This is a genomic window from Winogradskyella flava (assembly GCF_014243395.1).
GTDB classification, from domain to species: domain Bacteria; phylum Bacteroidota; class Bacteroidia; order Flavobacteriales; family Flavobacteriaceae; genus Winogradskyella; species Winogradskyella flava.
In genome coordinates this window covers 634,386-692,056 of sequence record NZ_JACLCP010000001.1, presented here as the reverse complement: position 1 = coordinate 692,056, position 57,671 = coordinate 634,386, and the positions used below count along the sequence as shown (strand labels likewise).

The 57,671-nt window shown below is 35.7% G+C and carries 46 protein-coding genes (1 of these 46 only partly in view); 27 read left to right on the top strand and 19 right to left on the bottom strand.

Features of this window, described 5'->3' with window-relative positions; genetic code table 11:
* Positions 1 to 165 precede the first annotated feature (165 nt).
* The 3 genes from H7F21_RS03035 (at position 166) to H7F21_RS03025 (ending at position 7,162) form a co-directional block, all read left to right on the top strand.
* Positions 166 to 5,754, top strand: coding sequence for an alpha-2-macroglobulin family protein (locus H7F21_RS03035; RefSeq protein WP_185787751.1), 5,589 nt, complete (start codon positions 166 to 168; stop codon positions 5,752 to 5,754).
* Positions 5,755 to 5,968: 214 nt separating this feature from the next.
* The gene (locus H7F21_RS03030; RefSeq protein WP_185787750.1) at positions 5,969 to 6,826 is read left to right on the top strand and encodes an SH3 domain-containing protein; all 858 of its coding nucleotides are present in this window, start codon (positions 5,969 to 5,971) and stop codon (positions 6,824 to 6,826) included.
* Between the two features lie 3 nt (positions 6,827 to 6,829).
* Positions 6,830 to 7,162: an antibiotic biosynthesis monooxygenase family protein gene (locus H7F21_RS03025; protein WP_185787749.1), complete on the top strand. Its 333-nt coding sequence runs from the start codon at positions 6,830 to 6,832 to the stop codon at positions 7,160 to 7,162.
* 15 nt (positions 7,163 to 7,177) lie between these two features.
* Here the strand turns inward: H7F21_RS03025 and H7F21_RS17555 are convergent, their stop codons facing one another.
* Complete coding sequence (locus H7F21_RS17555) at positions 7,178 to 9,475, bottom strand: T9SS type B sorting domain-containing protein (RefSeq protein WP_185787748.1); 2,298 nt, start codon at positions 9,473 to 9,475, stop codon at positions 7,178 to 7,180.
* Between the two features lie 89 nt (positions 9,476 to 9,564).
* On the opposite strand from H7F21_RS17555, the gene pbpC reads away from it, so the two are divergent.
* Positions 9,565 to 11,916: a penicillin-binding protein 1C gene (gene pbpC / locus H7F21_RS03015; protein ID WP_185787747.1), complete on the top strand. Its 2,352-nt coding sequence runs from the start codon at positions 9,565 to 9,567 to the stop codon at positions 11,914 to 11,916.
* A 32-nt stretch (positions 11,917 to 11,948) separates the two neighbouring features.
* Positions 11,949 to 12,389 carry a hypothetical protein gene (locus H7F21_RS03010; RefSeq protein WP_185787746.1) on the top strand — a complete coding sequence of 147 codons (441 nt, stop codon included), beginning with the start codon at positions 11,949 to 11,951 and terminating at the stop codon, positions 12,387 to 12,389.
* 49 nt (positions 12,390 to 12,438) lie between these two features.
* On the opposite strand, the gene H7F21_RS03005 is transcribed toward H7F21_RS03010, so the two are convergent.
* Positions 12,439 to 13,518, bottom strand: a complete 1,080-nt coding sequence (locus H7F21_RS03005; RefSeq protein ID WP_185787745.1) for an endonuclease/exonuclease/phosphatase family protein — start codon at positions 13,516 to 13,518, stop codon at positions 12,439 to 12,441.
* Between the two features lie 233 nt (positions 13,519 to 13,751).
* Between H7F21_RS03005 and H7F21_RS03000 the strand changes: the two genes are divergently transcribed.
* Together H7F21_RS03000 and H7F21_RS02995 are read left to right on the top strand one after the other, a co-directional pair.
* Positions 13,752 to 16,613, top strand: coding sequence for a TonB-dependent receptor (locus H7F21_RS03000; RefSeq protein WP_185787744.1), 2,862 nt, complete (start codon positions 13,752 to 13,754; stop codon positions 16,611 to 16,613).
* Positions 16,614 to 16,698: 85 nt separating this feature from the next.
* The gene (locus tag H7F21_RS02995) at positions 16,699 to 18,123 is read left to right on the top strand and encodes a DUF5689 domain-containing protein (protein WP_185787743.1); all 1,425 of its coding nucleotides are present in this window, start codon (positions 16,699 to 16,701) and stop codon (positions 18,121 to 18,123) included.
* A gap of 105 nt (positions 18,124 to 18,228) precedes the next feature.
* Here the strand turns inward: H7F21_RS02995 and H7F21_RS02990 are convergent, their stop codons facing one another.
* Positions 18,229 to 18,489, bottom strand: coding sequence for a hypothetical protein (locus H7F21_RS02990; protein ID WP_185787742.1), 261 nt, complete (start codon positions 18,487 to 18,489; stop codon positions 18,229 to 18,231).
* A 122-nt stretch (positions 18,490 to 18,611) separates the two neighbouring features.
* Complete coding sequence (locus H7F21_RS02985) at positions 18,612 to 19,127, bottom strand: heavy-metal-associated domain-containing protein (protein WP_185787741.1); 516 nt, start codon at positions 19,125 to 19,127, stop codon at positions 18,612 to 18,614.
* Positions 19,128 to 19,223: 96 nt separating this feature from the next.
* On the opposite strand from H7F21_RS02985, the gene H7F21_RS02980 reads away from it, so the two are divergent.
* Positions 19,224 to 20,102 carry a DMT family transporter gene (locus H7F21_RS02980; RefSeq protein ID WP_185787740.1) on the top strand — a complete coding sequence of 293 codons (879 nt, stop codon included), beginning with the start codon at positions 19,224 to 19,226 and terminating at the stop codon, positions 20,100 to 20,102.
* A 51-nt stretch (positions 20,103 to 20,153) separates the two neighbouring features.
* On the opposite strand, the gene H7F21_RS02975 is transcribed toward H7F21_RS02980, so the two are convergent.
* Positions 20,154 to 22,235, bottom strand: a complete 2,082-nt coding sequence (locus tag H7F21_RS02975) for an insulinase family protein (RefSeq protein WP_185787739.1) — start codon at positions 22,233 to 22,235, stop codon at positions 20,154 to 20,156.
* A gap of 19 nt (positions 22,236 to 22,254) precedes the next feature.
* Positions 22,255 to 23,574 (bottom strand): M16 family metallopeptidase, encoded by a 1,320-nt coding sequence (locus H7F21_RS02970; protein WP_185787738.1) that lies wholly within the window; start codon positions 23,572 to 23,574, stop codon positions 22,255 to 22,257.
* Positions 23,575 to 23,874: 300 nt separating this feature from the next.
* Between H7F21_RS02970 and rplU the strand changes: the two genes are divergently transcribed.
* Both rplU and rpmA read left to right on the top strand, forming a co-directional pair.
* The gene (gene rplU / locus H7F21_RS02965) at positions 23,875 to 24,576 is read left to right on the top strand and encodes a 50S ribosomal protein L21 (protein ID WP_185787737.1); all 702 of its coding nucleotides are present in this window, start codon (positions 23,875 to 23,877) and stop codon (positions 24,574 to 24,576) included.
* A gap of 42 nt (positions 24,577 to 24,618) precedes the next feature.
* A complete protein-coding gene (gene rpmA / locus H7F21_RS02960; protein WP_110474587.1) occupies positions 24,619 to 24,879 on the top strand; it encodes a 50S ribosomal protein L27 in 261 nt (86 codons plus the stop codon).
* 57 nt (positions 24,880 to 24,936) lie between these two features.
* Here the strand turns inward: rpmA and H7F21_RS02955 are convergent, their stop codons facing one another.
* The 8 genes from H7F21_RS02955 to H7F21_RS02920 all read right to left on the bottom strand — a co-directional run bounded on the left by H7F21_RS02955 (position 24,937) and on the right by H7F21_RS02920 (position 36,241).
* Positions 24,937 to 26,709 carry a MutS-related protein gene (locus H7F21_RS02955; RefSeq protein WP_185787736.1) on the bottom strand — a complete coding sequence of 591 codons (1,773 nt, stop codon included), beginning with the start codon at positions 26,707 to 26,709 and terminating at the stop codon, positions 24,937 to 24,939.
* A gap of 9 nt (positions 26,710 to 26,718) precedes the next feature.
* On the bottom strand, positions 26,719 to 27,615 hold the full coding sequence (locus H7F21_RS02950) for a M28 family peptidase (protein WP_185787735.1): 897 nt from the start codon (positions 27,613 to 27,615) through the stop codon (positions 26,719 to 26,721).
* Between the two features lie 79 nt (positions 27,616 to 27,694).
* Complete coding sequence (locus H7F21_RS02945) at positions 27,695 to 28,441, bottom strand: succinate dehydrogenase/fumarate reductase iron-sulfur subunit (RefSeq protein WP_185788540.1); 747 nt, start codon at positions 28,439 to 28,441, stop codon at positions 27,695 to 27,697.
* Between the two features lie 11 nt (positions 28,442 to 28,452).
* The gene (locus H7F21_RS02940) at positions 28,453 to 30,453 is read right to left on the bottom strand and encodes a fumarate reductase/succinate dehydrogenase flavoprotein subunit (RefSeq protein WP_185787734.1); all 2,001 of its coding nucleotides are present in this window, start codon (positions 30,451 to 30,453) and stop codon (positions 28,453 to 28,455) included.
* 12 nt (positions 30,454 to 30,465) lie between these two features.
* A complete protein-coding gene (locus tag H7F21_RS02935; protein ID WP_185787733.1) occupies positions 30,466 to 31,152 on the bottom strand; it encodes a succinate dehydrogenase cytochrome b subunit in 687 nt (228 codons plus the stop codon).
* 108 nt (positions 31,153 to 31,260) lie between these two features.
* Positions 31,261 to 32,472 (bottom strand): alpha/beta hydrolase-fold protein, encoded by a 1,212-nt coding sequence (locus tag H7F21_RS02930; protein WP_185787732.1) that lies wholly within the window; start codon positions 32,470 to 32,472, stop codon positions 31,261 to 31,263.
* Between the two features lie 74 nt (positions 32,473 to 32,546).
* Positions 32,547 to 33,398, bottom strand: a complete 852-nt coding sequence (locus H7F21_RS02925) for a helix-turn-helix domain-containing protein (RefSeq protein WP_185787731.1) — start codon at positions 33,396 to 33,398, stop codon at positions 32,547 to 32,549.
* Positions 33,395 to 36,241 (bottom strand): WD40/YVTN/BNR-like repeat-containing protein, encoded by a 2,847-nt coding sequence (locus H7F21_RS02920; protein WP_185787730.1) that lies wholly within the window; start codon positions 36,239 to 36,241, stop codon positions 33,395 to 33,397. Before H7F21_RS02920 ends, H7F21_RS02925 begins: the two co-directional genes overlap by 4 nt.
* A 198-nt stretch (positions 36,242 to 36,439) precedes the next feature.
* Here H7F21_RS02920 and H7F21_RS02915 point away from each other — a divergent pair, with 198 nt between their 5' ends.
* Both H7F21_RS02915 and H7F21_RS02910 read left to right on the top strand, forming a co-directional pair.
* On the top strand, positions 36,440 to 36,739 hold the full coding sequence (locus H7F21_RS02915; protein ID WP_185787729.1) for a hypothetical protein: 300 nt from the start codon (positions 36,440 to 36,442) through the stop codon (positions 36,737 to 36,739).
* A 134-nt stretch (positions 36,740 to 36,873) separates the two neighbouring features.
* Positions 36,874 to 38,163, top strand: a complete 1,290-nt coding sequence (locus tag H7F21_RS02910; RefSeq protein ID WP_185787728.1) for an aminopeptidase P family protein — start codon at positions 36,874 to 36,876, stop codon at positions 38,161 to 38,163.
* A 12-nt stretch (positions 38,164 to 38,175) separates the two neighbouring features.
* Here the strand turns inward: H7F21_RS02910 and H7F21_RS02905 are convergent, their stop codons facing one another.
* From H7F21_RS02905 to H7F21_RS02895, 3 genes are all read right to left on the bottom strand, one after another.
* On the bottom strand, positions 38,176 to 39,504 hold the full coding sequence (locus H7F21_RS02905; protein ID WP_185787727.1) for an aspartate kinase: 1,329 nt from the start codon (positions 39,502 to 39,504) through the stop codon (positions 38,176 to 38,178).
* A gap of 108 nt (positions 39,505 to 39,612) precedes the next feature.
* Complete coding sequence (brnQ, locus tag H7F21_RS02900; protein ID WP_185787726.1) at positions 39,613 to 40,923, bottom strand: branched-chain amino acid transport system II carrier protein; 1,311 nt, start codon at positions 40,921 to 40,923, stop codon at positions 39,613 to 39,615.
* The gene (locus H7F21_RS02895; protein WP_185787725.1) at positions 40,924 to 42,474 is read right to left on the bottom strand and encodes a serine hydrolase; all 1,551 of its coding nucleotides are present in this window, start codon (positions 42,472 to 42,474) and stop codon (positions 40,924 to 40,926) included.
* A gap of 75 nt (positions 42,475 to 42,549) precedes the next feature.
* On the opposite strand from H7F21_RS02895, the gene H7F21_RS02890 reads away from it, so the two are divergent.
* Together H7F21_RS02890 and H7F21_RS02885 are read left to right on the top strand one after the other, a co-directional pair.
* Positions 42,550 to 43,347 carry an alpha/beta fold hydrolase gene (locus H7F21_RS02890; protein ID WP_246431403.1) on the top strand — a complete coding sequence of 266 codons (798 nt, stop codon included), beginning with the start codon at positions 42,550 to 42,552 and terminating at the stop codon, positions 43,345 to 43,347.
* Positions 43,348 to 43,753: 406 nt separating this feature from the next.
* Complete coding sequence (locus tag H7F21_RS02885; RefSeq protein ID WP_185787724.1) at positions 43,754 to 43,984, top strand: hypothetical protein; 231 nt, start codon at positions 43,754 to 43,756, stop codon at positions 43,982 to 43,984.
* Here the strand turns inward: H7F21_RS02885 and thiL are convergent.
* Positions 43,968 to 45,020, bottom strand: coding sequence for a thiamine-phosphate kinase (gene thiL / locus H7F21_RS02880; protein ID WP_185787723.1), 1,053 nt, complete (start codon positions 45,018 to 45,020; stop codon positions 43,968 to 43,970). The genes H7F21_RS02885 and thiL overlap by 17 nt on opposite strands.
* Positions 45,021 to 45,126: 106 nt before the next feature.
* Between thiL and H7F21_RS02875 the strand changes: the two genes are divergently transcribed.
* The 5 genes from H7F21_RS02875 (at position 45,127) to H7F21_RS02855 (ending at position 50,142) form a co-directional block, all read left to right on the top strand.
* Positions 45,127 to 46,599, top strand: a complete 1,473-nt coding sequence (locus H7F21_RS02875) for a choice-of-anchor B family protein (RefSeq protein ID WP_185787722.1) — start codon at positions 45,127 to 45,129, stop codon at positions 46,597 to 46,599.
* Positions 46,600 to 46,603: 4 nt separating this feature from the next.
* Entirely contained in the window at positions 46,604 to 47,941 is a 1,338-nt protein-coding gene (locus H7F21_RS02870; RefSeq protein ID WP_185787721.1) for a hypothetical protein, read from the top strand.
* 3 nt (positions 47,942 to 47,944) lie between these two features.
* Positions 47,945 to 48,721, top strand: a complete 777-nt coding sequence (locus H7F21_RS02865) for an MbnP family protein (RefSeq protein WP_185787720.1) — start codon at positions 47,945 to 47,947, stop codon at positions 48,719 to 48,721.
* An 11-nt stretch (positions 48,722 to 48,732) separates the two neighbouring features.
* The gene (locus tag H7F21_RS02860; protein WP_185787719.1) at positions 48,733 to 49,788 is read left to right on the top strand and encodes a cytochrome-c peroxidase; all 1,056 of its coding nucleotides are present in this window, start codon (positions 48,733 to 48,735) and stop codon (positions 49,786 to 49,788) included.
* Between the two features lie 111 nt (positions 49,789 to 49,899).
* Positions 49,900 to 50,142 (top strand): hypothetical protein, encoded by a 243-nt coding sequence (locus tag H7F21_RS02855; protein ID WP_185787718.1) that lies wholly within the window; start codon positions 49,900 to 49,902, stop codon positions 50,140 to 50,142.
* Here H7F21_RS02855 and H7F21_RS02850 read toward each other — a convergent pair.
* Positions 50,139 to 51,434 carry a phenylacetate--CoA ligase family protein gene (locus tag H7F21_RS02850; protein ID WP_185787717.1) on the bottom strand — a complete coding sequence of 432 codons (1,296 nt, stop codon included), beginning with the start codon at positions 51,432 to 51,434 and terminating at the stop codon, positions 50,139 to 50,141. The two genes, H7F21_RS02855 and H7F21_RS02850, sit on opposite strands and share 4 nt — an antisense overlap.
* 51 nt (positions 51,435 to 51,485) lie before the next feature.
* On the opposite strand from H7F21_RS02850, the gene H7F21_RS02845 reads away from it, so the two are divergent.
* From H7F21_RS02845 to H7F21_RS02810, 8 genes are all read left to right on the top strand, one after another.
* Positions 51,486 to 52,247 carry a class I SAM-dependent methyltransferase gene (locus tag H7F21_RS02845; protein ID WP_185787716.1) on the top strand — a complete coding sequence of 254 codons (762 nt, stop codon included), beginning with the start codon at positions 51,486 to 51,488 and terminating at the stop codon, positions 52,245 to 52,247.
* Between the two features lie 118 nt (positions 52,248 to 52,365).
* Positions 52,366 to 52,695, top strand: a complete 330-nt coding sequence (locus tag H7F21_RS02840; RefSeq protein ID WP_185787715.1) for a HesB/IscA family protein — start codon at positions 52,366 to 52,368, stop codon at positions 52,693 to 52,695.
* A 9-nt stretch (positions 52,696 to 52,704) separates the two neighbouring features.
* On the top strand, positions 52,705 to 54,153 hold the full coding sequence (gene sufB / locus H7F21_RS02835) for a Fe-S cluster assembly protein SufB (RefSeq protein ID WP_185787714.1): 1,449 nt from the start codon (positions 52,705 to 52,707) through the stop codon (positions 54,151 to 54,153).
* A gap of 63 nt (positions 54,154 to 54,216) precedes the next feature.
* Positions 54,217 to 54,624, top strand: coding sequence for a hypothetical protein (locus tag H7F21_RS02830; protein ID WP_185787713.1), 408 nt, complete (start codon positions 54,217 to 54,219; stop codon positions 54,622 to 54,624).
* 6 nt (positions 54,625 to 54,630) lie between these two features.
* The gene (gene sufC, locus H7F21_RS02825) at positions 54,631 to 55,383 is read left to right on the top strand and encodes a Fe-S cluster assembly ATPase SufC (RefSeq protein WP_185787712.1); all 753 of its coding nucleotides are present in this window, start codon (positions 54,631 to 54,633) and stop codon (positions 55,381 to 55,383) included.
* A gap of 11 nt (positions 55,384 to 55,394) precedes the next feature.
* Positions 55,395 to 56,708 (top strand): Fe-S cluster assembly protein SufD, encoded by a 1,314-nt coding sequence (gene sufD / locus H7F21_RS02820; RefSeq protein WP_185787711.1) that lies wholly within the window; start codon positions 55,395 to 55,397, stop codon positions 56,706 to 56,708.
* 14 nt (positions 56,709 to 56,722) lie between these two features.
* Positions 56,723 to 57,028, top strand: coding sequence for a hypothetical protein (locus H7F21_RS02815; protein ID WP_185787710.1), 306 nt, complete (start codon positions 56,723 to 56,725; stop codon positions 57,026 to 57,028).
* A 17-nt stretch (positions 57,029 to 57,045) separates the two neighbouring features.
* On the top strand, positions 57,046 to 57,671 hold the 5' portion of the coding sequence (locus H7F21_RS02810; protein ID WP_185787709.1) for an aminotransferase class V-fold PLP-dependent enzyme. The gene runs 592 nt beyond the window's last position; 626 of the gene's 1,218 nt are visible here — the first part of the coding sequence; the start codon lies at positions 57,046 to 57,048; its stop codon lies beyond the right edge, outside the window.

The following is a 57,671-nucleotide window of genomic DNA, read 5'->3' as shown; positions in this document are numbered from 1 at the left end:
AAAAATCTTATTAAATAGCGTTGTGCGATATCACATTTCTTAACTTTAAGAACAATTTAACAACAACCCAAAGTCTAAACATTTAAAAATTGGCGTACTTATTTAACAAGAAAGTACCTACCTCTCTTTTTAAGTCGAAGTTTTACCACTAAATCCATCAGTACAATGCAAATCAAAAAGTACCTTGCCTTCCTAGCTCTACTCCTCATCGTAATTTCTTGTAAAAAGAAGCCTGTAGAAACCGATAATATCTTTAAGTATCGTGACTATATCAGTTATACCACTTCTGGACGTGTTTCTGTCGTAGAACCAATTACAATTACCTTGGCAGAAGAGGTTGAAAGTTGGGAAGCAGAGCAAGAACTAGATGCTAAATTGGTAAAAATGCATCCTTATGTCCAAGGTACCTTAAAAGCACTCAATAAACATACACTTCTATTTACACCAGACGAAGTATTAGAAGCTGATACAGAATACACAGTTACTGTAAAACTAGACGATATATATAATAGTATTCCCAAAGATTTTGAATACTACACTTTTCAATTTAAAACCATAACACCGAGCTTCAATATTGTTACAAACAACCTGCAATCCTATAGTAAAGAATGGCAATATCTATTTGGTGTTTTACAATCTGCTGATGTTATTAATTTAGAAGATGCCAAAAAATTGGTGACTGCTTCGCAAAACAAAAAAGACTTAAATCTAGTATGGTTGGAAGACAATACACAATCCAAATATTTTGAGTTTAGAATAGACAGCATCAAACGCGAAATTGAGGACACTAACGTTAAGGTAACGTGGAATGGAAAAGCCATAAAAGCAGAAAACAAAGGCGAAAACTTCATTGCGATTCCGGGAAAAAATAACTTTACCATTGTAGAAACTGATGTCATTCAAAATCCGGAGCAATATCTATCCATTAACTTTTCAGATCCATTAAAAAAGCAACAAAATTTTGCTGGCCTGGTTACCCTTCAAAATGTAAAAAATCCAAAGTATATTGTTGATGGTAACGTCTTAAAAGTCTATCCCGACAACAAACTTGTTGGTGCTATTAGAGTCGATGTGTTTACCGGCATAAAAAATACCGATGGCTTTAAACTCAAGAATCCATTTACGCAAACCCTAACCTTTGAGGAATTAAAGCCACAAGTCCGTTTAATCAGTAATGGTTCCATTCTTCCAAATTCATCAGATTTAAAGTTCAATTTCGAAGCCGTTAATTTGAGTAAAGTTGATGTAAGAATTATTAAAATATTTGAGGATAATGTACTTCAATTTCTTCAAGAGAATAGTATTAATAGTAATAATGAATATCACATAAAACACGTTGGACGTCGTATAGCAAAAGAGACCATTACTTTGATTGGCGATAAGTCTCAGAACACAGGAAAGTGGAAAGCCTACAGTATCGATCTGTCCAAATATTTAAAGGCAGATCCGGGTTCGATTTACAGAGTCGAAGTGAGCTTTAAACACGACTATTCCTTATACGATTGTACGTCTAATGCCACAACTACCGAAGTCGAAGAAGACGATTATTATGACGACTACTACGATGATTATTACGAAGAGGACTTCTACGCTACAGAAGATATTTCTGAAGAAGAACAAGAACTGCGCGAAGAGCGCTATTGGGATAATTTGACTTACAGCTATAAAAACACCAACTATAGGTATCGCGACAGAGACAACCCTTGTACCGAATCCTATTTCAACTATGGCAACAGAACCGTTGCGGCTAATCTTATCAGTTCAGATATTGGTGTTATAGCAAAACAAGGGAACGATAACACCTACTTGTTTGCGGTAACGAATATCTTATCAACGAATCCAGAATCTGGTGCCAAAATCACTTTATACAATTATCAGCAACAAGAATTGGCAAATGGTAATACCAACAACGATGGTATTGTAGAAATCGATGCCAAAAAACGTGCGGCTTTTGCTATTGTTTCTAAAGGAAAAAACATAAGCTACGTGAAACTTTTTGATGGCAATTCCCTGTCGTTAAGTAAATTCGATGTTTCAGGAAATAGATTACAACGCGGACTCAAAGGATACATTTATGGCGAACGTGGTGTTTGGCGACCAGGAGATAGTTTATTCCTAACCTTTGTGCTTAATGACAAAGCCAATAAATTACCAAAGCGTCATCCTGTTAAACTTGAAATTACGGATCCTGTTGGTAAACTGGTTTATAGAAAAGTGTCTGTAGATAACGTTAATAATTTTTATGACTTTAAAGTGCCAACCTCGTCAGATTACAAAACTGGAAACTACAATGCTAAGGTCTCTGTTGGAGGTGCCAATTTTACCAAAGGCTTAAAAATCGAAACGGTTAAACCAAACCGTCTGAAAATCAAAATTGATTTTGAAGATGAGGTGTTAACCAACAACAAACTTCTAAAAGGCGATCTAAACGTCACTTGGTTACACGGTGCTCCAGCCAAGAATTTAAAGGCCGAAGTAAAAGCAAAATTCACAACATCTTATACTAGTTTTAGAGGCTATAAAAATTATGTATTTAGCGACCCAACCAAAAACTTTAGTACAGAAGAAACCAATGTTTTTGAGGGCAATTTAGATATAGACGGGAACGCTAAAATCAATTCAGAACTAAATGTTGGCAAGAATGCACCTGGTATGCTAAATGCACAGTTCTTAGTAAGAGCTTTTGAAAATGGTGGTGACTTTTCACTCGACGCGTTTACCATGCCCTATGCTCCTTATGAAAGTTTTGTTGGACTACAATCACCAAAAGGCAATAATTACGGTTCGTTCTTTACAGACGAAAACCACACCTTTGATGTTGCCACAGTCACTGCTGATGGGAAACCAATTCAACGCAACAAACTGGAGGTTAAAGTGTATAAAGTAGAATGGCGATGGTGGTGGAATTCCTCTTATGATAATTTGTCAAGTTACGTATCGAGTAGCTATCACAGACCTATTCAGCAATACTTGATTAACACTGACGCCAATGGGAAAGCAAATTTTAAACTCAACATTCCTGAAAAAGATCGTGGTCGTTATTTAATCAGGGTCTATGATCCTGCAAGTGGGCATGCCACCGGACGTATTGCTTATTTCTATAAAAACTGGTGGTCAAATTCACCATCTGGTGATAAAGAAGCCGCCAAAATGTTAGTCTTCTCTACAGACAAAGAAAATTATAATGTAGGTGAAACTGCTAAATTGACATTCCCATCTGGTAGTGAAGGAAGAGCTTTGGTGAGTATAGAAAATGGTACTGAAATCATTAAGCACCAATGGATAGCAACAAAACCTGGCGAAACCACAGTTAACATTCCTGTGACAGCAGAAATGGCACCAAATGTATTTATCAATATATCCTTGTTGCAACCACATGCCATTACATCCAATGATTTACCGATTCGTTTATATGGCGTCATTCCTATGATGGTAGAAAATCCAGCGACTAAACTAGAGCCTGTTCTTAGTATGCCAGATGCCATTCAACCAGAACAGTCGTATGAAATTAAAGTGTCTGAAAAGAATGACAAAGCCATGACTTATACCATAGCTGTTGTTGAAGAAGGTCTTTTAGATTTAACGCGTTTTAAAACACCAAACGCGTGGAACAGTTTTTACGCTCGCGAAGCTCTAGGTGTAAAAACTTGGGATATTTTCGATGATGTGATTGGTGCGTATTCAGGAAGCATTGACCAAGTCTTCGCCATTGGTGGAGACGGCTCTGCAGCCAAAGGCAAAAACAAAAAAGCGAACCGTTTTAAACCTGTGGTCACCTATTTAGGACCATTCCTTTTAAAAGAGGGGCAAACCAAAACACACCAACTTAAAATGCCAAACTATGTTGGTGCTGTAAGAACAATGGTTGTAGCAGGAGATAATACAACTGAAGCCTATGGTAGTGCTGAGAAATCAGTTAAAGTAAAAAAACCACTGATGGTCTTGGCCACATTACCTCGCAAATTGAGTCCTGGTGAGAAAGTAACGCTTCCAGTCACTGTTTTTGCTATGGAACAAAAAGTGAAGAACGTGAACCTTTCCTTAAAACTTAGTGATGGTATTACAGTTAAAGGCAACAGTAAACAATCATTACAGTTCAGCAAGCCGGATGAGAAAATGGTCTATTTTGAATTGGATGTCACTAAAGCAAAAGGCATCAACACGATTGAAGTTGTTGCTACAGGAAATGGCGAAAAATCAACATACAAAGTTGAAATTGATGTAGAGAATCCCAACCCGATGACCTCTCGTGTTATTGATAATGAATTGCAGGCTAATAGCAATCAAACGATTGACTTTTCAACCTTTGGCGTACCAGGAACAAATTCCGCCACCGTAGAATTCTCGACCTTGCCGCCTATGGATTTCTCAAAGCGTATGGCTTACCTCATTCGTTATCCTCACGGCTGTGTAGAGCAAACCACGTCAAGTGTATTTCCACAGTTGTATTTAGCAGATGTCTTTGATTTAACTGATAAAAAGAAAAAGGAAGTACAACGTAATATCGAGAATGGCATTCGACGTTTAGGAAATTTTCAGAATCCAGATGGTGGATTAGGCTATTGGATTGGAGAAAGTACAGCTAGTGACTGGGGAACAAGTTATGCTGGTCATTTTATGATTGAAGCCGAAAAGAAAGGATTCGTTTTACCTTTAACGTTTAAGAGTAATTGGATTGCTTACCAAAGGCAAGTTGCTCGTAATTGGAGGCCTAGTTACAGAAGTAGTTACAACGATTTTGCACAAGCCTATCGCTTATACACTTTAGCATTAGCTGGTAGTCCTGACTTAGCAAGCATGAACCGTTTAAGAGAGTTTGAGGAAATCTCTAACGATGCAAAATGGCGATTAGCTGCGGCTTATGCACTAGCTGGACAAAAAGAAGCAAGTGATGCTATATCTAGATCTGCAAATATCGATTTTGAATCCGATAGCGCTGATAATTACACCTATGGTTCTAGCTATAGAAACAGAGCCATGGCATTAGAAACTATGTTACTCACCAATCACCCAAAAAAGACAGATTTAGCAAAGGGCATAGCCAAATCTTTATCGAGTAATCGTTGGATGAGTACGCAAACCACAGCCTATAGTTTATTGGCCATTGGTAAAATGATAACCCAAAATGGTGGTAAGGACTTAAAAGTGACCTACACTATCAATGGTAAAACAGAAACCATTGATACTAAAAACGGCATCGCGCAACGTAGTATTCCTATTAATGATGGCACCAACAACATTGCCATTACAAACGGAAGAGACAACTTGGTCTATGTTAGAGTTCTTAACTCAGGAAAATTAAAACTAGGCGAAGAGCTAGCCGTACAACGCGGATTTTCAATTTCTACAGTGTATAAAGATTTACAAGGCAATAAAATTGATATCACAAAACTACAACAAGGGCAAGATTTTGTGGCAAGCGTTAGTATTTCAAACTTAACGAGAGACTATGTTAAGGATGTGGCATTGACACAAATTTTTCCATCAGGTTGGGACATCGTTAATACACGATTTACCGATTTTGGAGATACGACCGTGAGCAATGCTAGGTATACCGATATTAGAGACGATCGTGTCAATTTCTATTTTGATATGAATAGAAAAGGAAAGTATGGTACCAAAACCTTTACAGTAATGTTGAACGCATCATATCTAGGCACGTATTATTTGCCAGGTGCGCAAGCTGAAGCGATGTATGATAACGATGATTACTTGGTTAGAAATAAAGGACAGTGGGTCACTGTTGAGAAATAACAAGAATGTCAGTTCGAGTGATTCTGACTTTTGGGTCAGAATTGTATCGAGAACTTTTTAGTACTAAACATATATACTTCTCGATACAAAATTCCAGAAAAGGAATTTCACTCGAAGTGACTTGAATTAAAAAATTAAACTAAAACTTGTCGGTCGACAGACAAGAATCCTAGAACGTAAACCGCTAAAACGTTTAACTTAAAAACAAGTAATTATGAACTATTTAAAAAAGATTTTAGCGATCGTATTAGTATTCAATTTAGGAATAGTAAACGCACAAGAACAACAAGAAGCCTACGTAGCGGCAGAAAGTGGATTATCTCTTAGGGATCAACCCGATGTTAGTGGAAAAATGCTAACGAAATTAGCCTATGGCGAAGCTATTGGTGTCTTAGAAGAAACAGATAAAAATTTGGTTGTCCTAGATGGAGGTGAGAAGATTAGCGGAAAATGGGTGAAAGTAGAAACTAGAAACCATATCGGTTATGTGTTTAATGGCTATTTATCACCAAACAAAATAGCGAGAACGATTAGGCTTAATCTAGATAATGTAAAGGTTGAAATCAAAAACTTAGCAACTAGTGATTACAAAAGAACGCATGATTTAAAGCATGAAGATGTTACTACAATTAATGTTGATGCGAGTGATTCACCAGAAGGAAAGCACATTATTTTAGTTGATAACGACTATAAGCAAGTTAGCCTATTTCAACGTTACGAAAACAGTTTTTCCTTTATGAGTACAGATTCTAAGTGTAATTCAAACGAGTGGAAACAATTTGATACTGAATGGAAGCCATTAAAGCAATTAAAGTCGAATACGTTCGAAACCTTGACTTATACTGAAAAAGACTGGAAGCATTTTGTTGAAACAGCGACGGACAATTTAAAAGAGGATGTGGTTGACAAATGTGGAGAAGATTGGTTAGCTTATGTAAAGACCATAGAGAATATTAAAGATTATCCTGTGAGTGTGTCTACTAATCGCGTTTTCATTAAATTTATATTGACAGATTCTGAAGACAACATCTCTGAAAAAATAATTGAATTTGAAATCCCAAAGGGTTCCTAAACAATGAAAAGCTTTAAACCATACTTTACTGTAATATTTACATCAACTCACACTGAAGATACTAAAGGTTATGCCGAAATGGCTAACAAAATGGAAACCTTAGCCAAACAACAAAAAGGTTATATTGGTATCGATAGCGCAAGAAATGACTCTTCGACTGGGCTCAGTGCAGGTGTAGGTATTACAGTGAGCTATTGGGAAAGTATGGAAGCGATTAAAAACTGGAAAGCGAACACTGAGCACTTATTTGCCCAACAAAAAGGGCGTGAACAATGGTACAATTGGTATAATGTGAAAATCTGTAAAGTGGAACGCGAATATGAGTTTGAAAAGTAGTAATTCGCATGTCACTTAACGCTTCAATGTAAAATGCCCTTTAAACTCTTGATTATCTAAAACAATACGATACCAATAGTCTGAAGTTGGTAGTTCTTTGCCAGCAAAAGTCCCATCCCAATTGACATCAGCATTATATGCAGAAAATAAGAGCTTTCCATAACGGTTAAAAATATAGACTTCTGATGCCGAGAAAAATTGTGTAAGATTCAAAGAAAAGAAATCATTTTTACCATCATCATTGGGTGTCATATAGTTTTGAATGAAAAAGTGAAAATGCTCTTGAGTAATTATGGCATCACATTCACTTGATTTCACATAAATAGTATATAATCCAGAAATTACATCAATAAAAGTATTGCTAAATTGATAATTAACACCATCAAGGGAGTATTGGTAATTCCCATTATTGACCAAATTGACGGTTATTGAACTTCCATCGGTAACGATGGTATCTATTATTGGATTTTCAATTTCCGTTACATTAAAGGTGATAATTTCAGTTAGGCAACCATCCGTAACCTCAACCTCATAACTGCCAGCCGTATCAACGATTATTGATTCTGACATTTCTCCAGAAGCCCATTGGTATTCTGGACTTGCAATCGAAGACGTTGCCACGAGCATAACGTCAGTATCTTCACAAAAAGATACAAGCTCATCCCTAAATTCTAGAGGTTGCGTACCGATGATTTCCCATGTGCAACTAGTCTCATTGAAAAATGAGGACTGCCAGCACTCTAAATCTGTTGGCTCTACTGGTTCCGTTCCAGTAACTACCCAACTACAAAGTGTAGTATCAAACGTTGCTGTCTCCCAACACTCTAAATTAGTGGGTTCTTCTGGTTCAATGCCATCCAATTCCCAAACGCAGGTGACGTTATTAAAGGTCGCTGTCTGCCAACATTCCGTTGCTGGCTGTTCTGGTTGGGAACCTGTAACCTCCCATATACAAGTTGCATTATTAAACGTAGCAGTTTCCCAACATTCCAATCCTGTTGGTGCAGTCGGCTGCGTACCGCTAACTTCCCAAGCACATGTAGTATCATTAAAAACTGCTGTTTCCCAGCACTCTAAATTAGGCTGTACTGGCTCAGTGCCTGTTATTTCCCAAGCACAACTAGTCACATTAAATGTTGCTGTTTCCCAACATTCTGTTGTTGGTTGGGTAAGTTGAGTACCTGATACGTCCCATGCACAAGTAATATCATTAAAGGTCGCCGTTTCCCAGCACTCTAATCCACTAGGTGCTAATGGTTGTGTCCCTATAATTATCCAGTCGCAAAGGGTTTCATCAAATGTTGCCGTTTCCCAGCATTCAAGAGTAGGTTGTACCGGCGCTTCATTAATTATAATCTCATAAACATCAGAAAATGTAATACAATCTGGATTAATAAGATTAGCCGCAAATTCTGCAACTTTTGCTCTGTAATATGTTGTTGATGTTATACCCCCTATGCCAATTCCAGCATTTGTTTCACCAGGAATATCCGTCCAAATGACACCATCACTACTAACTTGCCATTGATAAAAATGTGAACTAAACACCGAATTATCTGGCAAAGCTGAGATTGTATCGGAAAATGGCGTTTGTGTGCTACACAAAGTGATTGATGAATCACCCAATCCATCAACCAACTCAATATCATCGCCACAACTTTTAAAAACGATATCATCTATTGCCAAATCATTTCCGCAACCTCCAGTACCGTTATTTAGCATTTTAAGAATGACGGATGTTTGTCCAGGTATAGATTGAAAAACTAGTGCAAATTGATTCCAGTTTGGAGACACAGAACTTGTTATATTTCCTGTATCACCTGAGGCCAGAAGATTAGTATCAGTACTATCCCATATTTCAAATCTCACATTAATAGGAATAACACCTGCACCACAAAATCCACCAGCTGGTGACAAATTTATCATCCACGACGAAAACTCATAAGTTGTATTTTCACATAATCCTGAAATAGTAGTTCTATAAAATTCGCCAGCTGTAAAATCCGAATTCACTACCAACATCCTTCCATTTACATCATTTGGAGTATGGTCTGGAATATCAAACCAATCAAAATAATCCGTATTGCTTGAAACCGTGTAAAGTCCGTCATTGGGATCTGATCCATTGGCATATGCGTATGTTGTTGTACCAGTAGGTAAAGCCGTATCTTGTGTTCCTGTTCCAAACGTTTCTGTAAAAATAGGGTCACCTGAATTTCCTTGGCAAAAACCCAATTGGGCATATGTGTTTTCAGAAAAGAAAAAAACACATAGAATTATCAGAATTTTGAGATCTAAGCGAGGGTTTTGCACGTTTAAATATATAGATAACTTTGTGTAATGATTTTTACTTTTCGACAAAAAGTTGATAAAATCTGATGTTACAGATAATTGTATAGTTGATGTATAGGTTAATTAGATATTTTAGACGTAATCGTATAAAATCTTTTGTGATTTTAATACTGATTGTAGTCTATTATTTCTGTTTACCCAAAAAACTATTTAAAGATCCCACTGCAACAGTTATTACAAGTAATTCCAACGAACTTTTAGGTGCCTTGATTGCAGATGATGGTCAATGGCGATTCCCTGAAAGTGATAGTATACCAGAAAAATTTAAAACCTGTATTCTTCAATTTGAAGATGAATACTTCTACAAGCATCCAGGTTTTAATCCTATTTCGATTTTTAAGGCCCTTAAAGAAAATTTAAGTTCTGGTTCTGTAAAACGAGGTGGTAGCACCATTACGCAACAGGTAATTCGTTTATCTCGAAAAGGTCAATCGAGAACCTATATCGAAAAACTAAAAGAGATAATTTTGGCTACACGATTGGAATTGAGATTGTCTAAAGACGATATTTTTAAGTTGTACGCAAGCCATGCGCCTTTTGGAGGTAACGTTGTTGGAATTGATGCCGCTTCTTGGAGATACTTTAATAGGAGTGCTTCAAATTTATCTTGGGCTGAAAGTGCGACCTTAGCCGTTTTGCCAAATGCGCCAAGTTTAATTTATCCTGGGAAAAATCAAAAACGCTTGTTAGATAAACGCAATCGCTTATTAAAAAAGCTCTTAGAAAACGGTACCATTGACGAGTTAACCTATGATTTATCCATTGCAGAAAGCTTACCTCAAAAACCTTATCAATTACCTCAAATCGCTCCACATTTACTCCAAAAAGTTGCCAAGGCACATAAAGGAGAGCGCATCAAAACCACTATAAACATCGCACTTCAAGAACAGGTAAACAACATCGTCAAACAACATTACAATCTTCTAAAACAAAATGAAATCTATAATATTTCAGTATTAGTATTGGATGTCAATACAAGAGAAGTTTTAACCTATATAGGAAATTCACCAACAGATAAAGCACATCAAAAAAGTGTGGATATTATTGATAAACCAAGAAGTACAGGAAGTATTCTAAAACCCTTTTTATATGCATCGATGCTGGATGCTGGCGATTTATTACCAAATACCTTAGTTGCTGATATACCGACTCAATTCGGCAGCTACCAACCCGAAAATTTCAACAAAGCCTATGATGGTGCAGTACATGCTAATGAAGCCTTGTCGCGTTCTTTAAATGTTCCTGCTGTGCGCATGCTTCAAGATTTTGGACTGGATCGTTTTTATCATTATTTGAAGCAGCTGCAGCTCAAAGATTTAAAACACAATGCCAATCATTACGGCTTATCATTAGTCCTTGGAGGTGCAGAAAGCAACTTATGGGATTTATGTAAGAGTTACGCTGCAATGGCTTCAACATTGAATCACTTTAATGATAATTCTAGTCAATACTTTACAAACGAATTTGTTCAACCAATATATAATTCTGAATCGAGTGCTGACTTTGGAGCACTAAATAAGGAGAAAACTGTTTTTGATGCCGCTTCCATCTACTTAACTTTTGAAAGTATGAAGCAAGTGAATAGACCTGAAAGTGATGAAAGTTGGGAATTCTATGATTCGTCTCAGGAAATTGCGTGGAAAACAGGAACTAGTTTTGGATTTAGAGATGCTTGGGCAATTGGCACTACAAAAGAATATGTCGTTGGTGTTTGGGTTGGTAATGCAGATGGTGAAGGACGTCCTGGCTTGGTTGGCGTACAAACTGCTGCTCCAATTTTATTTGATGTATTTGATGTGCTACCTAAAAGTGACTGGTTTGTCCAACCCTATGATGAAATGTTGGAAGTAAGTATTTGTAAGAAAAGTGGTTTTAGAGCTTCTCCCATCTGTGATGACAAGGAACTAAGATATATCCAGGCTAGTGGTCAAAAAACAGTGCCTTGCCCATTTCATCAGCTGGTCCATTTGGATACCTCGGAACATTTTCAGGTAAACTCATCTTGCGAAGCGGTTTCGAATATAAATAATAAACCTTGGTTTGTTTTGCCCCCTTTGCAAGCGTATTATTTCAAAAATAAAAATCCTTTCTATAAAGAACTCCCACCCTACAGAACAGATTGTTTAGAAGCTTCAGGAATTAGAATGGAATTTATTTATCCCAATCAGCAAAGCACTATTTTTCTACCAAAAGATTTTGATGGGAACACCAATGATCTAGTACTCAAGGTAGCGCACTCAAAACCCGAACTAGAGTTATACTGGTATATTGATAATCAATTTATTGGCAGCACAAAAGTCATTCATGACATGGCTGTTTTACCTAAAGAAGGACATCATATTATTACCATTGTTGATGAATTGGGTAATGAATTAAAACATAAGATTACTATCTCCGAATAAATTTGTTCCATTCAAATCCCTATTTTTGTAACATGGAAACACTACAATTTATACATTCTGGTTGGGCTTATATTGTTTTACTTGTTTTAGTAATTGCGACTTTTAATGCATTGATTAAATTTTTTGGAAACAAGGAGTATGATGCGTTGGACTTTAGGTTCTCATTATTCGCATTGATTACCATGCACATTCAACTACTTATAGGTATCATTTTATTTTTCACAAAAGATTATTTCGGTACTATCAAAGAAGTTGGTGGCATGGGAGCCGTTATGAAGAATTCTGAACTAAGAAACTTAATTATCGAACATCCTATTACAATGATCATTGCAGTAGCTTTAGTGACAATAGGTTACTCCAAACATAAAAAGAAATTAGTTTCTAAACCAAAATTTAAATTACTAGCCATTTTTTATACGTTAGCACTAATTTTAGTTTTAGCAAAGATTCCTTGGAACCTATGGTTTAATTAAAAAAAGAGGCGCAAATAAAATTTGTGCCTCTTTTTTTAGTCCTTTTAAATTAGCCTTTTGTTGTTTCGGCTTCTTCTTTAATTTCCTTTATTACATAAACATAAACTGGGAAGTGGTCACTAAAACCTCCTGTGAAGCCACCATCTGCAAAACTTCTAAATGGATAGCCTTCATAACGCCCTCGTTTATTAAACATATACGACGGGTTATAAATACCTGCTTTCCAAAACCTAAAGGACGAATAATCATCATCGAGTAATGGTTTTGTCATCATTATTTGATCAAATAAACTTAAGGCATCTCTATAAGCTGTTGTTCCCCAGCCTTTATCCGTAAACATTCTTTCATATGGGTTATATATACCTTTGAAAGGCACTTTCTTTTTATCTTTTTTTGCTTTCAATACTTTTTTTACACTCTCGTTCGTAGGGTCGTCATTTAAATCTCCCATAGTAAAAATCTTCGCATAGGGATCTATAGATTGTAAAGAGTCAATAAGTCGCTTGTTTAACTTTGCAGCACCAACGCGTTTTGATCTGCTTCGTGCTTCGCCACCACTTCTAGACGGCCAGTGATTGACTAAAATATGAATCAAATCACCATCTAATTTACCGCTTACCAGCAATTGGTCTCTTGTAAAAACACGTTTTCTAGTAACATCGTCATAAATCAATAATTCATGTGAGCTGGAATCTATAGGTTTGAATAATGCTTTTTGATATAATAACGCCACATCAATACTTCGTCTGTCTGGTCCTTCAAAATGGATAATTCCATAGTCCTTCCCTAATAATAGTGGATCATTAACCAAGTCTTCAAGAACCTTTCTGTTTTCAATTTCACAAACTCCAATTACTGCAGGTGAATTTTTAGTCTTATCAGCACCAATATTGGCAATAACACGAGCCATGTTTTTGATCTTCTTTTTATAGACTTCAGATCGATTAGCTTTCATTTCCATAATAGGACTTGCCTCGTCAAATTTTAATGGATCATTGATAGTGTCGAATAGATTTTCTAAATTGTAGAACGCTACAGTATGGATTTTAAAGCGCTTTTCTTCTTGTGCCCATATATTTGAAACACAAACTATAGCTATTAATAGAAGAAAGGGTTTTAATATTTTCATCTGGTGATTTTTATTTTTTAATTAAATCGGATGGAACACCGTTATGGATTTCTTTTAAAGAAATCAACATTTTTATAAGGTGTTCTGTTCCATAGTTGATATATTATCTAATTGTTATATCCTAAGCAAATTGCTTGCCAAAAGTATGTAATTATTATAAATGATGTACATTTGCACGCCCTTAAATGTATATGTTAAGGGAATCTTAAATTAAATCAATATTAAAATTAGGCATGAAAAAAAGTTTTTTACTCTTTCTGTTCAGTATTGCCTTTTCTTTGACAAGTTTTGCACAACAAACTATTGTTAAAGGAAGTGTTTTGGACGGAACTACAGGAGAACCAATTCCTGATGTAACTATTACTATTGAAGAAACAGGACAAACCTTAAATACAGATGCTAAAGGTGAGTTCAGTTTTACCCAGAATGTTCCTCTAGGAGAACAAGTTCTGAAAATTGAAAAAGTAGGCTATGTTACAAAACGTTATCCTATCATTGTAAACGAAGGTCAGACCGTTGACATAAGCGGCATGACGTTAGATTTTGATACGAGCGATAAAAAAGATTTATTCACTATTTCTATCTCAGATGCCAATCTGAATAGTGAAGATGATGGTTTAACCGATAATATTTCTGGTCTTTTACAAGCTTCTAGAGATGTATTTCTAAGTGCTGCAGCATTTGATTTTAGTGCTACATTCTTTAGACCAAGAGGTTTAGACAATGCCAATGGTAAAGTGCTTATCAATGGTATAGAAATGAACAAGCAGTTTAATGGAAGACCACAATGGGCAAACTGGGGTGGACTTAACGACGTGCAGCGTAACCAAGAATTCTCTATGGGAATATCTGCTAATGACTACACTTTTGGGGATTTAGCTGGAACCAATAATATCGTAATGCGTGCCTCAAAATATAGAAGAGGTGGACGCGTATCTTACGCTTCTGCAAACAGAAGTTATGCAGGTAGGGTCATGGGAAGCTATAGCTCAGGACTTCTTGAAGGTGGTTGGTCTTATTCTGTATTAGGATCTAGACGTTTTGGTGAAGAAGGATATATAGACGGAACTTTATACGATGCCAATTCTTTGTTTGTAGCTGTTGAAAAACAAATTAATGATAAACACAGCATAAATTTCACAGGTATATACGCACAAAATAGACGTGGCCGTTCTACCGCAATAACAGAAGAAGTCTACAATTTAAAAGGACGTCAATACAATCCGTTCTGGGGAGAATTTAATGGAGAACAACGCAATGCTAGAATAAGAGAAACCAATGAGCCGATCTTAATGTTAAATCATTATTGGGATATCTCTTCTAAACTAAAGTTAAATACCAATGTAGCTTATCAGTTTGGTGAAATTGCAAATACTAGAATTGATAATAATGGAAAAAGAATTGTCGAATCAAATGGTCAGACCATATTTATAGGAGGAGCTCGTAACCCAACTCCTGAATATTATCAAAACTTACCGAGCTTCTTTTTACAAGACGCTAATCCATCTGCATATGATTTCCAACAAGCCTATTTAGCGGAGCAAAATTTTATCAATGATGGGCAGTTAGATTGGAATAGATTTTATGATGCTAATCAATTGAACGGTTATAACATCTATGCACTACAATCGGATGTGGTAAAGGATCAGCAGTTATCTATTAATTCTATACTTGATGCCGAAATAAACGACAATATAAGGTTAAATGCTTCTCTAAACTATAGAAGTTTAAATAGTGAAAATTTTGCTAGGATTGAAGATTTACTTGGTGGTCCTGGATACTTGGATATTGATGGATTTAATGAAGATGCTCAGCAAGAAGGAAACGCTACAGCGCAAAGTAATGTTAGAACACCTAACAGAATTGCAGAAGAAGGCGACAAATATCGATACCACTATGACATAGATGCTGATGTTATAAGTACTTTTGCCCAAGCTCAATTTAAATATAGAAAAGTAGATTTTTATTTAGGAGCAAACCTTTCATCAACGGCATATCAGAGAAATGGTTTCTATGAAAACGGTTACTTTACTGGTGAAGGCCCTGAAGGCTCTTTTGGAAAAAGTGAAAAAGTTGATTTTACTAATTATGGTCTAAAAGGAGGTCTAACTTATAAAGTTACCGGAAGCCATTTATTAGATGTTAATGCAAGCATCTTTACCAAAGCACCAAATATTAGAAGTTCTTTTGCTAACGCTAGACAAAACAATCAGATAGTTTCTGATCTTCAAAGTGAAGAAATCATGTCTGTAGATGGAAGTTATATTTATAGATCACCTAAGATTAAAGCACGTATTACAGGCTTCTATACGCAATTTAATAAAGGTACAGAAATAGGCTTCTTTTTTACTGAAGGTGCAGCTAGTTTAGTTCAAGAAATATTAACTAATGTTGACCGTAGACACGTTGGTGGAGAACTTGGTATTGAATATCAAATAACACCTACCATTAAGCTGAAAGGAGCGGCATCTGTTGGGCAATATGTTTACACTAACAATCCAAACCTATCTTATTCGAGTAACAATTTTAGAGAATTAACTTATGGTGATGGCACGACTAATCTAGAAAACCTCCACATCTCAGGTGGACCAGAAAGAGCTTACCAGATTGGCTTTGAATATAGAGATCCTGACTTTTGGAATATTGGCATAACTAGTAATTTCTTTTCTAATGCCTATGTAGATGCAAGTGCTCTTAGACGATCAGCAGCATTCGCTCAAGATCCCGAATTCATAAATACTGATACTTTTTTCGAAGGTGGAGGAGTTTTTAATGTAAGCGGAAATACATTTGCCGATTATGATGAAGACATAGCTAAAGAATTATTAAAACAAGAACAATTTGACGATTACATGCTGGTAAATATCATTGGAGGTAAATCCTGGAAAATCAAGGATTACTTTGTTGGGTTCTTTGCTACAATTAACAACGTATTCGACAAAGAATATAGAACTGGTGGATTTGAACAATCTAGACGCATTGACTACCGCAATCAAATTACAGAACAGTCAAATCCGAACGGTCCTATATTTGGTAATCGTTATTTTTATGGTAACGGCACTACCTATTATTTAAATGTATATGTAAGATTTTAAAAAAGCTATGTCAGAACAAACTAAAATATTAAAAATAAAATCGAACGGATTCCATGTATCCGATTCAAAAAATAAAATAACGCTCATGAAAACTTTAAAAATTAACAAATTAATTCTACTACTTATAGGTTTAGTAGTATTTAATAGTTGTGTTGAGGATGATGATTTTGATGTTCCAAATACCATAATCGAAGAACCTAACATACCGCAAAACGCATTACGATCTATAAATTCTGTAGCAGGTGAACTTGCGCAAGAACAAGGAAACGGATTTTTAGATTATACGGATGAAGACACTACATTTTCATACTCATTTACAGAAGATGATTTATTTATGGAAGGTTATGTGGTTTCTTCCGATGAGGGTGGAAATTTCTTTGAAGAAATAATTCTTCAAGATAATTTTGAAAACCCAACTATTGGAATAAAATTACTTATTGATGTTAACCCTCTTTTTGTTCGTTATGATTTAGGAAGAAAAATTTATATAAGACTTAATGGTTTATCTGTTGGCATTACAAATGGCGTCTTAACACTTGGTGCTTTAAATGGTAATGAGGTTGATAAAATACCTTCTGCCATTGAGAACCAAGTCATCTCAAGATCCGCTGTGAAAGAGACTTTGATTCCGCTTTCTTTGGCTTTTGCAGATTTTTCTGATGATAAGACAAATTTATACGTACAATTGCAAGATGTTCAGTTTAATAGAAACTTATTTAACACAGGAATTCCTCCAACATATGCTGCAGCTCCATCTGATGAATTCGACGGTGAGCGTACTTTAGAAAGCTGTGCTGCTTCTGCATCTGTGATATTTAGCACAAGTACTTTTGCGGATTTCAAAGGCTTAGCTTTACCGTCTGGCAGAGGTAGTATGAATGCGGTTTTAACTAAAGACTTCTTTGGCGAAACTTTCAATGTTGTTGTAAACTCTCCTGAAAATATCAACTTTGACAGCTCAGAGCGATGTGATCCAGATTTTCTGGAATGTACCGGTCCTTCCGGTGGTGGTGACGCCATTTTTGAAGAAAACTTTGAAGGGTTTGGCACTTACAATTCTGAAGGATGGGATAATATAAACATTAGTGGTACAGATACAGATTGGTTTATTAGTAGCTTTAGTGGTAACTTCTACTCTCGAATTTCTGCTTTTAACTCTGGAAATGATGAAGCAGATGTATGGTTAGTTACACCTGCGATAAATATGGATACTACAACAGGAGAAGAATTATCTTTTGATGTACAACCAAACTTTGATAATGGTACGAATTTATCCATTTGGATATCTACAGACTACTCAGGTGATCCAACAACAGCAACTTGGTCTATTTTAGATGCTACTATTCCTGTTGGACCTTCTGGAGGATTTGGCAACTTTGAAACTGTTGGCCCTATTAATATTTCTTGTGTTGATGGTAATGCCGTAATCGGATTCTTCTATGAAGGTTCTGATCCTAGTGCATCTACAAGATATCATATAGACAATGTTGAAGTTACTGGCAATAACTAATGTCTGATAATTAAAATTAGAGCCACATCTTGGGTAAAAAGATGTGGTTTTTTTTATCTATAATGTCCTTATGTTAGACCACTATTATATTTCTGTTTTTAACTATTATAAAAAGACTTTAGGAAAACAAAGTCTTAGTTTGGCATTAGCATATATCAACTTCCTAGAACTATCCATCATATTGGCCTTGGTAGCTTTCTTTATGGCTTTTGCAAAACAGATGAAGATGATGACGATATCCTCAACAAAGTTTTGGATACTATTTGCATTAATTTCGGTATTTATCATTTTTAAAAACTGGATGCGCTTTAATGGTAAAAAACGAAACGTTCTAAACGCAAAAACAAAAGCTAAGAATACGTCCATATATCTTTTATGGTTTTTGCCAATAGGATGTCTCGCAATTGCTTTTATTCTGCTGCAAGTCCAATAAAAAACGCCATCCAAGAATTGGATAGCGTTTATATAACGTTGAATTTAAAAAATGTCTACTCTGCTTTCTTTTCTCCAGAGCAGCATTCTTTTTTACAATCTTTCATGCAGGCTTCTTTATCTTTTTTCGCATCGCCTGTGCAACATGCCATCTTGCAATCGGCCTTACAAGTCTTTTTACTTTCACTAAAATCATCAACAAGTTTGATGTCTTTTACTTTATATATTTCCGCAACACTAGTTACCGTTTCCTCTAAGGATTTTGGAGTTACTTTGGCCTCATCAAATTCTACCATGGCCAATCGTTTGTCAAAATCGACCTTAGCTGATTTTACACCATCCATTTTGGCCATTTTCTTTTCGATGGTTTTTGCACAACCCATAGCGCACGTCATACCATCAATACCGAATTCAACTTTAGCATAATTAGCATTGGGGTCTAGAGTTTTAGAAACATCATTATTAGCAATTTCTACATCTACTGTCTTAACCTCTGGTTGCTTATCGTTTTTACACGATGTGAAAACCAAAATCATCATTGCGACAATACTTATACTCTTAAATGTCTTCATAGATTTAAACTATTAAATTTTGGATAAATCTAATAAATATTGCTGTTTCTTGCGAAAGAATTAACGTATTTTGTGATACTTTGACGTTGTCTTTGTATGAAAAACCCTAACATAAAGTGGATTTACTTAATAATACTTTCCGTAATATGGGGAAGCTCCTTTATTTTAATAAAAAAGTCACTTTTGGGGCTTACGCCATATCAACTTGGTGCGCTCAGAACTATCATTACAGGTATTATTCTTTTAATAGCAGGTTATTCTAAACTAAAGGCCATTCCAAAATCCAAATGGAAATGGTTATTGATCTCTGGTCTATTAGGTTCATTTTTTCCAGCTTTCTTTTTTGCGATTGCAGAGACCGAAATTGATAGTGCCGTAGCCTCAATATTAAATTCCTTGGTACCTCTAAATACTATCCTATTGGGTTTTGCTGTCTTTAAAATTGCATCGACAAAACGACAGGTCATAGGTGTTATCATAGGTTTTGTTGGCACTGCCATTCTAATTTTAAAGGGATCCGAATTAAATCCCAACCAAAACTATTTGTATGCAGGTTTCGTTATTGCTTCCACATTAATGTATGCTGCCAATGTGAATATTATAAAACGCTATTTACAACATGTAAAGCCCTTGGCCATTGCCGCTGGAAACTATGTGTTTATTGTTATTCCGGCCTTGATTGTCTTACTGTTTACGGACTTCTTTTCAGCAGAACGATTTCATAATCCTTATTTGCTTAGTTCTTTAGTATACGTGACTATTCTTTCTGTTTTCGGTACAGCTTTGGCCAAGGTGTTTTTTAATAAACTAGTACAAATCTCTACTCCAGTCTTTGCTTCTTCTGTAACCTATGTCATGCCAATTGTAGCTCTGATTTGGGGAGTGCTAGATGGCGAAGCCTTTAGTTTTATACAAGGTTTGGCCGCCTTATTAATTCTAGTTGGTGTCTATCTTGCGCATAAAAGAAAGACATAAAAAAACCGAAGCTTTCACTTCGGTTTAATCTTAAATATTTATTATCAAGTTTTAATCAACAAAATCAGCGTCAGTAACACCTTCGTTGATTTTAACTTCTTTAGTTTCAAAAGTGAAAGCTTGAGGTCCTGTAGTTACTTTCATAGTATATGGCATCATAATACCATTTACTTCTTGGTAATTAGACAAGTCTGTTACATTCGTAATGGATTGCCCTTGAGCTTCTACCGTTGTCTCTGTTCTTATTAAATAGCCAGTATTAACATCATAATACCTGTAAGAAGACTCTCCGTCTTTAGTAACTTTAATCTTATAAGCATCAGTCCCATCAATAGTTGTCATACTCTCTAACTCAAGAGCAGAAGGTTCCATATACAATTCTTCAAACAATCCTTTATTGGATTTCCTAGATGATAATTCTTTATCTTCCATAGGAATCTTTCTTCCTTGTTGTTCCATGTAACCATTTTCACCATCAAAATTTTGCTTCATTAATGTACCCATGCCTTCTGCAACAACTTCCATTTTAAATTTATTCGGTGCCATTTGCTTAATAGTTGCATTAGGTTTAAACGGCGCACCAGGAATTGTCATTTCAGAATTAACTAAAGTCGTATTTACACTTCTTAAGGCATCTTCACCTCCAATCGCTTTTACGTAATTCTTAATTACCGCTTCTGCAGTTAACCCTTCTGGCAGTGGCTTAGAGAAAACTGGCTTCTCCGTTGCACTCGCATAAGCATCATAATACTTAATTGGTATACCTGTTTTTTCAAGATTCTCTAATACTTCACTTCCTTTACCTACTACAACAATACGCGCATTTTCTGGTTTAAAGTGTTTATTAGCAACACGCGTAACATCATCTTTAGTTACCGCATTGATTTTCTTTAAGTATGTAGAGTAGAAGTCTTCTGGTAAATCATTCAACTTAATATTCAATGCATAATTAGCAATAGTTTGTGGACGCTCTAAAGCCAAAACGAAATCACCAACATATTTAGCTTTTGCATTTGCCAAATCCTTAGAATCTACAGGTTCCGTTTTAATTCTGTTAATCTCTTTAAGCGTTTCTACAACTGCGCTATCGGTCACCATATTTCTAACTGCAGCTCCAGCTGTAAAGCGAGAAGCGTTCCATCTGCTTGTGCTAATATTAGAACGTGCGCCATAGGTATAACCATGTTCTTCACGAAGATTCATATTTAAATAACTACCAAATCCACCACCTAAAATCTTATTAGCGATAAGAACGGCATGGTAGTCATCATCATTCATCTTAAAATCGACGTTATTAGTTAATGAAATATTAGACTGTACTGCATTTGGCATATCCACAAAATTTATCTGTGTGTATTGTGCATTTGCGGCAGGCTCAGGGATCGTAATATCTACACCAGCAGACTTTTCCCATAGGCCAAAATGCTTTTTGATCTGACGTTTTACATCGCTCATATCTACATCACCAACCACAACCAAATAGGCGTTATTAGGATTAAAATACTTTTCGTAAAATGCCAAAACATCACCAAACTCAATATTGTTTACGGTTTCTTCGGTAACAAACTCTCCTCTTGGGTGGTTTTTACCATAAGATAATGCGCCTCCAACTCTACCTGCAACAGCGTCTACACTCTTTTCTTGAGATTTTAAATTTTCGATAAGCTTTTCCTTTTCTTTTTCAAACTCCTCTTGAGTAAGCAAAGGATTCATTGCTGCATCGGCCATTAATTCTATAATTCTATCGGAATACTTAGACAAAGAACTTGCGAATGCACCTTGAGCACCAAAATTTAAATTGGCACCTAAAAAATCAATTTCATCATTAAATTCATCCTTAGGAATATTCGTCGTTCCATTACCTAACATTGCGGCAAGAATACTTGAAACTCCAGCCTTTTTACCTTCCGCTATAGGCTTGTTGTCTATTCTTAAAGAATAAGATACCCTAGGTAATTTATGATTCTCTACAACCAAAACCTGAATACCATTTTTTAATTCAAACTCTCCTGGTTTCTCTAATACAATTTCAGGTGCAGGCCCTGGCTCAGGTTGCTTAGATCTGTCTATTTGCGCATTCACACCTACTGCCATTAAAAACAATACAATAAATGCTGATATTTTAGTTTTCATGTTACTATTCATTTTTATTTTATTGATCATCTTTCTTTGGTAAATACTCTAGTATTAATCGCTGATTTGAATTCAAATACTTCTTAGCTACATCTCTAATTTCCTCTCTTGTAATAGAACGATAAATATCTATTTCGTTATTAATCAAGTTTACATTATCATATAACATGTAATAACGCGCTAAAGAATTAGCGATACCTGCCACGCTAGAATTAGAGTTTACAAACTGATTTTCAAATTGGTTTTGAAGCTTTTGATAATCACGCTCAGAGATTAATTCAGTTTGAATCTTAGCAACTTCCTCATCCATTTCCGTAATTAGTGTGTCTAGAGAGACATCACCTAATGGTAATGCAAAAAGAGCGTATAGACCATAATCCTCCTGACTGATATTTACAGCCTGTACTGCAAGTGCTTGTTTCTGCTCATCAACAAGTTTTTTGTATAAAATCGAACTTTTACCACCACTCAAATAACTAGAAATCATATCCAATATATAGGCATCTCTATCCTTAAAAGATGGCGTTCTATAAGCTGCAATTACAGCTGGAATTTGAATGTTAGCATCAAAAGCCTTGTCTCTCATTGATTCTGTAATTGGCTCTTCTCTTGGTAGATCGCGAGTTACCTCTGCACCTCTTGGAATTGGACCAAAATAATCTTGAATCATTTTCTTCACCTCAGCTTTATCGATATCTCCGGCAACAACCAATACAGCATTGTTAGGTACATAGTATTTTTTGTTGAACGCCTGAAATTCTTCTAAAGTCGCGGCATCCAAATGCTCCATCTCACCAATCGTAGTCCCTTTGTATGGGTGTACTTTAAACATGCGCTTTTTAACCTCAGCCAAAATATTTCCATAAGGCTGGTTATCTACACGAAGACGCTTTTCTTCTTTTACAACTTCGTTCTGGGTATCTACACCTATTTGATTAATAACTGGATGTAATAAACGTTCTGATTCCATCCAAAGTCCTAGTTCTACACTATTAGAAGGAAATACTTCGTAATAGTAAGTTCTGTCGTCCGTGGTATTGGCATTATTGCTTCCTCCATTAGAAGTCACAATGTTAAACCATTCTCCACGAGGAATATTCTCGGTACCTTCAAACAAAAGGTGTTCAAAGAAATGGGCAAATCCTGTACGCTCAGGATCTTCGTCCTTTGCACCAACATGATACATTACCGAAACCGTTACTACAGGAGCCGAATTATCTTGGTGCAAAATGACATGCATACCATTATCTAAATCGTACTCTTCAAATTCTACTTGCTGCGCGTTGGAGTGGAATCCTACTAACAACAAAAGAGCTAGAGTAAAAAAGCTGTTTTTCATTATTAAATGTGTTTAGTGTTTAAATTGTTTTAGTGTTTGTCTGTGCGAAGTATACATTGTTACACACAGGATGACAAAAATACGGAATGATTATTCCTTTTTAACATAATTAAATGTGAAAACTCGAATAAGGTCAATGCAAATTTTAGTCTTTTTTAAATCAAGTCTCAAAAATCATTTTAAAAACCGCTCGAAAAGCCCAAAAACGTTTGTATAATAAGAATTTAGGAGTATATTTGCATCCGCTTTCTGAGAAAAGCGCATTTTAATTAATAAACAAATTAATAAAAACGTTACGCTATGTACGCAATTGTAGAGATAGCAGGGCATCAATTTAAAGTTGAAAAAGACCAAAAAGTTTTTGTTAACCGTTTATCTACTGAAGAAGGTAAGAAAGTTTCTTTCGATAACGTTCTTTTAATAGGTGATGGTGACAAAACTACTCTAGGCGCCCCAGCTATAGACGGAGCACAAGTAAGTGCTAAAGTCTTAAAGCACCTTAAAGGTGACAAAGTAATAGTTTTCAAAAAGAAAAGACGTAAAGGTTACCGTGTTAAAAACGGTCACAGACAATCTTTGACTGAAATCGTAATTGAAAGTATTGTTGCTTCTGGAGCTAAGCCAGCTAAAAAAGCTGAAAAAGCCGCTCCGAAAAAAGAAACTAAGAAAGCTGAACCTAAAGTAGAAGCGAAAGCTGCTGCTCCTAAAGCTGAAAAAGCTGCACCGAAGAAAGCTGCGCCTAAAAAAGCTACTGGTAAAGCTGATGATTTAAAGAAAATTGAAGGTATTGGACCAAAAATTGCATCTACTTTAGTAGAAGCTGGTATTTCTACCTTTGCTGAATTAGCTAAAACTAAGCCAGCTAAGATTTCTGAAATCATCGCAGGAGTTCGTGGTAACCATGTTACTGATACTTGGCCAAAGCAAGCTAAATTAGCTGCTGATGGTAAGTGGGACGAGCTTAAAAAATGGCAAGACGAATTAGATGGTGGTAAGGCTTAATTGCTCAACTACTCAAGTATAACAATATAAAACCTTAAGATCATGGCTCATAAAAAAGGAGTTGGTAGTTCGAAGAATGGTAGAGAATCAGAATCGAAACGTCTTGGCGTTAAGATTTTTGGTGGACAAGCTGCTGTTGCTGGTAACATTATCATAAGACAACGTGGTAACACACATCACCCAGGTGAGAATGTATACCAAGGCAAAGACCACACTTTACATGCTAAAGTAGATGGTTTAGTGAAATTTACTAAGAAAAAAGACAATAAGTCTTACGTTTCTATTGAGCCTTTTGAGGCTTAAGAAATTTTACTTCTTACAAAGTTTAAACCCTTTCTGGAAACAGAGAGGGTTTTTTATTTAAACTATCTCCATTTTCTTCAAAAGAAAACTAGCATTCATATTTTGGCAAACGCCGTGCTTCAGTTTGTAATCAAAGAAGAGCTCATCATTTAAGATTTGTGCATCGAAGTAGTAGTTTTTTATAGCTTCTAGTTCAGCTTCGATTTCTGTAAGGCTTAAGTCATGTGTCGCGATGATTCCAGTTGCGTTTAGCTTTACCAATTTCTCTACAAATTTTCTAGAACCTATAGCTTTGTCCGTACTGTTGGTGCCTTTTAAGATTTCATCGAGAATCACAAAGTAATTTTTCTCCTTTTCAATAGTGTCCACAACAAATTTTAACCTTGTTAACTCACTAAAGAAATACGAACTGTCATCCGTTAGCGAATCTGTGGTTCGCATACTTGTAATCAACTTAATTGGTTTGTACTTACTTTGCTTAGCACACACTGGCAAACCAATATTAGCCATAACAATATGAAGTGCAACCGTTCTTAAGAATGTACTTTTACCTGCCATGTTTGCTCCAGTAACAATAAAGAATTGCTCTTGTTGTAATTCTAGGTCGCTATCGATTCGTTTTTCAGGTTTCAATAACGGATGACCCAAATCTTTTGCGTTTATTGTCGCCGACTCGGTTGTAATTTCTGGATAGGTGAATTTTTGATGGTTAAAGGCATAATTCCCAAAACTATTAAAAGCATCAAAAAAGGTAACAACTTCAAACCAATCTTCAACCTTATCTGCATACTTGGTGATCCATTGCTCTACATGATAGCCTTGTCTTATATCCCAAAGCAAATACCCATTCCCAAAAATGGCTGAAATAAAATTATTTCGGTTATCTAGAGCATCTAAAGCCTTTGAAAATTTCGAAAATACTTGAGAAGCTCTTAAGTGTTCGGATTGTATTTTGAGCTGCTTGGACTTGAGAAGATTGGATTGGAATTCCTGTTTTTCAATCTGTTCTAATAACAATGTATATTGCCTAAAGGTATCTTTTGCTTTCTCTGTGTTTTGCGCAAGCTTGTTAATTTGTTTTAAGTACTTTCCTGTAATGGCTAGTCCAAATAGCAACCAATAACCTGCATACTTAATGCGTATAATCTCAGTAATACCAAGTACTAAAATCGCTACTGAAATAATACTAAAAGCAAGAGTTAGCAAATATACAGTCTTATTTAAAAATGGTTTATAATCTTTAAGCCAACTGATGATTGAACTTGCCGAATATTCTACAACTACACCTTGAGCTACACCAGAATAATGTTGTCGCCATTTTGGTAAATTCGCCAATTCCTTAATAGCTTCTTGCCTAGTTTCTATATTGGATGTATTGTTAGCAAGTAAATATTTTGCTAATTTTTCAGTACCTTCCTTTATCGCAGTACGATTAATAAACTGAAAGAAAGATCCTCTACCGAACAAATCTATATCCAAGCTATATTCATGCCTAGGGTTTTGAAATTGTAAACCATCAGGTCTATTGTGAAAATCGCCTGAACCAATATTAAGTTCTACTTCATTTATGGCTACAAGTCGCTTATGTAATGCTCTTTTAGTTTTTAAATCTGTGAATCTCGACAGTAAGAACAAGAATACAGCAATACCAGAAACAGCAATTACAGTAGCAATTTGCCATTGCCTGAAAGTGAGATAACATCCAAAAGCGGCAATTAAAAAAACAGAAATTCTGAGTACACTATACCATCCTATTTTTTTGAACAGTCGCTTTGATTCTAAAGTGTTTATCTCAAGTTGCTCTCTATAAAAATCATTTGGATATTGCATTCACAGAAATTAAAAGTCCGTACGGTCAATCGCCTTAAATACAGTAATAATAATTTTTACTGCATTAACATAAAACTTTGGTGTAATAGCTTCAAAATCGTCATCTGGTTTATGATAAGCTTCATGGTCTTCATTACCAAAATATAAAAAGGGAATTCCTGCCTTATGAAATGGCCCATGATCAGAGGCATAAGTCCAATCGTCCTTATTATCTGTGCCGTCATGTCCTTCTAGAAGTTTCGTATTTGTGGGATTCTCAAAGCTTCCCATTATTGACGTTAATGGTTCAGAATACCGAGTTCCAACAACGTATAATTCATCTTTAGAGCTTCTACTGATCATATCCATATTCAGGTTCATCATAATAGATTTATCTTTCATAGCTTCAACGAAGTATGAAGATCCGTTAATGCCATATTCTTCGGCATCAAAAGCAACTAAAATCACGGAATGCTTTGGAGGGTTTTTCGTTAACACTTCCGCAAAACTAAATAAGGCCGAAATACCTGAAGCATTGTCATCTGCTCCATTAAATATTTTTCCTTGCTTTTTACCGAGATGATCGTGATGTGCGCTAATAACAACATATTTCTTAGGATATTGGGTTCCCTTGATATATCCAACGAGATTTATGCCAGTCTTCACGACTTCACCTCTCTTATATTCAAAAGTTTGATTATAAGAATCTTTAAAAGGTTTGACATTCAGTTTTTGAAATTGCTCAACGATGTATGCCCTTGCTTTTTCATTTCCGCTAGTGCCAGTTTCTCTACCTTCAAACGCATCAGAACTTAAAACTTCAACATGGTCTAACAAATTAGCTTCGTTGAACTGTATCGCCTCTTTTTGGGCATGACTAAGCGCCATGAAAAAAAATGTTGATAAAGCAATTATTATAAATTTCATAGTATTATTTTGAAATGAAATTACAGAAAAAATCCCAAGCTATTCGCTTAGGATTTACTAAAGTTTATTTTTTTTGGTTTTAGCCTTTAAAACTTGCCGCGAGATACTCGCGATTCATCCGAGCAATATTCTCTAAAGAAATACCTTTAGGACACTCAACCTCGCAAGCACCTGTGTTGGTGCAATTACCAAAGCCTTCGTCATCCATTTGTTTCACCATATTTAATACACGATCTGTAGCTTCTACTTGTCCTTGTGGTAATAAGGCAAACTGGGACACTTTAGCAGAGACAAATAGCATTGCTGAAGAGTTTTTACAACTTGCTACACAAGCTCCGCAACCGATACAGGTAGCAGCATCAAATGCCATATCAGCATTATGCTTCTCTATTGGAATAGCATTGGCATCTTGTGTATTACCAGAAGTATTTACCGAAATAAATCCACCTGCTTGCTGTATTCTGTCAAAAGACGAACGGTCTACAATTAAATCTTTCACCACTGGGAATGCCTTTGCTCTCCATGGCTCAATATAAATGGTGTCTCCATCATTAAAACTGCGCATATGTAATTGACATGCCGTTATTTTAGTAGATGGTCCATGCGCTCTACCATTGATATATAAAGAACATGTACCGCAGATACCCTCTCTACAATCATGATCAAATGCTACTGGAGACTCTCCTTTCTCAATTAATTCTTGATTAAGTACATCTAACATTTCTAAAAAAGACATGTCAGGAGAAATATCACTAACAGGATAATCAACGATTTGTCCCTTATCATTTGCGTCTTTCTGACGCCATATTTTTAACGTTAAATTCATCATAGCTCTTTTTATTTGTAACTTCTCTCTTTCACTTCAATATTTTTGTACTCTAATGATTCTTTATGGTGAACTGCTTCACTTGGTTGCCCTTTATATTCCCATGCAGACACATACTGAAACTCTTTGCGTCTCATAGCCTCACCGGTTTCTGTCTGATATTCATCTCTAAAGTGTCCACCAGCTGATTCTTCACGCTCTAAAGCATCTTTAGCAAATAACTCACCTAGTTCCAAAAAATCAGCAACACGACCAGCTTTAGCTAGTTCTTCATTATATTCATTGTCAGTCCCTGGAACAAATACATCCTTATAGAATTCTTCTCTTAAAGCTGCAATTTCTGAAATGGCATCTTTCAAATCTTTTTCATTACGTGCCATACCACATTTGTTCCACATGATTTTCCCTAAACGCTTATGGAAATGATCTACAGATTTTGTTCCCTTATTATTAACAAGTTTATCAATATCGCCACGAACTTTTTGTTCTGCCTCATCAAATTCTTTAGTATCTGTTGGAATCGGACCAGTTCTAATATCATGCGCTAAATAATCACCAATTGTATATGGCAACACAAAATAACCATCAGCCAAGCCTTGCATCAATGCAGAAGCCCCTAATCGGTTAGCACCATGATCCGAGAAATTAGCTTCACCAATAGCATATAAACCAGGAACTGTTGTCATTAAATTATAATCTACCCATAGTCCTCCCATAGTATAGTGAACTGCTGGATAAATCATCATTGGTGTTTCGTATGGATTTTGATCTACAATTTTCTCATACATTTGGAATAGGTTACCATACTTATTCTCTACAACCTCTTTACCTAATTTTGTTACCAATGCTTTGTCGTCAACATTTAGGCCTTTAACATAGGCTTGTTCCTTACCATAACGCTCAATGGCTGCTGCAAAATCCAAATACACGGCTTCTCCAGTCTGATTTACACCATAACCAGCATCACAGCGTTCCTTTGCAGCTCGAGACGCTACATCTCTTGGCACTAAGTTTCCAAAAGCTGGGTAACGACGCTCTAAATAGTAATCGCGATCTTCTTCTGCTAAATCTGTTGGTTTTAAACTACCATTTCTAATGGCCTCAACATCTTTTTTATGTTTTGGCACCCAAATTCGTCCATCATTTCTCAAAGACTCAGACATCAATGTTAACTTAGATTGATGATCTCCTGACACTGGAATACATGTTGGGTGGATTTGCGTGTAACAAGGATTTGAGAAGAAAGCACCACGTTTGTGTGCTTTCCAAGCTGCCGTGACATTAGAACCCATGGCATATGTCGACAAATAAAAAGCATTTCCGTAGCCTCCTGTTCCTAATACAACTGCGTGTGCAGAATGTCTTTCGATTTCACCAGTTACTAAGTTACGTGCAATAATTCCACGTGCTTTTCCATCAACAACAACCACGTCTAACATTTCGTGACGTGTGTACATTTTTATCTTACCACGACCGATTTGACGATTCATAGCGGCATAAGCACCAAGCAATAATTGCTGACCTGTTTGACCTTTAGCATAAAACGTACGTGATACTAATACACCACCAAATGAACGGTTATCTAAAAGTCCACCATATTCTCTTGCAAAAGGAACACCTTGAGCAACACACTGATCTATAATATTTGTTGACACCTCAGCCAAACGATAAACGTTTGCTTCTCTTGAACGGTAATCACCACCTTTCACAGTATCATAAAATAGCCTGTATGTAGAATCTCCATCACCTTGATAGTTTTTTGCAGCATTTATTCCTCCTTGTGCTGCAATAGAGTGCGCACGTCTTGGTGAATCCTGAAAACAAAATGCTTTTACATTATAGCCCAACTCTGCAAGTGTCGCCGCTGCAGAACCACCTGCCAGGCCTGTTCCAACGATAATAACATCTATCAACCGCTTATTAGCTGGATTGACGAGATTGATATCATTTTTATGTTTTGTCCACTTGTCCGCTAAAGGACCTTCTGGTATTTTAGAATCTAATATTGACATATTATATTTTATTTAGTGGGTGAAATGGTGAAATAATGCTATAACAACAAAGCCCAACGGTACTCCAATAGCGTAAACCTTACTAAAACCTTTAAGCCCTTTCGTATATTTATTATTGGCCCCTACAGATTGGAACGCTGAATTAAAACCATGCAAGAGATGCAAGCTTAATAATACAAATGATAGAACGTAAGCACCAACTCGTAATGGGTGATGAAACTTGTGCACTAATTCTTCGTAATATCTAAAACCACTTTCAGTATTAGCGGGATCTATTAGACCACTCGTATCACCAACAATATATTTTGTATTAATCTCTGGAATCCAAAAATCGATAAAATGTAATATCATAAAAGCTAACACCACTGCTCCAGTCAATAACATATTTCGGCTCATCCAGGTAGAGTTTGCTGATCTACTAGTTTTTGCGTAACCTACTTGTCTTGCGTTCCAGTTTTTATATTCCAGCACAAAACCCATTACAAAATGAAATACAACACCGAAAATTAATACAGGCTGTAATACATATTGAATGACCCAAAAAGTTCCCATAAAATGAGAGACCTCATTGAAAGTATCTGGACTAAAAACCGAAAGAATGTTAATTGCAAAATGTTGTAATAAAAAAACCATTAGGAAGAGTGCCGAAAGTGCCATGGCAAACTTTCTTCCAATCGACGAATTTAGAATTCCGCTCATTGTAGATCTAATCTTTTTGTTAGTGCTACAAAAATACAGTAGAATAGACGTTTTAGCAACTGACCATTGTCATAATTATTTATTTAGAATGATTATAAGCTGTGAATTTTATAGGCGTTCATAATTCTTTTTGAAAAGCTTATGATAATATTGATAGTTGTCTTCAGAATAATCATTTTTATTACGCTCTAATATTTGTAGCGCCATCTTATAGCTTTCTTTGGCTGCTTCTACATTGCCTTGTTTTTCTAATGCCTCACCTTTACTGTCATACAGGTTCGCCTCCTTTGGATAAAGCTTATTTCCCCATTCAAAAACTTTTATAGCATCCAATAATTTATCTTCATAAACGCAGGAGTAGCCGAAGCCATTAATTTCATTAGATGATGGTAAAACCTCATAGCCTAACCAACTAGATAAGTTTTTATAATGGGCTTTTAACTCACTCACCAACGTCTTACTGTCATCATTTAATATAATTTCAATTTTATCTTCTGGCATGCTCACAATTTCATAAAATTCTGAAAATGCTTTTGACAACGTAGAAACCGGAGTCTGAGAATGATTTTGATTTTCGTAGACTTCGAAATTATAAACCAAACCTTTAGGGTTATGGTATTTGATTACATTATCAAGTTTCATCATAGATTTTCTAAATCCGTTTTCCATATTACCAACAGTTCCTGCGGAAACATATATAAATTTATCTAAGTTCTCCTTACTCGATAAAAATGTATCGAAAGTAGTTACTAATTGCCTGTAATCAAAAGACACATTGGGACTAATCGCAATAACACCTTTAAACAAATTAGACTCATTTAAGACGGTATTTAAAACAAACGTCCCTCCCAAAGAATGCCCTATACCAATTCTTAAGGGTTTTGTGCGATAATTACTTTCAACCAATGGAAAGACTTCATTAACTAGGTGATTTTCTAAAATAAGAGCCATACCAATCTCTCGATCTTCTCCCCAATCCTTATAGGTTTTTTTATTTATCGGCTTAGGCGTAAATTCCTTAGGACGATCTTCGGTCACTATACCTACAACGATGTGTTCTAAAAAAAGACCCATTTGCGACATGTAATCCATAGTCCCTGTCGTCATATCCACAAGTGCCTGGAATTGACCATCAAATAAGTAGATGACTGGATAATTGTCTTTTGATTCCCTATATGAAGGTGGCGTGTAGACTACTATTTTTCGCTCTTTTCCAAAAGCAGATGATTTAATTTGATATTCTTTTAGCTCACCTTTATAGACTTGAGCATTAGCCCCTAAAGTAAAGCTGGCGATTACGATTAAAATAAAATATCTCATAACTGTTTCGGTTTAATTAATGAAATACAAAACTAGAAATGGGAAAGCATATAAAATTGTAGAAATGGGACACACTAATTCCCCAATAGTGTCCAGAATGTGTCTTCGGAGCCTAGATGTGAAATGTTGGAAAAGAACTTTTTAGGATTAAAGCCTGTAACTTTTTTAAAATGTTTTATAAAATCCGACTGATCATAATACTCATTTTGATATGCGAACTCTGTGAGTTGTGGCTTAGTGTCTTGACTCTGATAAAGGTTTAAAGCTTTCCTGAATTTAACAATAGTCAAAAATTCCTTTGGCCCACAGTTTAAGTGTTTCTTAAATAAACGATAGAGTGTTTTCCTATTAAAGCCTAAAGTTTCTGACAGTTGTTGCACAGCTAATTCTTTCTCAAAAATTAAACGTACCGCATCAGTTAAACGCTCCTCCTTGAAAGGATTCAACCTATTAATAAAAAAATCATCAAGGAGATTCACTTTCTGCTCTATGCCATCAGTTGAATAAACTAGTTTCAATGTGCTATTAAAAGTGTTTCCAAAATAATCAAAATTAGCTTTTGGACTTTCGTCAATTACTTTACACAGAGGGAATTCAATAAAATTATTAATTCCAAGAGGCTGAAATACAATTCCTATTTTATTAAAAGGTGCTTGGATTTTCCCTACACGACTATGCTGATGAATTCCTGTATAGGAAATCTCATATTCTTTCTCTTTATCAGGACTTACATATGACGAATTTTCTCCAAAACTGATTCTTGAGTTTTTATAAATCGTGAGGGCATTTCTATAGTGTGGATAAAAAATGAATTTTTTTACCGTATTCTTTTTTAATGAAAAATCGAAATAATAGTAAGCTATATAGTTTTGTAATTCCTTATTATTTGGTTTTAAAGAAGTATAATTTTCTAAAACATTCGTCATTTAATTTCAAGCTTAGATTCTTCATCGTTTATTTGAATAGTGTAAACTCCCTTTGGCAAATAGTATTTTCCGTTACTTGCCTCATTGATATCAATACTTGTATTTTCTTTCAACAGTCCTTTTCTGCCTTTTTTGGTGAGTTCTAAATTATAGTCTACATAATTATAACCCTTATCAGCACTAATGGTCATACTGTTTAACTCAACGCCTTTTTCTGATAGAATTCTAATGGTTTTCTTCCCTGAAACATTGCTGTAAAACTGAATGGTTTTTTCAGGTTCAAAAGCCTCTAGCCACTTACTCCATGAACTTCCCCATCGACTCGAATGACGTACAGAACTTAATTCGAAAATTGTAATAGCCTTCGATGTCATGTCAGTATTCATGCTTTGAAGCGGCGCAATATCTGCCTTGTAGATGCTTCGTCCGTGAGTACCTAATAGTAAATCCTTAGCTTCTGGTTGAATCACTATATCATGGATTGCTACGTTTGGAACGCCATTAGAAAATGCTTCCCAAGAATTGCCCATATCAAAAGACACATAAGCACCATTGTCCGTACCCAAGTACAACATATTTTCATTTTCAGAATCTTCACGAATCACATTCACTGGTGATGCAGGAATATTACCGCTGATATCTTTCCAGGTCTGCCCATAATCATCACTCCTATAGGCATAAACTTTAAAATTGTCCCAGCGATAGCCGTTCAGCGTTACATAAACACGTTCTTTTTTATGCTGTGACGCAATGACTCGACTAACCCATAAATCTTTTGGAAATGAGCTTGAAATATTCATCCAGCTTCCACCTGCATTTTTAGTCACATGTACTAAGCCATCATCGCTGCCTGTATAAATTAAACCAAATTGGCATGGACTTTCACTTATAGAAGTTAAGGTGCCATAAGCCACATTTCCTTTTTTTCCTCCATGGGTTAAATCATCACTAATCGCTTCCCAATCATCGCCTTTATTCATAGATCGCATCAGCTTATTTCCTCCCAAATACAAGATATCTTGATTGTGAGGTGACAATAAAATAGGTGTTTGCCAATTAAAGCGATACGGATTTTCACCAAGCGTATGCTTTGGCTGGATATACTTACGATCGCCAGTTTCCAAATTCAGTCTGAAATAATTTCCGAATTGATAACCCGTATAAACGATATTGGAGTTTCTACTATCAATCTGAACTTGCATGCCATCGCCTCCCATGATAGATTCCCATGGATATTGTCCTTGCTGATGCCAACTTTTGTTTTCGCGCGCATTGTTGGCACCTTTCCAGACACCATTATCTTGTAAACCACCATAGACATTATAAGGCTTTTCATTATCAACATTTATGGCATAAAACTGACCAACAGATGGTGAATTATTTTTAATCCAGTTTTCACCATCATCGTAGGTAATATTGACACCGCCATCATTTCCATCAACCAAATGATTTGGGTTTTTAGGGTTTATCCACAACGCATGATGATCAGCATGGACGTTTTCTGCACTAATCGATGTCCAGTTTTTACCACCGTCCTTTGATTTTACAATCGGTACACCATAGATGTAAATATGGTCTTCATTAGCTGGAGACACATGGATGTGTCCAAAATAATAGCCGTAACTAAAGTAAATACCATCCAAATAATCGTCATGGGTTTTCTTCCAGGTCTTACCACCATCCGTACTTTTATAAACCTCAGCACCAACAACAGGTGTGTCAAATAACATCGAGTTGGCATCTTCCAAATATTTAGCTAAGTCAATAGGCTTCACATTACCTGAACGCACCATTTGCTTCACATTTTCCGCTCTGTATTTCTCCTGAAAACCATTGGTTTTTAAAAATCTATTGAGCTTTTTATCCTCTAACGCTAGAAAATCTGAAGTGGACATAGACTTAAAATCGTCTTTACTTAAGCCTCTTTTGTCATCATCTTTCTTTTTATCCTCAGGTCTCCTGAATTGGCTATCGTGAACCGCATAAAGCACATCATCATTAAATACTGCAAGACCTATACGGCCAACACCATCGCCTATTGGGAAACCACTGTTTTTAGTGGAAACTTTTGCCCATGTTTCACCTGCATCTGTACTTTTATAGATTCCTGAGCTAGCCCCATTTCCTGCAAAGTTCCATGCTTTTCTATCTTTTGTCCATGACGTGGCATACATGACATTATAGTTATTTGGACTATGTTGTAAATCTATAATACCACTCATATCGTCTACAAAAAGCGTTTGCTTCCATGTTTGTCCGCCATCTGTTGTCTTGTAAATGCCACGTTGTTCATTTGGTGAATATAAATGTCCTGTAACTCCAACCGTTACAACATCTGGATTGTCTGGATGAATTAAAATTGGGGCAAAATGATGGGCGTCCATAAGCCCAACATTTGTCCAAGTCTCACCGTTGTCGGTAGACTTTAAAATCCCAATACCAGCATAGGACGAGCGTGACGCATTATTTTCGCCTGTACCAACATAAATGGTTCGTGTTGGCCAATGCACAGCAATATCACCAACATTTTGAGTATCCGAACTATCCAAAATTGGTGAAAACGTAGTGCCGTTATTCGTCGTATGCCAAACACCACCCGAAGCATAACCTACATAAAATTCAGTTGGCACATCTGGATTTACAGCCAAATCGACTACACGACCACTCATGATAGTGGGTCCAATATTTTTGAATGGTACATTTTTGACCAATGAGGTTTTGGTCATTTCTCGTTTTTGTTCTAGAGCGGTTTTGATAACTTCAGACGAGGTTGCTGGTTGTTGTGCAAACGCAAAGCATGAACTTAAAAGACAAGCTAAAAACAATAATTTTGAGTGCGACATTTTTGGTTGGATTTAATAGATTTTGAAATTAGTAAATAATGCTAGAATCATCAAGTAAATCCTTTAAAGTTTGGATATCTCTGTCGTTATTGTTTTGATAATTTTTTAATTAATAAAATGAGGATATAATTATTTTTTAACATTTTATTATATAATTTTATTACATTTAGCGCAATTAACTAATAAATTTATATAAAAATGGAAGAGTATTTACCCTTAATTATTCAACTTGTCAGTGGCGCCGTTGGTGGTAATTTAGCTGGCAAACTTATGAAAGGATCATCCTTAGGCACATTATGGAACTCCATTGTTGGTATTCTTGGAGGTGGACTAGGCGGAACAGTTCTTGGCATGTTAGGACTAGGTGGCGCAGAAGCTGCAGAAGCATCGACCAGTATGGATCTGAGTAGTATTTTAGGTAGTGTCGCTGGAGGTGGTGTTGGTGGCGGAATTGTAATGGCTATCATAGGAATGGTAAAAAAGGCTATGGCTAAATAACTTTTACCTCTCAATATTACAAAAGGCAATCTTATGATAGATTGCCTTTTTTTATGCCTTTCAAAATAGTATTTTTGAGGAACCGCTATGTTTAATGAGATTTCCACTTTCGTGGAAATGAAAATAGATTTTCAATGAAATACGATCTAATAGACAACAAGCTCTTTATAAAAAACCGAAACAACTTTATGGCGCAAATGAAGCCGAGTAGTTTGGCCGTATTTAACTCTAATGACATTTATCCTGTAAGTGCCGATAGTACATTGCCTTTTGCCCAGCACAGAGATATTTTCTATTTGAGTGGCGTTGATCAGGAAGAAAGTATTTTGGTACTGTTCCCAGATTGCCCAAAGGAAAAACATCGTGAGATTTTATTCTTAAAAGAAACCAACGATCATATTGCCGTTTGGGAAGGTGAAAAACTAACTAAAGAAGCCGCTTTAAAAACCTCCGGAATTAAAACCGTCTATTGGTTGCAAGACCTTGAAAAAATAATGTTTGAGCTCATGACGCAATGCGATACGGTTTACATTAATACCAATGAGCATTACAGGGCCAATGTAGAGACCGAAACACGCGAAGACCGCTTTACCAAATGGCTCAAGGACAAATATCCTGCGCATAGTGTGGCTAAGAGTAATCCTATTTTACAGCGCTTGCGCTCTGTGAAAGACCCAATAGAACTAGACCTGATACAAAAAGCCTGTGATATTACGGAAAAAGGATTTAGACGTGTTCTTAATTTTGTAAAACCAGACGTTTGGGAATATAATATCGAAGCCGAATTTATGCACGAGTTTCTCAATAACCGCTCAAAAGGCTTTGCCTATACACCGATTATTGCGGCTGGAAATAATGCCAATGTCTTACACTACATAGAAAACAACCAGCAATGTAAGTCGGGTGATTTGATTTTGATGGATGTTGGGGCCGAATACGCGAATTACTCTAGTGACATGACACGTACCATACCAGTATCAGGTAAATTTACGGACAGACAAAAAGCCGTCTATAACGCCGTGAATCGTGTAAAAGACGAAGCCACCAAAATGCTAGTTCCTGGTACACTTTGGGAGCAATACCATATCGAAGTTGGGAAACTTATGACGTCCGAACTCTTAGGCTTAGGATTAATAGACAAAGCTGATGTACAAAACGAAAACCCAGATTGGCCAGCGTATAAAAAGTACTTTATGCATGGTACATCTCACCACATCGGTTTGGACACCCACGATTATGGGCTCTTACATGAACCAATGCAAGCCAATATGGTCTTTACAGTTGAACCTGGCATCTATATTCCAGATGAAGGTTTTGGTATTCGTTTAGAGGATGATGTAGTCATCCAAGACTCTGGTGAACCGTTTAATTTGATGCGGAATATCCCAATTGAAGTTGAGGAGATTGAAGAGTTGATGAATTAAAAGAGCATGTTTTTAAACTTCTATAGCATTCCTCTCAAAAACATAGCGCTGTAACTTCTGTAAACTTTCTAATTTATCACTGGTATTTACTAATAGTGAAATATTGTTATTGCTTCCTCCATAAGCAATCATACGTACATTCACATCTTGCAAAACCTGAAATAATTCTGGTGTATCCGGATGGTAAATAATTTGGTTACCCACCAAACATACAATACTCATATAGTCGTCAACTTCAACCGTTGCGAATTGTTCGAGTTCATTGATAATATCTTCTAGATGAGTAGTGTTGTCAATAGTTAATGACACGGCAATTTCTGAGGTGGTAATCATATCAATAGATGTTTCATAACGTTCAAAAACCTCAAAGACTTTCTTTAAAAATCCGTGCGCCAATAACATCCTCACAGATTTTATTTTTATGGCCGTGATACCATCTTTGGCCGCTACGGCCTTGATGCCCTCACCATAAACTTTATTGGTAATTAATGTGCCATGAGCATCTGGTGCCATGGTGTTTTTTAAACGCAATGGAATATCTAAATTCCTTACTGGCATCACGGTTTGTGGATGTAAAATCTTTGCCCCAAAGTAGGCCAACTCTGCGGCTTCATCATAAGACAAATGTGATAAGGCTGTGGTATCGTTTACATATCTTGGATCGTTATTATGAAATCCATCGATGTCAGTCCATATTTGTACCTCATCTGCTTCAACCGCTGCGCCAATTATTGTTGCGGTGTAATCACTCCCACCACGTTGAAGATTTGTAATAGCACCTTCAGCATCCAAGCAAATAAAGCCTTGAGTAATATAAATATCGACATCGTCACCAGATGAGATAAGCCTATTAATATTTTGTTGGATATAAAAATTATCTGGCTCATTGGTTCTGTCTATTCTCATAAAGTCAAGTGCAGGCAGCAATGCTGCTTTTAAACCCTCTTGCTGCAGCAGTCGGCTAAACATAAACGTAGATAGCAACTCACCTTTAGCCACGATAGTATTGTGCAATAGTGAACTGTATGGTTGATTTGCTGTTTCAATTAAATCGTTAAATACCAAATTAACATAGTCATTGACTTCAGCGCTCAAGTCTTCATGGGTGATTAAATCTGAAACCGTTTTTCTGTACGTATTGAAAAGTGTATTGATTTGCTCTAAAGCTGAATCTGTATCTTTCCTTTCAATAGCATCTGATATATCTACTAACGCATTTGTTGTTCCTGACATGGCAGATAATACCACGATCTTTTTATCTTCTGTATTAATAATATCCTTAACGTGGTTCATGTTCTCTACTGAACCAACGGATGTCCCTCCAAACTTATATACTAGCATGACTTAAAACTTTGGACAAATGTAGATACCAAAATAATCTTGCACATAAAAATGACAGAAATAGTCTAATTTTGTACATTTTGTTAACTATTTAACAAAATTGTTTGGCTATGCCTTGGCCGTAGTCGACTTGGATTGTAGTAATGAAGTCACAATAAAAGCCAGTAAAGCTGGTAAGACCCAACCCAAACTGTGTTTTGCAAAAGGAATAAATGCCGTGAATGTTTTTAGCCCTTCCGAAGGTGAAATAAACCCAACAACGTCAGGAATGCTAAATAGAAACGTAATGAAAACTACGACTCTAAACACAAATGGTGTGGCCAATCGTTCTGGCAAGACATTCAATAAAATCAATATAATAGTGATTGGATAAACACACAATAACACAGGAACGGCAACCATAATAATGGAATTAAAATCCAACTGGCCAACCACTACACCTAGCACACATGCTATAATTGCTGTAAGTATATAGACCGTTTGCGAATCGTTGAGCAAGCCTTTAAAATAATCGGCTGTACCAGCAACGATACCAATGGCCGTTGTAAAACAAGCTAAGGAAATGAGTATGCTTAACACGGTATTTCCAAATTCACCTAACGATGCAATACTAATCCCTCGTAACAAATTAGCACGTTGCATATCGCTACTTAATTCTGAGTTGACTTCAATTTCAGAACCATAATAGGCACCAACGGAAATTAAGCCTGCATAGATAATAAATAAACCTGTACCAGCTATAAATCCCGATTGTCGTATGAGCTTACGTTTAGATTCAAACGCACTCACCTTCATATTTTTAAACTTTAAGGATATAATAATTACAGCACCAACAACCACTGCTCCAATGGCATCAAAGGTTTGATAACCTTCTAATATTCCTGTGACAATTGGTGTTTCAAATTGTGAAACTCCTGTTGTAAATGTTGAAGATGATAGACCAATGCCAATGACGGCTAAAAGCATAATCACAATAAATGGCGTTAAGAACTTTCCTATAACATTCAAAATTTTTGATCGATTCAGCACAAATATCAATACTAGCGAAAAGTAAATCGCACTCGTTAACAATGGACTCGTGCCAAAGGCAGGATGAATGGCGATTTCGTGTGTTGCGGCAGCCGTTCTTGGTGAGGGAATGGCAACGGCAATGATATAGATGATAATACAATAAATTAGACTAAAAACTGGAGATACCTTTTTACCAAAATCGAACAGCGTTCCTTGAAGTCGTGCATGTGCTAAAATCCCTATTATAGGAATGACTACAGCTGTGATCATAAAGCCTATGGTCACCCATAGCCAGTTTTCACCTGCATTGTAGCCTAATAATGGTGGTAATAATAAGTTTCCTGCACCAAAAAACAGGGAAAATAGAGCGAAACTCGTGACTAAAAGCTCTTTGCGTTGTATGTTCACCTAGTTGGTCTTTTTAAGTTCTAAATCGTGAAAGTCGAAACTAAAATCGGTAATAGGCGCTATGTATTTCATACTTGCCGCAACCACTTCACCTTTTTCGTTAAAGGTAAACTGTACAAAAACATCCGCATCGTAACTCCTGTCATTCCATTTGGCGACATAAGTCGTGGCATTATATGGCAATAGTTCTCCAAACAATCGTGCAGAACGCTTACATGCTATACTATAAGACTTACCATCATGAGCAATAGTAATGTCTCCAAACCAATCGTCGGTATAAGTACCAACGATTTGTTCTGGCTTTGGAAGTGTTACGCTGCTTTTTATTTTTTCTACTTGTTTAAAGACTTCAGCTTTAATACTGTCATTATATTTTAAATATTTTGCATTTCGCTCTCCATAGGTTTTTAACCAATTCCTGTTCTCATAACCTAAATAAGAATCTTTAATGGTATTAGTTATCGCATTAAAAGCGTTGCCATTCATTTGATTGGTCAATACTACAATGGCTAAATCTAAATCTGGAATCATAGTAAACTGAGTTACCGTACCTAATAATCCTCCTGTATGATAGACTTGTTTATGCCCACCTTTGACATCGGTTAGAAACCAACCCAATCCATAACCTCTAAAGTTGGAATTATACCAATCTCCTGGTCGCACACTTAATGGTGTTTGTAATTGCCACAACTCATGAAACAAGTCTTTATCTAATAGACGTTCACCACTTTCAGTCACGGCATCATTCATTAAAAATTTTGCCCAAGCCAACATATCAGGCACATTACTAACAATACCTCCTGCTGCATTCGCTGTTTCGCTCCAATCATGCGGAATTTGAATTACCTCACCTTCAGCTCTGGTGTGCGCGTCTATAATATTCGATTTGTCCGTCACTCGATTGTAAGACGCTTTGGAGTTTTTCATACCAACAGGTTTCATAATCTTTGTTTCAATAAAATCTTCCCAAGACAAACCACTGACACGCTTTAAAACTTCACCAGCGATTATGAACATATTATTATTGTAGGCAAATTTGCTTCTAAAAGAGGTTTCTGGTTCTAAGTACTTCACATTATTAATGACATCTTTTACTGAAAAATCATTACCTTCTGGAAAAAACATCAAATCTCCTGCACCTAATCCCATGCCACTGCGATGGGTCACTAAATCTCTAACTGTAAAATGTTCGGTCACCCAAGGGTCGTGCAATTGAAATTCTGGAATGTACTTGCGAACGGGATCGTCCCAATTCAATTTACCTTCATCGACCATCATCGCCAAAGCAAAACATGTAAATCCCTTACTGTTTGACGCAACTCCAACTAGAGTTTCGCCATTCATATCTTTTTTATTCGTCAAAGACCGTACCCCATGACCTTTGGCATAAACCACTTTTCCATCTTTAAAGACGCCTACTGAAATTCCAGGAACATCAAAAGTGGTTAAGGTTTCTTGAATAAGTTTATCAAGTTCTTGCTCATTAATCTGGGCTTGCACAGAAATGGCAATTGTTAAAAAGAGAAGAATCAAAAATCGCTTGGGTAACATAGAGTTTAGAATTTTAATTTTGAAAGCAACCAAATATACTAAAATGATTACTCATGTTTTGTCTGAAACTGTATTTTGAAATCTATCTTTGTAGCGATGATTTTGGAATATAAACATATTGATGTTCACTTTACCACAACTGGCAAAGGGAAGGCGATAGTTCTTCTACATGGCTTTTTAGAAAATGTCGATATGTGGAATGATTTAGCTCCGGAATTAGGAAAAAGATATCAAGTTGTTTGCATAGATTTATTAGGCCATGGAAGAACAGGTTGTATAGGTTATGTACACACTATGGACGATATGGCTGATGCCGTTTTGGCTGTACTTAAGCATCTCAACATTACACGAGTCAAGTGTATTGGACATTCCATGGGAGGTTATGCCGCCTTAGCTTTAGCCGAAAAACAACCAGAACTATTTTCTGGTCTTTGTTTAATGAATTCTACTTTTGAAGCCGATGATATCGAAAAACACCTCATTAGAACAAGAGCAATAGAAATGGCTAAGGTCGACTATAAGAGTTTAATCTGTTTGTCTTTTTCAAATCTATTTGCACCTGAAAGTAAAGAGCGATTTACAAAAGCTTATGATCATGCGTTACAATTAGCACTTCAAACTTCAGTACAAGGTTATATCGCAGCTCAAGAGGGTATGAAGCTAAGGCCCGATCGACTTCATGTTTTTAAACATTTAAAAGGTCAAAAACTTATCCTGATCGGAAAAAAAGACACCTTGGTTGACAGCAAAAAAACCATAGAAAAAATCAATACAACTAATATTGAGTATTTAGAATTACCTAGTGGACACATGAGTCATATTGAAAATAAATCAGAATTACCTTACATTATAAGTCGTTTCGTCGAAAAATAAATCTTTTAAACGTTTTTTTGATATGTTTTTAACTAAATTTACTTGCCGAATAAAAAATTATCTTTAAGAACTCAACCTATGACACCTACTAAATTGTACTGCGACTTCTTTGGGCATAACTATGAAGTGACCAAAAAAGTAACCAACCATGTCAAAGAATACACTTGCAAATGCTGCAAAAAACAATTGACAACAAATAGCAACGGTAAACTAATAGAATTAACACCCAAATTTCAAGAGATAAATTCTGCTCTCGAACGTATTTACAATAATCGTATGATGCGTTTAAAGCGAAAAACAATCAGTTCATCGATTTATTGATTGTTAATAACTTGTGAATAAGTAGTTTTATTATATTTAGAAGCCCTTGACTAAACCCTTAATAATAATACCACTCCTAAGCTAAATGAAAAATATTTATTGTTCGTTATTTGGACACGACTACAAGGTCTCTAAAATAGTCACCTATCATGTCAAAGAATACAAATGCAAACACTGCAAATCTGAAATGACCGTAGATGGAAATGGAGATTTCATCCCTCTAACACCAAAACACAAAGAGATTAATTCTGTTTTGAATCGCGTTCACAACAAACGATTGGAGAAGAGCCAAAAGCTTCTTATGATTGATTATTAAGAGCGTTCCAACCTTTTGCTATAATTGGTATTTTTTCTTCTGCTCTTGTTACCAAGTGCATACCTCTTTCTTCTTCTGTGATGTAACCAATAACAGTTAAATTAGGATTCCCTTTTATTTTAGGAAAATCGTCTTGAGAAACTGTCATCAACAATTCGTAGTCCTCTCCTCCGTTTAAAGCAATTGTCGTACTATCAATATTGAATTCCTCGCAAGTGGAAATTACTTGTGGATCTAGTGGAATCTTATTTTCATAAACGTCTACACCGACCTTACTTTGTTTACACAAATGAATAACTTCAGAAGATAGACCGTCACTAATATCAATCATGCTTGTAGGCGTAACAGCTAGTTTTTCTAAAAGTTCAATAATATCTTTTCTAGCCTCAGGCTTTAATTGGCGCTCAATAATATAAGTATACATGGATAAATCTGGCTGCGAATTCGGATTGACCTTAAAGACTTCTTTTTCACGTTCCAGCACTTGTAATCCCATGTAGGCACCACCTATGTCTCCAGTAACTACTAATAAGTCATTTGGCTTTGCACCAGATCTTAAAACAACTTTATCCTTTTTGACCTCACCAATTGCAGTCACTGAGATTATCAAACCAGACGTTGCAGAAGTTGTATCTCCACCAACAACATCAATATTGTATAATTTTGCAGCTGTTGTAATGCCTTCATATAATTCTTCTAGTGCTTCTAATGGAAAGCGATTAGAAACTGCAATAGAAATTGTAACTTGAGTTGCGGTCGCGTTCATGGCATAGATATCCGAAAGATTTACCATAACAGCTTTGTAACCTAAATGCTTTAATGGTACATAGCTTAAATCAAAATGTACACCCTCCACCAATAGGTCTGTAGAAACCACTATTTGCTTATCTCCATGATCTAAAACAGCAGCGTCATCTCCAATACTCTTTATTGTAGATGTTTGGGTAATCTCAAAGTGTTTAGTTAGGTGCTCAATAAGTTTAAATTCACCTAGCTCGCTCAAAGGCGTTCGTTTTGGATTCTTGTCTTCTATCATTCTGCAAAAGTATTATGCTTTTATCAAATATCAACGCAATATTGACGTTATTTCAATAGGCAACTTCCTAGAAATAAAAATTGCTTAAATTGCTAAAAAAAAGATTATGAAATTGGTTGCCCTAAACAATGGTTTCCGCATTGCGTTTATAGTATGCCTAACATTTTTATTTTTTAAATGTGCTGACGACGATGTAAATGTCAATAATGATATTGATGATGACACTATTCTCAATAGTATAGATAATTGTGTAAACATATCTAATCCAGATCAACTAGATACGGATAGTGATGGACTTGGTAATGTTTGTGATGATGATGACGATGATGATGGCATATTGGATGAAAATGACAATTGCCCTTTATTTCCTAATCCTGACCAAGAAGATATTGACAATGATGGTATAGGTGATGCTTGTGATGAAGATTCAATAGTGCCCCAGTTTCCATGCATTAATGGTTTTGCTAATGGACACCCTTGCAATGGTTTTGACTTAATGAGCCATATTCCTGTGGAAATTCTTGGAGGTAGTGGAGCCGAAGGGAACGATTCTTGGGGATGGACAGATTCTCAAACCGGTAAAGAATATGCACTAGTAGGGACTACAACAAGTGCAGCTTTCGTTGATATTTCAAATCCAGCTGAACCAATTTTTCTTGGAAGACTACCAACAGAAACTACAAGTAGTGTTTGGCGCGATATTAAAGTCTACAATAACCATGCTTTTATTGTTGCCGATTTCACTTCAAGTACCTCATTTACAGATCGACAACACGGTATGCAGGTTTTTGATCTAACAAGATTACGCGATATAGAAAATCCACCAGTGACCTTTCAGCCAGATATAGTATACAACGAATTTGGCAAAGCACATAATATTGTTATTAATGAAGAAAGCGGCTTTGCCTATGCGGTTGGTTCAGACACATTTAGTGGAGGCCCGCATTTTATTAATATTCAAAACCCTACTAGCCCTTCAGCTTCAGGAGGATATGCTGAAGATGCCTACTCTCATGACGCGCAAGTGGTAACCTATAGCGGGCCTGATTCAGATTATACTGGAAAAGAAATATACATTGGTAGTAATGAAAATGAAGTTGTTATTATTGATATAACTGATAAAAACAATCCGGTACAAATTTCTACCATTGACTATTTAAACATTGGATACACCCATCAAGGTTGGTTCACAGAAAATATGGAATATTTTTTACTGGGAGATGAAGTTGATGAAATTGACTTTGGCATAAATTCAAGAACTATAGTTTTTGATTTTTCCGACCTAGATAATCCAGTATTTCATATGGATTATCTAGGCCCAACAGCAGCCATTGACCATAATGGATATGTCGTAGGTAACACATTTTATGTTGCAAATTATACAGCTGGTCTTAGAGCGGTAGACATATCAAATATTGACCAGGGCACTATGATAGAGTCTGGTTTTATAGATACTTATATTCCAGATAATAGCACCTCTTTTAACGGTGCCTGGAATATTTATCCATTTTTTGAAAGTGGTAATATACTAGTCAGTGATATTAATGGTGGTTTATTTATTGTAAGGCCAAGTAACTAAAGAAATGTCAAACAAAACACTATACTACATATGGTCAATAGTTCTGTTTCTTATTATCTCAAGCTGTAGTAAGGATGATTTCTCTAATTCCAGCAATAAAGCAAATGTCACTTTTATTAAAACTTTCGGAGGCACAAAAAATGATAGTGGACAAGCTATTGTTTCTACAAATGATGGAGGTTATGCGATTTTAGGCTACACCCAAAGTAATGATGAAGATATTACTGACAAACAAGATGAAAGTTTTGACTATTGGTTGTTAAAGTTTGATGCTGAGGATCAACTACAATGGCAAAAAACCTATGGCGGTTCATTGGATGAAAGAGGTAGCGACATTATACAAACCCAAGATGGAGGTTATGCAGTTTTAGGTTATAGTTTTAGTGATAATGGAGATCTAACCTCCAATGCAGGCCTGCAGGACTACTGGCTCGCTAAGCTTGATATCAACGGCAATATGGTTTGGCAGAAATCGTTTGGATATCAGGGGTCAGATTCTGGTATTTCTGTTATTCAAACCAATGACCAAGGCTATATAATCTCAGGAATTTTAGATGTCACCGCTTCTGGAGGACAAGGGAATTCTTCAAGAAACGCCAATAGGCATGCTGGAGGAGATTATTGGGTGCTTAAACTCAATAGTTCTGGTGATATAGAATGGAGCAGGTATTTTGGTGGGAATTTTACCGATACACCCGAAGACCTTATTCAAACAGAAGATGATGGGTTTATCATTGTTGGTGGTTCGGATAGCGATGATACTGATATTTCTAATAATATTGGCGCCTACGATTTTTGGGTTATTAGAATTTCTTCATCAGGAGATTTAGTCTGGGAAAAATCTTTTGGCGGCAGTCAAATTGATGAAGCCAGATCAATCGTTAAGTCAAATGATGGAAATTTTATTGTAGCTGGAGATACGCGAAGCAATGATAATGACGTTTCCAATAGTAAAGGTGCTGCTGATTTATGGTTAATAAAGATTACACCAGATGGAGATTTGCTTTGGGAGAAAACGATTGGAGGCACTAACTTTGATGTAGCTAGAGCTATTATAAAATCCCAAAATAATGGCTTTTTACTGGCTGGCAGTTCTCGCAGTAGCGATCTGGATGTAACAGAAAACAAAGGACAAAATGACGCTTGGGTTCTAAAGGTAGATGATAATGGCAACTTAAAATGGGAGACGTCTGTTGGTGGCTCTAATATTGACTTTGCCTATGGTGTTTCAGAACTAAATGATGGCTCTATTATCGCTGTTGGAGACACAGCAAGCAGTGATGGAGATATTATAGGAAATAAGGGGTTCACTGATTTACTTCTATTTAAAATCGAAGACTAAAAAATGACAAAAAGAAACCTACTTAGACTCTGTATTGTACTATGCCTTTGTGCGTGTGATAGTGATGATAGTGGTTCAAATAACACATCACAAACCTCGCCAACATTTATCTTTACACATAATTGGGATGGCTCTCAAGTAAGTAATGCAGACTTTAACAGTTTCCAATTTACAACAGCCAATGGAGAGAGCATAAGCATAGAGCGTTTACGTTATGTTATTTCAGATATTACATTTAGAACTAATAATGGTGAGGTTTTAAATACAGATTTTTATAATCTAGTCGATGTTACTAATAATGATGGTTTAAACTTCACATTAGCACGTACTATTCCTGCCGGAAATTATGCTAACGTATCCTTTACATTTGGACTAGATAATGAAGATAATTCTCAAAATTATTTAGATTTAAACTCTGCCTCTTTTAATGTTCCTGACATGCTAGGAGGAGGCTATCATTACATGCAGTTTGATGGTAAGTTCATCAATTCCAACATCGAAGAACAAGGCTTTAATTACCATGCTATTAGGGCTGTAGATAATCCTGGTACTAACCCAACTTTTCCTCAAGACACCTTTTTTACAGTTAATTTAGGACCTGTTAACATTGCCGCCGTTACTGAAATTGAAGTAGAAATGAATATTGCCCAATGGTTTAAAGAGCCAAACCTTTGGGATTTGAACGTCTACAATCAAATGCTAATGCCAAATTCTACAGCACAGATTTTGATTTACGAAAACGGCCAGAACGTATTTAGTCTAGGGGAGGTTTCTCAATAATAATAAGAGATATGAAAAAAGGGATCTTATCTTTAGTGGCACTTATCTGTCTAAATTGCTCAGACGATGACACTACTGGTTATCAGCCCACATCAATGCCTCTAGAAATTCCTCAAATATTTTCTAATAATATAATTCCTCCGGTAATTCCAAACGATAATCCACAAACTATTGAAGGGGTCGCATTAGGGAAACGCCTATTTTTTGACAAGATCTTATCTGCCGATGGGACACAAGCTTGTGCAAGTTGTCATTCACCTCAGACCGGATTCACTGATAACACAGCAACTAGTGATGGGATTGATGGTGTTTTTGGCACACGAAACTCTATGCCCTTATTCAATTTAGCGTGGAATTATAGTGAACGTTTTAATTGGGATGGCAAAGCGTTAAGTTTAGAACAACAAGCCGAAGAGCCTGTTGAAAATCCAATTGAGTTGCACAGTGATTGGAATGAGGTTATACAGCGCCTAAAAAATCATCCAGAATACCCTGAATTATTTAGACGCGCTTTTGAAACATCAACGATAACCAAAGAATTAACGACTAAAGCCATTGCGCAATTTGAGCGGACTTTAATTTCAGCTAATTCAAAATTCGATAGGTATTCTCTAGGTCAAGCAACTTTAACAGAGCAAGAAATAAATGGGCTGGACATTTTTCTGAGAGAGGACAAAGGAGATTGCTTTCATTGCCATGGCAACCCAAATAATCCACTTTGGACAGATAACGATTTTCACAACAATGGTTTGGATAGTGTATTTACAGATTTGGGCTTGGGCGCAGTTACTGGAGATCCAAATGATAATGGGAAATTCCGTTCGCCTTCTTTACGAAATTTAGCCTACACATCGCCATATATGCATGATGGTAGATTTGCAACATTAGATGAAGTCATTGATCACTATAGTGAGGGGCTTCAAAACTCTCCAACCATCGATCCTTTAATGAAGAAAATAAATGAAGGTGGTGTGCAATTAGCAACTCAAGAAAAAGCAGATCTTAAAGCTTTTTTACTGTCACTTTCAGATCCCTCATTTATAAATAATTTGGATTTTCAGGATTAATTTTGTAAGAATAATCTTCTTAATCATTGTATTTCATCGAAAAACAAGGTATTTAGACATAATTTTATGTCTTCTTTGTATAAATTGATCTCCCCTTAATTTTTAACTAAGATGAAACCTACTTCTTATAACACAATGCCTTGTGCATTATATGGTCATAACTATATTGTAACCAAAGAATATTTAGATCGTACGTCAGAATTGACTTGTAAACATTGTCAAGTTAAACTCAAAACAAATGCTTCCGGTGATTTTATGGAGACAATTAACCCAAGTAAAGACGTACAAAACATCCTAAGAAAACTCTATCAATTAAATTTAAAAAGTGCTAAATTCAATTTAAATATTGGTTAGGACATTAAGTTAACGACCTTTTTAAATTTACCAGACTCCAGTAGGGCTATTTCATCTACATACACAAAATTAAAGCTTGCATCCTGACCTAAAAACGGTCGGAAATGATTTATGATAGCCTCTTCCTGAGTATCTTCTTTCTTAGCGTTTAATTTAAATGTATAGTCTGATGCTTTATTTTGAATAAATTGATATTGCTTTAGCTTAGAAAAATGAGAGATTTTGTAAAAAATATGAGGAGACACAAATTTACCCTGAGTATTATAAACAGCATCCAATCGTCTACCAAATATTTCTGACAATACAACCTCCGAATCTCCTTTTAATTCATATCGTCCTAAGTCGCCAGTATCGTATCTTAACAAAGGTGTTGCATAATTAAATAAATCTGTTATTACTATTTTGCCAACCTCGCCGCTTTTAACGTGCTCATTGGTCTTGATATTGAGTACTTCAATAATATAACTTGCATGATTAATCTTAAAGCTGCTTCTTAAATTAAACGTTTTTTGAGCCAATATCCCATTTTCCATATTGGAGTATCGCTCATAAACAGGGCATTTAAAAAAATACTCAGACCGCTCTTTCTCGTAAGCATTAAGCTTTTCTGAAGTGGTAATTATTGATTTTATGTTGTAATTTAAGGTATCCCTTTCTTTAGAATCTAAAAATCGACACACCTCTTCTAAATAAGAAGGATACGTTAGCAGCACTTTTTTAGATGACATGGATTTTAGCATATTTAGAAAATCATTAATCTCTGACCATGAATTTTTCAAGACATCATGAGGAATTACATTCTGAAAAAAGAAAACGTATTTGTTACGCATAAACTTTTTCACCCACAACCTTATATAAACAAGTCGATTCCCCAATTTATAATTTGCCAATTCAGAAAAATATATAACATCAGCAGAGTTTCTGCTTACCTTATTTTTATCCTTATAAATTTCAAAAGGAACGCCCGTTGATCCACTAGTGGAGTGTTTTATTAAGTCTTTTTTCTGGTATAGATTAGAACTGAAATCTTCAAAATTATTTAAAATTAAATTCTTATTAATAATGGGGAAGTTGTCGAATTCTCTAGACTTAACTTTAGAATAATAAGAAGTCGTTCTGCAGGCATGAGCAATTAAATTCTTAAGATTTCGCTCTCTAAGCTTTACTGCTTTAATATCTGCAGGGTTTTCATTAATCAATTTAATTTCTTTATAATGCTTGCGGATAGAGTATGTTTTAAAAAAATCTAAAAACCAAAAAAAATAATTTCTTAAAAGTTCTAATGGCGTCATCTAAATCATCTTGTTTTTGCTAAAACTAGTACATTTTAATTACTTTTGAGTATGAATTTATACGATGATAAAAATATTAATTACGCAGCTATATTTGATCAACGTGGCGACGACTACCATAAAGCCATGAAACTTATACCAAGTGCCAGGGATAACGAATTTATAAACCTCTTAAATCAGTCCGTTTTAAAAGATGGTATGACTGTAGTTGATATCCCCTCGGGCGGTAATTACTTGTCAAATTATATAAATCAAAAAGTAACACTTTTCCCGTTAGAAACTTCGGAGGTATTCGCGAAATTAGGAAACTCAAAATTGTGTAGCTGGTCCTTATTACCTCTAGAAAATAATTCAATTGATGTCATTTTTACATGCGCAGCATTTCATCATGTAGTTGAGATGGATAGAAAAAAATTTATGGAAGAAGCTTCTCGCGTTCTTAAAACAGATGGTAAGCTAGTAATTGCAGATGTTAAAGCTGGCACAGCAGTAGATCAATTCTTGAATACTTTTGTCGACAAGAATAACTCTTTAGGTCATAAAGGAGTATTTATGGATGATACTTTTTCTAAAGCTTACGAAACAGCGTCGCTAAAAGCATCAGCATCCAATTTTTTAAAATTTCCTTGGGTGTTATCAAACATAGAAGACATTTCAATTTCATATCTAAAATTAATGTTTGGTATAGATAAGGCATCACAATCAAGTATAAAAAAAGAAATAGCTAAAACCTTAAATTTTCAAAAAACCGAAACAGGAAATTACACTATAGACTGGGCTTTAAACTATGAAATTTTTACCAAAATAATTTAAAGTAAAACCTATTCAAAAACTCTATCAATCTATATCCTAATATAATGTTAGGTTATATTGTTAAAAGAGACTTATATCGTATCTTTGCACTCTATTTAGAGTAAAACTAAATAAGATTATGATTAAAGTTTCTGAACAAGCAAAAAAGAAAGTCGTAGAACTTATGACTGACGATGGCTACAATCCTATTAGCGATTATGTTAGAGTTGGTGTTAAGAGTGGAGGTTGTTCTGGTTTGTCATACGATTTAAAATTCGATAAAGACCAAGTTGAAGGCGACAAGGTCTTTGAAGATAATGGTGTAAAAATCATTGTTGACAAAAAGAGTTTTCTCTATTTAATAGGTACAACTCTAGAATATTCAGGCGGATTAAATGGGACAGGGTTTGTCTTCAATAATCCAAATGCTAATCGCACTTGCGGTTGTGGAGAATCATTTTCACTTTAAAATATACTGATGAGTAAATATACTGAAGACGATTTAAGGGAAGAATTAAAAACCAAGGAATACGAATATGGTTTTTACACAGACATAGAATCTGAAACGTTTCCTAATGGTTTAAATGAAGATATTGTTAGAGCAATTTCTAAGAAAAAGGAAGAGCCAGAATGGATGACTGAATGGCGATTAGAAGCTTTTAAGGTATGGAAAGAAATGACGGAGCCAGAATGGGCAAACGTTCAATACGAAAAACCAGATTTTCAGGCAATTTCTTATTATTCAGCTCCAAATAGCAAACCAAAATACGATAGTATAGATGAAGTTGATCCAGAGCTTTTGGCCACTTTTGAAAAACTTGGTATTTCTCTCGATGAACAAAAGAAATTGGCTGGAGTAGCTATGGATGTTGTTGTTGATTCAGTTTCTGTGGCGACAACATTTAAAAAAACCTTGGCGGAGAAGGGTATTATCTTCATGAGTATTTCTGAAGCTATTCAAGAATATCCTGAATTGGTAAAGAAATATATTGGTACCGTTGTGCCTCAGAAAGATAATTTTTATGCGGCTTTAAATTCTGCAGTGTTTAGTGATGGTTCATTCTGTTACATTCCAAAAGGAGTTCGTTGTCCAATGGAGCTCTCTACATACTTTAGAATTAACCAAGCAGGTACAGGACAGTTCGAAAGAACTTTAGTTATTGCTGACCAAGGCAGTTATGTAAGTTATCTAGAGGGTTGCACCGCTCCTAGTCGTGATGAAAACCAATTACATGCCGCTGTTGTAGAGTTGATTGCTCTTGACGATGCTGAAATAAAATATTCAACAGTTCAAAACTGGTATCCAGGTAATGCCGAAGGAAAAGGTGGTGTTTTTAATTTTGTAACCAAGCGTGGGCTCTGTGAGAAAAATGCGAAGATTTCTTGGACGCAAGTAGAGACGGGTTCTGCTGTGACTTGGAAATATCCTTCTTGTGTATTAAAAGGTGACAATTCTGTTGGCGAATTCTACTCTATTGCTGTAACCAATAACTATCAGCAAGCAGATACTGGAACAAAAATGATTCACCTTGGGAAGAACACAAAATCTACCATAATTTCTAAAGGTATTTCAGCTGGTAAATCTCAAAACTCTTATCGCGGATTGGTACAGATAAGTTCGCGAGCAGATAATGCGCGTAACTTTTCTCAATGCGATAGTTTATTAATGGGTAATGAGTGTGGCGCACATACATTTCCATACATAGAAGCTAAAAACAAATCAGCCCAAATTGAGCACGAAGCAACAACAAGCAAAATTGGTGAGGACCAAATTTTTTATTGTAACCAGCGTGGCATAGATACAGAAAAGGCCATTGCGTTAATTGTAAATGGTTTTAGTAAAGAAGTACTAAACAAATTACCAATGGAGTTTGCTGTAGAAGCTCAGAAATTATTAGAAATTAGCTTAGAAGGAAGTGTTGGATAAGTATAAATAATGTATCTGTCACATCGAGCGTAGTCGAGATGTCTCAAATAAATTATGGTTATTATGAAAAAAACAAAATTAATTATCATTTTATGCTTAGCATTGGCAGCATGCAAAAACGAAACAAAGCCAGAGATTAACCTAGAAGAAAATCGAGCTAAGTCTTACGACGCCAATGATGGTTTCATCACTATGAAAGGCGACTTTATATATTATGCAGATGCAGCAGTGTTGCAAACCCAAAATGAAATTTATGGTGTGGTCATTGACGACAACATGCATCAACTAGAAGAGCAGGTAAAGCCATTTAAAAAGGAACCGACTGACATGGTTCCCGTAACATTAAGGGTGAAAAAGTTTGAAAAGCCTAAAGGTGAAGAGGGCTGGCAATATCGCGTCGAAATAAAAGAAATATTAAAGGTCGAAGCACCAAATCCAAATAAAGAAGACATTATAAAATTAGCAAACTAAAAGACAATGTTAAAGATAAATAACTTACACGCTAGTGTTGAAGACAAAGCAATTTTAAAAGGTATTAACCTTGATGTGAAACCTGGTGAAGTCCATGCTATAATGGGACCTAATGGTTCTGGGAAGAGTACCTTGGCTTCTGTTATTGCTGGTAAGGAAGAATATGAAGTAGAGGAAGGGGAAATTCTTTTAGAAGGAGAAAATATTGATGAGCTTGGCCCAGAAGAACGCGCCCATAAAGGTGTGTTTTTATCATTTCAATACCCTGTTGAAATTCCTGGAGTTAGTGTGACTAACTTTATGAAAACAGCAATTAATGAAACCCGCAAGGCCAAAGGATTGGAAGACATGCCTGCAAATGAAATGTTGAAAATGATTCGCGAAAAATCTGAGATGTTAGAAATTGATAGAAAGTTTTTGTCGCGCTCTTTAAATGAAGGGTTTTCTGGAGGTGAAAAGAAACGTAATGAGATTTTTCAAATGGCAATGTTAGAGCCTAGGCTAGCTATTTTGGATGAAACAGATTCAGGATTGGATATTGATGCGCTTAGAATTGTTGCTAATGGTGTAAACAAACTAAAATCAAAAGATAACGCTGTAATCGTTATTACGCACTACCAACGATTATTAGATTATATCGTACCAGATTACGTGCACGTTTTGCATGATGGCAAAATTGTTAAATCTGGGTCAGCTGCATTGGCTCATGAGCTAGAAGCTAAAGGTTACGACTGGATTAAAGAAGAAGTAAACGCTTAATTTATAAGCAAATGGAATTAAAAGAAAAATTAGTCTCTTCTTTCATGGCCTTTGAAAATATGGTCGACATAGATTCGCCTATCCATGATATAAGAACTGAAGCAATAAAGAATTTTGAAACTGAAGGCTTTCCATCAAAGCGACAAGAAGCTTGGAAGTATACCTCTTTAAATTCGGTTTTAAAGCACGACTACAGTGTGTTTCCAAAGCATGAAAAAGCATTGGAATACAGTGATGTAAAAAGATATTTTATCCATGAAATCGATACTTATAAAATCGTTTTTATTGATGGAAAATATTCGTCACATTTATCTCAAACCACACATGATGGTATTGATGTATGCCTAATGTCTGCAGCCTTATCCAAACCAAAATACAGACTAATTATTGAAAATTACTTCAATAAAATAGCTCCAAAAGATGGTTTATCCTCTTTAAATACAGCATTTTCAGCGGAAGGCGCTTACATTCATATTCCTAAAAATAAATTAGTTACAAAGCCAATTCAAATCGTGCATTTCTCTACAGGAAATGAAGCAGCTCTAATGGTACAGCCAAGAAATTTGGTTGTTGTTGACGAGAATTCACATGTTCAAATTATTGAGCGCCATCAAAGTTTAACAGATAATCCTGTATTAACCAATAGCGTTACTGAAATTTTTGCTAACAAACGTGCTATTGTAGATTACTATAAAATTCAGAATGATCGGGAATCCGCTTCTTTAATCGATAATACCTTTATCAATCAGAAACAGGAAAGTATTGCTAAAGTACATACATTTTCATTCGGTGGAAAATTGACTAGAAATAATTTAAATTTCTATCAAAACGGCGAACGTCTAGATTCTACAATGAAAGGCATTACCATTATTGGTAACAAACAGCATGTAGATCATAATACATTAGTACACCACATAGAGCCTAATTGTGAGAGTCACCAAGACTACAAAGGTATCTTTAACGATAGTGCCACTGGTGTTTTTAATGGAAAGGTTATTGTTGAAAAGGATGCACAAAAAACCAACGCATTTCAGGCCAACAACAATATTTTAATAAGCGATAAGGCTAGTATAAATACAAAACCTCAACTAGAGATTTTTGCAGATGATGTCAAATGTTCTCATGGTTGCACTATTGGTCAGCTAGACGAAAGCGCCATGTTTTATTTACGTTCACGTGGTATTCCAGAAAAGGAAGCTAGAGCTTTATTGATGTTTGCATTTAGCAATAATGTCCTAGGCTCGGTTAAAATTCCTGAAATTAAAAGTAGGATTACGAAGATTATCGCTAGTAAATTGGGCGTTAATATTGGGTTTGATTTGTAAATTGTTCTTAATAAATGACCAAAAAAGAGCATGAAATTTTAAATCACTTCTTGATTAAGACTTCAATGTGGATTCATCCCATTAATATGGAGACTATTGTTTCTTTTGTTCATGGTTTTGAAGCTGGAACCGGAAAAGAAACATTTACCTCAGAAATAAAAAGTTTACTTGAATCAAAACATGAAATTTTCGGATCAAATCAAGGATGGCCTAATCAGATTTTGATTTATTCTGAAAAGAAAAATATTGAGTGGTGTGAAGCATTTTTAGAAATTGGAATAACAATAATTGAACAGCTAAAAAGTAGTTTTAACTCATAAATAGAAAAGGAAAATTAATGACTTTAAATGTCCAAGATATAAGGAGAGACTTCCCTATACTTAATCGCAAGGTTAATGGAAAGCCGTTAATATATTTTGACAATGCGGCAACGTCGCAAACACCTCAACAGGTCATTGATGTTATTGTAGATTACTATTCAAACTACAACGCTAATATTCATAGAGGTGTCCACAGTCTAAGCCAAGAAGCCACTGACGCTTACGAGCAAGCTCGTCTTAAAATTCAAACACATTTTAATGCTAAACATTCGCACGAAATAATTTTCACTGCTGGAACAACTCATGGTATTAATTTAGTGGCAAATGGCTTTTCTTCCCTACTAAAAAAGGGCGATGAAGTCCTTGTTTCTGCACTAGAGCATCACAGTAATATTGTACCTTGGCAAATGCTTTGTGAAAGAACAGGCGCTACCTTGAAAGTGATTCCTATGAATCAAAATGGTGAATTAATACTTTCAGAATTTGATTCGCTTTTAAATGAAAATACCAAACTTGTTTTTGTTAACCATATATCCAACGCATTAGGAACTATTAATCCTATTGAATACATTATTGAAAAAGCCCACAGCGCAGGTGCTGCTGTTTTGGTTGATGGCGCACAGTCTTGTCCTCATTTAAAACC

Coding starts and splice junctions, on each gene's coding strand:
- sufD (WP_185787711.1), top strand. CDS start 55,395: ATGGAATTAAAAGAAAAATTAGTCTCTTCTTTCATGGCCTTTGAAAAT.
- H7F21_RS03010 (WP_185787746.1), top strand. CDS start 11,949: ATGGAAACACTACAATTTATACATTCTGGTTGGGCTTATATTGTTTTA.
- H7F21_RS02815 (WP_185787710.1), top strand. CDS start 56,723: ATGACCAAAAAAGAGCATGAAATTTTAAATCACTTCTTGATTAAGACT.
- thiL (WP_185787723.1), bottom strand. CDS start 45,020: ATGATAGAAGACAAGAATCCAAAACGAACGCCTTTGAGCGAGCTAGGT.
- H7F21_RS02925 (WP_185787731.1), bottom strand. CDS start 33,398: ATGACGAATGTTTTAGAAAATTATACTTCTTTAAAACCAAATAATAAG.
- H7F21_RS02980 (WP_185787740.1), top strand. CDS start 19,224: ATGAAAAACCCTAACATAAAGTGGATTTACTTAATAATACTTTCCGTA.
- sufB (WP_185787714.1), top strand. CDS start 52,705: ATGAGTAAATATACTGAAGACGATTTAAGGGAAGAATTAAAAACCAAG.
- H7F21_RS02915 (WP_185787729.1), top strand. CDS start 36,440: ATGGAAGAGTATTTACCCTTAATTATTCAACTTGTCAGTGGCGCCGTT.
- H7F21_RS03000 (WP_185787744.1), top strand. CDS start 13,752: ATGAAAAAAAGTTTTTTACTCTTTCTGTTCAGTATTGCCTTTTCTTTG.
- H7F21_RS02970 (WP_185787738.1), bottom strand. CDS start 23,574: ATGAAAAACAGCTTTTTTACTCTAGCTCTTTTGTTGTTAGTAGGATTC.
- rplU (WP_185787737.1), top strand. CDS start 23,875: ATGTACGCAATTGTAGAGATAGCAGGGCATCAATTTAAAGTTGAAAAA.
- H7F21_RS03030 (WP_185787750.1), top strand. CDS start 5,969: ATGAACTATTTAAAAAAGATTTTAGCGATCGTATTAGTATTCAATTTA.
- H7F21_RS02840 (WP_185787715.1), top strand. CDS start 52,366: ATGATTAAAGTTTCTGAACAAGCAAAAAAGAAAGTCGTAGAACTTATG.
- H7F21_RS02975 (WP_185787739.1), bottom strand. CDS start 22,235: ATGAAAACTAAAATATCAGCATTTATTGTATTGTTTTTAATGGCAGTA.
- H7F21_RS03035 (WP_185787751.1), top strand. CDS start 166: ATGCAAATCAAAAAGTACCTTGCCTTCCTAGCTCTACTCCTCATCGTA.
- H7F21_RS02995 (WP_185787743.1), top strand. CDS start 16,699: ATGAAAACTTTAAAAATTAACAAATTAATTCTACTACTTATAGGTTTA.
- H7F21_RS02935 (WP_185787733.1), bottom strand. CDS start 31,152: ATGAGCGGAATTCTAAATTCGTCGATTGGAAGAAAGTTTGCCATGGCA.
- rpmA (WP_110474587.1), top strand. CDS start 24,619: ATGGCTCATAAAAAAGGAGTTGGTAGTTCGAAGAATGGTAGAGAATCA.
- H7F21_RS02885 (WP_185787724.1), top strand. CDS start 43,754: ATGAAAAATATTTATTGTTCGTTATTTGGACACGACTACAAGGTCTCT.
- H7F21_RS02985 (WP_185787741.1), bottom strand. CDS start 19,127: ATGAAGACATTTAAGAGTATAAGTATTGTCGCAATGATGATTTTGGTT.
- H7F21_RS02955 (WP_185787736.1), bottom strand. CDS start 26,709: ATGCAATATCCAAATGATTTTTATAGAGAGCAACTTGAGATAAACACT.
- H7F21_RS02950 (WP_185787735.1), bottom strand. CDS start 27,615: ATGAAATTTATAATAATTGCTTTATCAACATTTTTTTTCATGGCGCTT.
- H7F21_RS02895 (WP_185787725.1), bottom strand. CDS start 42,474: ATGTTACCCAAGCGATTTTTGATTCTTCTCTTTTTAACAATTGCCATT.
- pbpC (WP_185787747.1), top strand. CDS start 9,565: ATGTATAGGTTAATTAGATATTTTAGACGTAATCGTATAAAATCTTTT.
- H7F21_RS02855 (WP_185787718.1), top strand. CDS start 49,900: ATGAAACCTACTTCTTATAACACAATGCCTTGTGCATTATATGGTCAT.
- H7F21_RS02850 (WP_185787717.1), bottom strand. CDS start 51,434: ATGACGCCATTAGAACTTTTAAGAAATTATTTTTTTTGGTTTTTAGAT.
- sufC (WP_185787712.1), top strand. CDS start 54,631: ATGTTAAAGATAAATAACTTACACGCTAGTGTTGAAGACAAAGCAATT.
- H7F21_RS03005 (WP_185787745.1), bottom strand. CDS start 13,518: ATGAAAATATTAAAACCCTTTCTTCTATTAATAGCTATAGTTTGTGTT.
- H7F21_RS02860 (WP_185787719.1), top strand. CDS start 48,733: ATGAAAAAAGGGATCTTATCTTTAGTGGCACTTATCTGTCTAAATTGC.
- H7F21_RS02830 (WP_185787713.1), top strand. CDS start 54,217: ATGAAAAAAACAAAATTAATTATCATTTTATGCTTAGCATTGGCAGCA.
- H7F21_RS03025 (WP_185787749.1), top strand. CDS start 6,830: ATGAAAAGCTTTAAACCATACTTTACTGTAATATTTACATCAACTCAC.
- H7F21_RS02990 (WP_185787742.1), bottom strand. CDS start 18,489: ATGGACGTATTCTTAGCTTTTGTTTTTGCGTTTAGAACGTTTCGTTTT.
- H7F21_RS02865 (WP_185787720.1), top strand. CDS start 47,945: ATGACAAAAAGAAACCTACTTAGACTCTGTATTGTACTATGCCTTTGT.
- H7F21_RS02875 (WP_185787722.1), top strand. CDS start 45,127: ATGAAATTGGTTGCCCTAAACAATGGTTTCCGCATTGCGTTTATAGTA.
- H7F21_RS02905 (WP_185787727.1), bottom strand. CDS start 39,504: ATGCTAGTATATAAGTTTGGAGGGACATCCGTTGGTTCAGTAGAGAAC.
- H7F21_RS02945 (WP_185788540.1), bottom strand. CDS start 28,441: ATGAATTTAACGTTAAAAATATGGCGTCAGAAAGACGCAAATGATAAG.
- H7F21_RS02920 (WP_185787730.1), bottom strand. CDS start 36,241: ATGTCGCACTCAAAATTATTGTTTTTAGCTTGTCTTTTAAGTTCATGC.
- H7F21_RS02930 (WP_185787732.1), bottom strand. CDS start 32,472: ATGAGATATTTTATTTTAATCGTAATCGCCAGCTTTACTTTAGGGGCT.
- H7F21_RS02910 (WP_185787728.1), top strand. CDS start 36,874: ATGAAATACGATCTAATAGACAACAAGCTCTTTATAAAAAACCGAAAC.
- H7F21_RS02845 (WP_185787716.1), top strand. CDS start 51,486: ATGAATTTATACGATGATAAAAATATTAATTACGCAGCTATATTTGAT.
- H7F21_RS02940 (WP_185787734.1), bottom strand. CDS start 30,453: ATGTCAATATTAGATTCTAAAATACCAGAAGGTCCTTTAGCGGACAAG.
- H7F21_RS02870 (WP_185787721.1), top strand. CDS start 46,604: ATGTCAAACAAAACACTATACTACATATGGTCAATAGTTCTGTTTCTT.